General features: G+C 67.2%; 37 protein-coding genes and 6 pseudogenes. 26 read left to right on the forward strand and 17 right to left on the reverse strand.

Annotation, left to right across the window (positions count from 1 at the left end):
* The first annotated feature begins 496 nt into the window (after positions 1 to 496).
* Positions 497 to 1,702 carry an IS110 family RNA-guided transposase gene (locus ACFPIH_RS53215; protein WP_381187050.1) on the forward strand — a complete coding sequence of 402 codons (1,206 nt, stop codon included), beginning with the start codon at positions 497 to 499 and terminating at the stop codon, positions 1,700 to 1,702.
* A gap of 44 nt (positions 1,703 to 1,746) precedes the next feature.
* On the opposite strand, the gene ACFPIH_RS53220 is transcribed toward ACFPIH_RS53215, so the two are convergent.
* The gene (locus ACFPIH_RS53220) at positions 1,747 to 2,271 is read right to left on the reverse strand and encodes a hypothetical protein (RefSeq protein WP_381187051.1); all 525 of its coding nucleotides are present in this window, start codon (positions 2,269 to 2,271) and stop codon (positions 1,747 to 1,749) included.
* A gap of 284 nt (positions 2,272 to 2,555) precedes the next feature.
* Here ACFPIH_RS53220 and ACFPIH_RS53225 point away from each other — a divergent pair, with 284 nt between their 5' ends.
* A complete protein-coding gene (locus ACFPIH_RS53225; protein ID WP_381187054.1) occupies positions 2,556 to 2,957 on the forward strand; it encodes a hypothetical protein in 402 nt (133 codons plus the stop codon).
* Between the two features lie 19 nt (positions 2,958 to 2,976).
* Here ACFPIH_RS53225 and ACFPIH_RS53230 read toward each other — a convergent pair.
* From ACFPIH_RS53230 to ACFPIH_RS53255, 6 genes are all read right to left on the reverse strand, one after another.
* Positions 2,977 to 3,752 (reverse strand): IS5 family transposase gene (locus ACFPIH_RS53230; protein WP_417801390.1). Its coding sequence is split into 2 segments (ribosomal slippage): positions 2,977 to 3,450 and positions 3,453 to 3,752, totalling 774 coding nucleotides; the frame shifts between segments, so codons are not numbered across the junction.
* A gap of 347 nt (positions 3,753 to 4,099) precedes the next feature.
* Positions 4,100 to 4,777 carry a hypothetical protein gene (locus ACFPIH_RS53235; protein WP_381187060.1) on the reverse strand — a complete coding sequence of 226 codons (678 nt, stop codon included), beginning with the start codon at positions 4,775 to 4,777 and terminating at the stop codon, positions 4,100 to 4,102.
* A 401-nt stretch (positions 4,778 to 5,178) separates the two neighbouring features.
* Positions 5,179 to 6,357, reverse strand: coding sequence for a fructose-specific PTS transporter subunit EIIC (locus ACFPIH_RS53240; protein WP_381187063.1), 1,179 nt, complete (start codon positions 6,355 to 6,357; stop codon positions 5,179 to 5,181).
* 439 nt (positions 6,358 to 6,796) lie between these two features.
* Entirely contained in the window at positions 6,797 to 7,996 is a 1,200-nt protein-coding gene (locus tag ACFPIH_RS53245) for a chymotrypsin family serine protease (protein ID WP_381187066.1), read from the reverse strand.
* Positions 7,997 to 8,330: 334 nt separating this feature from the next.
* Positions 8,331 to 10,595, reverse strand: coding sequence for an ATP-binding protein (locus ACFPIH_RS53250; RefSeq protein WP_381187069.1), 2,265 nt, complete (start codon positions 10,593 to 10,595; stop codon positions 8,331 to 8,333).
* 102 nt (positions 10,596 to 10,697) lie between these two features.
* Positions 10,698 to 11,189 (reverse strand): transposase family protein, encoded by a 492-nt coding sequence (locus tag ACFPIH_RS53255; protein WP_381187072.1) that lies wholly within the window; start codon positions 11,187 to 11,189, stop codon positions 10,698 to 10,700.
* 193 nt (positions 11,190 to 11,382) lie between these two features.
* Here ACFPIH_RS53255 and ACFPIH_RS56575 point away from each other — a divergent pair.
* A pseudogene (locus tag ACFPIH_RS56575) lies at positions 11,383 to 11,618 on the forward strand (transposase); the annotation flags it as partial.
* 162 nt (positions 11,619 to 11,780) lie between these two features.
* On the opposite strand, the gene ACFPIH_RS53260 reads toward ACFPIH_RS56575, so the two are convergent.
* On the reverse strand, positions 11,781 to 13,217 hold the full coding sequence (locus tag ACFPIH_RS53260; RefSeq protein WP_381187074.1) for an amidase: 1,437 nt from the start codon (positions 13,215 to 13,217) through the stop codon (positions 11,781 to 11,783).
* 82 nt (positions 13,218 to 13,299) lie between these two features.
* Between ACFPIH_RS53260 and ACFPIH_RS53265 the strand changes: the two genes are divergently transcribed.
* The 11 genes from ACFPIH_RS53265 (at position 13,300) to ACFPIH_RS53315 (ending at position 23,858) form a co-directional block, all read left to right on the forward strand.
* Positions 13,300 to 15,453, forward strand: coding sequence for an acetate--CoA ligase family protein (locus tag ACFPIH_RS53265; RefSeq protein ID WP_381187077.1), 2,154 nt, complete (start codon positions 13,300 to 13,302; stop codon positions 15,451 to 15,453).
* 5 nt (positions 15,454 to 15,458) lie between these two features.
* On the forward strand, positions 15,459 to 15,941 hold the full coding sequence (locus ACFPIH_RS53270) for a hotdog family protein (protein ID WP_381187079.1): 483 nt from the start codon (positions 15,459 to 15,461) through the stop codon (positions 15,939 to 15,941).
* 271 nt (positions 15,942 to 16,212) lie between these two features.
* Positions 16,213 to 18,060 carry an ABC transporter substrate-binding protein gene (locus ACFPIH_RS53275; RefSeq protein ID WP_381187082.1) on the forward strand — a complete coding sequence of 616 codons (1,848 nt, stop codon included), beginning with the start codon at positions 16,213 to 16,215 and terminating at the stop codon, positions 18,058 to 18,060.
* 5 nt (positions 18,061 to 18,065) lie between these two features.
* On the forward strand, positions 18,066 to 19,058 hold the full coding sequence (locus ACFPIH_RS53280) for an ABC transporter permease (protein ID WP_381187085.1): 993 nt from the start codon (positions 18,066 to 18,068) through the stop codon (positions 19,056 to 19,058).
* Positions 19,055 to 19,918, forward strand: a complete 864-nt coding sequence (locus ACFPIH_RS53285; RefSeq protein WP_381187087.1) for an ABC transporter permease — start codon at positions 19,055 to 19,057, stop codon at positions 19,916 to 19,918. Before ACFPIH_RS53280 ends, ACFPIH_RS53285 begins: the two co-directional genes overlap by 4 nt.
* A gap of 11 nt (positions 19,919 to 19,929) precedes the next feature.
* A complete protein-coding gene (locus tag ACFPIH_RS53290; protein WP_381187135.1) occupies positions 19,930 to 20,925 on the forward strand; it encodes an ABC transporter ATP-binding protein in 996 nt (331 codons plus the stop codon).
* A complete protein-coding gene (locus tag ACFPIH_RS53295) occupies positions 20,922 to 21,785 on the forward strand; it encodes an ATP-binding cassette domain-containing protein (RefSeq protein ID WP_381187090.1) in 864 nt (287 codons plus the stop codon). The genes ACFPIH_RS53290 and ACFPIH_RS53295 overlap by 4 nt, the downstream gene beginning before the upstream one ends.
* Before the next feature lie 218 nt (positions 21,786 to 22,003).
* Positions 22,004 to 22,396, forward strand: a complete 393-nt coding sequence (locus tag ACFPIH_RS53300; protein ID WP_381187093.1) for a PAS domain-containing protein — start codon at positions 22,004 to 22,006, stop codon at positions 22,394 to 22,396.
* Entirely contained in the window at positions 22,397 to 22,597 is a 201-nt protein-coding gene (locus tag ACFPIH_RS53305; RefSeq protein ID WP_381187096.1) for a helix-turn-helix domain-containing protein, read from the forward strand.
* Complete coding sequence (locus ACFPIH_RS53310; RefSeq protein ID WP_381187099.1) at positions 22,594 to 23,727, forward strand: aminotransferase class I/II-fold pyridoxal phosphate-dependent enzyme; 1,134 nt, start codon at positions 22,594 to 22,596, stop codon at positions 23,725 to 23,727. The genes ACFPIH_RS53305 and ACFPIH_RS53310 overlap by 4 nt, the downstream gene beginning before the upstream one ends.
* On the forward strand, positions 23,724 to 23,858 hold the full coding sequence (locus ACFPIH_RS53315; RefSeq protein WP_385879265.1) for a hypothetical protein: 135 nt from the start codon (positions 23,724 to 23,726) through the stop codon (positions 23,856 to 23,858). The genes ACFPIH_RS53310 and ACFPIH_RS53315 overlap by 4 nt, the downstream gene beginning before the upstream one ends.
* 16 nt (positions 23,859 to 23,874) lie before the next feature.
* On the opposite strand, the gene ACFPIH_RS53320 is transcribed toward ACFPIH_RS53315, so the two are convergent.
* A complete protein-coding gene (locus tag ACFPIH_RS53320) occupies positions 23,875 to 24,471 on the reverse strand; it encodes a TetR/AcrR family transcriptional regulator (protein ID WP_381187101.1) in 597 nt (198 codons plus the stop codon).
* A 690-nt stretch (positions 24,472 to 25,161) separates the two neighbouring features.
* On the opposite strand from ACFPIH_RS53320, the gene ACFPIH_RS53325 reads away from it, so the two are divergent.
* The 3 genes from ACFPIH_RS53325 to ACFPIH_RS53335 are packed head-to-tail and all read left to right on the forward strand — an operon-like array spanning position 25,162 to position 29,190.
* Complete coding sequence (locus ACFPIH_RS53325) at positions 25,162 to 26,853, forward strand: CocE/NonD family hydrolase (RefSeq protein WP_381187104.1); 1,692 nt, start codon at positions 25,162 to 25,164, stop codon at positions 26,851 to 26,853.
* A 5-nt stretch (positions 26,854 to 26,858) separates the two neighbouring features.
* Positions 26,859 to 28,742, forward strand: coding sequence for an MOSC domain-containing protein (locus ACFPIH_RS53330; RefSeq protein ID WP_381187106.1), 1,884 nt, complete (start codon positions 26,859 to 26,861; stop codon positions 28,740 to 28,742).
* 13 nt (positions 28,743 to 28,755) lie between these two features.
* Positions 28,756 to 29,190 (forward strand): cupin domain-containing protein, encoded by a 435-nt coding sequence (locus ACFPIH_RS53335; RefSeq protein ID WP_381187109.1) that lies wholly within the window; start codon positions 28,756 to 28,758, stop codon positions 29,188 to 29,190.
* A gap of 162 nt (positions 29,191 to 29,352) precedes the next feature.
* Here ACFPIH_RS53335 and ACFPIH_RS53340 read toward each other — a convergent pair whose 3' ends face one another.
* The 8 genes and pseudogenes from ACFPIH_RS53340 to ACFPIH_RS53375 all read right to left on the reverse strand — a co-directional run bounded on the left by ACFPIH_RS53340 (position 29,353) and on the right by ACFPIH_RS53375 (position 38,102).
* Complete coding sequence (locus tag ACFPIH_RS53340; protein WP_381187111.1) at positions 29,353 to 29,883, reverse strand: DUF3500 domain-containing protein; 531 nt, start codon at positions 29,881 to 29,883, stop codon at positions 29,353 to 29,355.
* 28 nt (positions 29,884 to 29,911) lie between these two features.
* Positions 29,912 to 30,670: pseudogene (locus ACFPIH_RS53345) on the reverse strand (DUF3500 domain-containing protein); the annotation flags it as partial.
* Positions 30,624 to 31,958: pseudogene (locus ACFPIH_RS53350) on the reverse strand (sensor histidine kinase); the annotation flags it as partial. The pseudogenes ACFPIH_RS53345 and ACFPIH_RS53350, both read right to left, overlap by 47 nt.
* Positions 31,955 to 32,678 (reverse strand): annotated as a pseudogene (locus ACFPIH_RS53355) (response regulator transcription factor). The pseudogenes ACFPIH_RS53350 and ACFPIH_RS53355, both read right to left, overlap by 4 nt.
* Positions 32,679 to 33,280: 602 nt before the next feature.
* A complete protein-coding gene (locus ACFPIH_RS53360) occupies positions 33,281 to 34,051 on the reverse strand; it encodes an SDR family NAD(P)-dependent oxidoreductase (RefSeq protein WP_381187114.1) in 771 nt (256 codons plus the stop codon).
* Between the two features lie 158 nt (positions 34,052 to 34,209).
* Positions 34,210 to 35,151: an SDR family NAD(P)-dependent oxidoreductase gene (locus ACFPIH_RS53365; RefSeq protein WP_381187117.1), complete on the reverse strand. Its 942-nt coding sequence runs from the start codon at positions 35,149 to 35,151 to the stop codon at positions 34,210 to 34,212.
* A 782-nt stretch (positions 35,152 to 35,933) separates the two neighbouring features.
* Positions 35,934 to 36,767 (reverse strand): SDR family oxidoreductase, encoded by an 834-nt coding sequence (locus tag ACFPIH_RS53370; RefSeq protein ID WP_381187121.1) that lies wholly within the window; start codon positions 36,765 to 36,767, stop codon positions 35,934 to 35,936.
* 117 nt (positions 36,768 to 36,884) lie between these two features.
* Positions 36,885 to 38,102, reverse strand: a complete 1,218-nt coding sequence (locus ACFPIH_RS53375) for a cytochrome P450 (protein WP_381187124.1) — start codon at positions 38,100 to 38,102, stop codon at positions 36,885 to 36,887.
* 182 nt (positions 38,103 to 38,284) lie between these two features.
* On the opposite strand from ACFPIH_RS53375, the gene ACFPIH_RS53380 reads away from it, so the two are divergent.
* From ACFPIH_RS53380 to ACFPIH_RS53420, 9 genes and pseudogenes are all read left to right on the forward strand, one after another.
* Complete coding sequence (locus tag ACFPIH_RS53380) at positions 38,285 to 38,917, forward strand: TetR/AcrR family transcriptional regulator (RefSeq protein ID WP_381187125.1); 633 nt, start codon at positions 38,285 to 38,287, stop codon at positions 38,915 to 38,917.
* 171 nt (positions 38,918 to 39,088) lie between these two features.
* On the forward strand, positions 39,089 to 39,292 hold the full coding sequence (locus ACFPIH_RS53385; protein ID WP_381187128.1) for a ferredoxin: 204 nt from the start codon (positions 39,089 to 39,091) through the stop codon (positions 39,290 to 39,292).
* Positions 39,289 to 39,600 (forward strand): annotated as a pseudogene (locus ACFPIH_RS53390) (NAD(P)/FAD-dependent oxidoreductase); the annotation flags it as partial. The gene ACFPIH_RS53385 and the pseudogene ACFPIH_RS53390, both read left to right, overlap by 4 nt.
* Positions 39,593 to 39,742 (forward strand): annotated as a pseudogene (locus ACFPIH_RS53395) (hypothetical protein); the annotation flags it as partial. The pseudogenes ACFPIH_RS53390 and ACFPIH_RS53395, both read left to right, overlap by 8 nt.
* An 80-nt stretch (positions 39,743 to 39,822) precedes the next feature.
* Entirely contained in the window at positions 39,823 to 40,389 is a 567-nt protein-coding gene (locus ACFPIH_RS53400; RefSeq protein WP_381187138.1) for an FAD-dependent oxidoreductase, read from the forward strand.
* A gap of 163 nt (positions 40,390 to 40,552) precedes the next feature.
* Positions 40,553 to 41,791 (forward strand): cytochrome P450, encoded by a 1,239-nt coding sequence (locus ACFPIH_RS53405; protein WP_381187130.1) that lies wholly within the window; start codon positions 40,553 to 40,555, stop codon positions 41,789 to 41,791.
* Between the two features lie 59 nt (positions 41,792 to 41,850).
* Positions 41,851 to 42,084: an SDR family NAD(P)-dependent oxidoreductase gene (locus tag ACFPIH_RS53410; RefSeq protein WP_381187141.1), complete on the forward strand. Its 234-nt coding sequence runs from the start codon at positions 41,851 to 41,853 to the stop codon at positions 42,082 to 42,084.
* A complete protein-coding gene (locus ACFPIH_RS53415) occupies positions 42,081 to 42,647 on the forward strand; it encodes an SDR family oxidoreductase (protein ID WP_381187133.1) in 567 nt (188 codons plus the stop codon). Before ACFPIH_RS53410 ends, ACFPIH_RS53415 begins: the two co-directional genes overlap by 4 nt.
* A 47-nt stretch (positions 42,648 to 42,694) precedes the next feature.
* Entirely contained in the window at positions 42,695 to 43,159 is a 465-nt protein-coding gene (locus ACFPIH_RS53420) for an RICIN domain-containing protein (protein ID WP_381187144.1), read from the forward strand.
* Positions 43,160 to 43,679: the final 520 nt, after the last annotated feature.

The following is a 43,679-nucleotide window of genomic DNA, read 5'->3' on the forward strand; positions in this document are numbered from 1 at the left end:
TGTCAACTCCTGCACAGAAGCACTTCGGGGTACCCGACGTGTTTCGCCGTCCCGCCCCCTTACGCTAAAACCTGACGTCAGTGTGAGGGGCAAGCCCGCTGAGGACCCGGGACGAAGAGATGATTCAGAATCCGGCCAGAAACTACCTGAGCCGCATCCGCCCGAAGCGCTGCGTCCATCATCAGGCCCGGGCCGTCCTGTGCCGACGCGGGCACTTGGAGCCACTCATACCCGTTTCCGAACGAGCGGACAGGCCAAAAGCGCTCCTTACCTTGTTGGCGGGTTGATTCCGGTCCTTCGTACGATCGGGAGGCCCAGGGGCCTGGGTGTGGCTGAAAGCGCTCATGCCGTACGTGTGGCTTTGACTGATAGGCCGCCCAGCGCCCCGCGACGACACGGCCACTCATTGGGATGCGCGAACAGAGATCGCTTCGTAAGGACACGTCGGCGTGGTCGTCTGCAGGGACCAGTCAACCGATCGACGAGGGAGGCTCGGGTGACCGAGTTCTGGGCGGGGACGGATGCCGGCAAGGCCGCGCATCACTGCACGGTGATCGACGCGGACGGAACGAAGTTGCTCTCGCGCCGGGTACCGAACAACGAGGCTGAGCTGCTGGAGCTGATAGCCGACGTCCTGGCACTGGCCGAGGACAGCCCGGTGACCTGGGCTGTCGACCTGAACGCGGGCGGAGCCGCCTTGCTGATCGCATTGCTCACCAGTCACGGCCAACGGCTTCTCTATATTCCTGGCCGCACTGTTCACCACGCCTCCCACAGCTACCGAGGGGACGGCAAGACCGACGCCAAGGATGCCTACGTCATCGCCGACCAGGCACGGATGCGCCGGGACTTGCAGCCCTTGCAGGCCTGGGACGAGATCGCGGTGGACCTGAAGATCCTCACCGCTCGCCGCTACGACCTCGCGGCCGACCGCACGCGGGCCATCAACCGAATGCGTGCCCAGCTACTGGAGTACTTCCCCGCTCTGGAGCGGGCGTTCGACTGCGCCGCATCAAAGGGTGCTCTCGTGCTGCTGACCGGCTACCAGACGCCGGCTGCCCTGCGACGGATAGGTCCGAACCGACTGGCTAGCTGGTTGAAAAACCGCAAAGTGCGCGGCACCCAGGCCCTGGCGGACACCGCCGTCGCCGCGGCGCAGGCCCAGCACACTGCTGTCGCCGGGGAGACCACGGCCGCAGCTGTGGTCCAAACCCTGGCCAAGGCCATCCTGGAGCTGGACGAGGACATCTCCAGGATCGACCTGAAGATCGCTGCCCGCTTCCGTGAGCATCGCGACGCGGAAGTGATCGTCAGCATGCCCGGAATGGGCCCGTTGCTGGGGGCGGAGTTCATCGTCTGCACCGGAGGGGACATGGACGCCTTCGGGAGTGCGGGGCGCCTCGCCGGAGTCGCTGGTCTCGCCCCGGTTCCACGGGACTCAGGTCGCATCAGTGGCAACATGCGCCGACCACACCGCTACCACCGCCGACTGCTGCGCGTCTTCTATCTCTCCGCTCAAATCGCCGCCCGCTTCTGTGCCACCTCGAAGACCTTCTACGACCGCAATCGGTCCGAGGGCAAGAGCCACAAGCAGGCGATCCTCGCCCTCGCCCGCCGACGTCTCGACGTTCTGTGGGCCCTCATCCGCGACCAGCGAACCTTCGACGTCCTACCACCTCAGCGCGGTCTCGCCGTGGGCTGATCCCTGTTGCCTGGGACGGCGCGTGCTTGCAACCGCGGTGCGTCTCAGTTCCTGATGAGAGGCTCGTAGGGGTGGCCCTCCGGCGTGAAAATGAGGACGAAGTTCTCTCCCATCCGAACAGCTACCTCCCGCAAGCGGGCCAAGACGTCTGCCTGGGCCGGCAGATTGAGGCCCAGGGCTGCCGCGGCACGGTCTCTCCGGGCCACGAGATCCGGCATGTCCTCCAGGTACTCGGCCGCGAGCTCGCGACTCTCCTCGTCCGTGAACGCTTGGCAGTTGCGCCACCAAGGAGTGACCAGCAGCAGCCGCAGGAGCTCGGGCAGACCGATCGCAACCAGAGCCGCACCTCCTTCGGAGTCGGCATAGAGGACGGGACGGTCCTCGCCACCTTCACCGCAGAAGAAATATGTGCCCCCGGCACCGTCGCCGGCGAAACCCTCGAGCGCGGCGCCCGAGGCGAGGTGGACTTCTTCGACATGGTCGCCTCGGTCCAGGTCGAAGTCACCCGGCCAAGCGAGAAAACGGGCAACTTCGTCCTGTTCGCGAACGGTAGCGATCAACGATTTCATGGGCCGCACCTTACGGCTCCTGGGTTGACAAGAATCATTGGGAATCAGTGTCTACGGCTTGGGCGGCGCCAACGCCACCGCAGGCGACGGCTGCCTGTTCTCCATGTCGGCGACGGGTGATTCAACCGCCGCCGACACTCCACCGGGCATCAGTTCCGTACCGGAATCACTCTGAGAGCTCGTAACACGATCATGTGCCCCAGTCCCAGTAGTCGTGTCGTGGTGGAGCGTGGGAGCGCGGCTCTGGATCGTGGGCGATGGCCTGTGTGGGGAAGGGGGGCTGGATGAGTGCGGTGTGGGCTGCGACGTCGCCGGAATCGGGACTGTTCCATCCGGTTGAGAGACGTTCAGAGGTGGGAGATCTGTCAGACCGCTTCAACGACCTGCGTTCCCGTGGGCAGGGGTACGTCGAGGTTCGGTCGCCGGACAGGGAGGTCCCGGTGCTGATCCTGGCCTTCCGAGATGATCACGCCGTCGTCCATCTGATGAGTGACACCGAGCGGATGTCTCTGCTCGTAGGAGACGGCACCGTACCCTTGGGTGCCGAGGTCGAAGTCCCGATTATGGACGACCTCACCGCGTTCACGGGCGACTTCGTCCTGGATATCGATCGGGCGTGGGACCTGGTGCTCGACTTCACCCAGACGCGGGCGGCCGGCCCTCTGGGTGAGTGGTGTGAGCTGTAGCCAAATGCCCGTGCCTCGATCATGATCGGTGCTTCTTCAGCCGCCTCCAGCAGATGAGGCTGCAGGCCAACGAGTCGAAGGCGTCGTGGAGTTCGGTTCGGCGTTCCCAGCGGACGGCGAGGCGTTTGAACTGGTGGAGCAGGGCGAAAGTCTGCTCCACGACGTAGCGGAGCTTGCCCAGGCCCTTGATGTTCGGGGCGCCTTTGCGGGAGATGACCGGCAGGATCCGGCGGCGTCGCAGCTCATGGCGCACGGCCTTCGAGTCGTAGGCCTTGTCGCCGAGGAGCGAGTCGGGGCGTCTGCGCGGGCGGCCGGGCGGGATGCCGTCGACGAGGGCGAGGGTCTGGGTGACGTCGTTGACGTTGGCCGCGGTGGTGATGACCTTGAGCGGGGTACCGCGTCCGTCGCAGATCAGATGGTGTTTGCTGCCCGTCTTCCGCCGGTCGACCGGCGACGGACCGGTGTCGGATCCCCCTCTTTCGCGCGGATGTGGGAGCCGTCCACGCACGCGCGGGTCCAGTCGAGTTCGCCAGCCGCGTTCAGTTCGGCGAGCAGGATGCGGTGCAGTTGCTCGAAGACTCCGGCCTTCTGCCACCGCTCCAGGCGCCGCCAGCAGGTCTGTCCGGAGCCGAACCCCAGCTCCAGCGGCAGGAGTTGCCAGGCTATGTCGTTGTGGAGCACGTACAGGATGCCCTGCAGACACAGCCGGTCCGCCACCGGCCGCGGCCCCGGCGACTTCTGCGGCCACGGCGGCAGCAACGGTTCGATCAGCGCCCACAAGTCGTCGTCCACGATCCACGGCCGAGTACTCACACCCTCCGAACGGCCGAATCGTCACATCGGTCACGCCCGACCAGGGCACCTCAACAAGATCGTGTTATGAGCTCTGAGCGACTGGCGCGCCGAGCAGAGCACGTGGCTGGCCGGACACGTCGTACCAAATCGCGCTGCAGGCGCACGACACAAGGTGCTCGGCTGGCAAACACCAGCCGAGCACCTGCCTGAACTGCTCACGGCGTGATGCACGATTGCTGGAATCCGTCGGACCCATGTCGTGCCTCTGGTCTGCAGAGGGCGTGCATCATGCAGACGGTTCCCGCTGTGCTGCTGCCGTCATGCTTTCCGGCAGCGTGGTGAAGGCATCACTGGGGATTGGCCAGCTTAAGGATGACCTTGGTCGGTTCCTGGGGTGCGGATGTAGATGGGGCTGCCTTCTTGGCCGCTGCGGGCCTCCTCGTCACCTGCTTCTTGGCGGCCTGCTTCTTGGTGGCGTGCTTATGGGGGGCGTGCTTCTTGGGGGAACCGTGTGCCGTGCCGCCCGAGCCCGACTGTTGCGTGGGATTTCCGGCAATGATGTTGATCGTGCTGCCGTATGTGGCCACCAGCGGGCCGGTCACCGACGACGGGGCATTCGTGATCACGTCGATCACGTCCGTGTCCGGATTGTAGGACGCGTTGGCGTCGTAGCCGGCGTTCGATATCTGCAGAACGGTGTCATCGGCGATCGAGGCGATGGCGTCATTGGTGGCGAACTGGCTGTACTCCCCCCAGAGTTCGAGATTGGGGTTGTCGAACCCTGTGAAATCCGAAGGCCACTGCAGTTCGTCGGGAACGTTTCCTCCGGTGAACACGAGGGTGGCTTCGCCGGAGTTGTCGATGAACGCCGTGTACGCGTGGTTGTAGTCGCCGATTTCCGCCACCTTCGCCCAGTCCGAGTCGCTGATCCCGGCCTGCTCAGGGCTCATTGCGGCGTATGACGGGCCGGTGCCAAGTGCGACTGTCGCGGACAGGAAAGCACCCGCCAGCAGCAGTCTGGACATTTTTCTCTTCATGTTTCATACCTTTTTTCTGTTCTCCGCAGGCGGCCGACCGGTTTGTCTGGCCGCGCAGGTTCTGGATAGCTTGCGAGCCGAATTCCAAGTCTTCTTCGGCCGGAAGCTCGCTCGCCATTGGATGTGTCGTCGCACCACATCGACTCAGTCCTGCCGCAGGCATGCCGAAGGCGAGCGGGGGAGCCGGGTATCCGGGTGCTGGATCCTCGGGCGCGGAGTGAGTCGACCGAGGCCTTGGGCCGACCGGCTCGGACAGCTCCACGCTGGGCGCGTATCGCATGCCGCTGGTGGCCGACGGCGCGGGAGCACAACCGGGCGAGAGTGCCCGGGCGGTGTGTTCCGAGCCCCGGGTGATCCTCAGGTAGCCGTGCTGCGTGGTGTCGGTGGGCTCAGCTCACTGCGGGCACCTTGGCGCGGGACCGGACCGCGGCGTCCGGGGTGACCGGGGCCGGCGCCCTGCGCAGGCTCTTCAGACCGACAGCCACACCGGCCGTCACCACGACGCCTGCGGCCACGGCGGCGGCGAACAGCAGAGGCCTGCCGACCTGGTCGGCGGCGAAGATGCCTCCGAAGGGGACGGCCATGGAGGAGCCGAAGGTTATGGTCAGCATGCCGGTGACGGCGCCCCCTGCCATGGCGGCCGGGATCACCCGCAGCGGGTCCCGCAGTGCGAAGGGGACCGCCGCCGCGGAGACGGGGATCAGGCCGAGCAGCCAGGCCACCTTGCCGTAGTTCCGCTCGGCCTCGGAGAACAGCCCGCGGCGTACCAGGGTGGCCAGCGACAGGCCCAGCGGGGGGACCATGCCGGCCGCCACCACCACGGCCATGAAGGTCAGGTGGTCGGGGGTGGGGAGGTAGCTGCCCAGGCCGGCGAGGGCGTAGGCGTAGGCGATCTTTTTGAAGACCCCGCCGAAGTCGCAGCAGACCATCAGTCCGAGGAGCAGGCCGAGCGCGACGTGCTGGTCGGTGAGTTCCAGGTGGGTGAGCCAGCCGTACAGCCAGGTGTTGAGCCGGCCGAGCCGGGGTGCGAGGAGTGCGCAGAAGAACACGACCGCGGTGAACAGCGTGACCGTCAGCGGGATCACCGCCTTGGCCATGAAGGGGCGCCACTTGGCCGGGACGGTGATCTTGTGGAGTGCTCTGGTGGCGGCGCCGGCGAGTATGCCGGCGGCCAGACCGCCGAGATAGCCGGTGTGCAGGGACATTGCCGTCATGCCGCCCGCGAGCGCGGGGACCAGGGCCGGGCGGCCCGCGATTCCGTAGGCGGTGTACAGGGCAACGGCCAGGACTAGGACGTCCAGGACGAGATTGCCGGTCTGCAGCAACGTCACGCCCCAGCTGTCGGCTCGCAGCCAGGAGAATCCCTGGTCGATGACATTGACCGACCCGGTGGTGATCTGCCAGCCGCCGATGGCGTAAGCGAGGAAGGCCAGCAGGCCACCGACAGCGGTCAACATGGCCAGATAGCCGGTTCCGGCGGCAAGCCACCGGCCGAGCCGGGTGACGGCCCGGCCGCCCGGCTGGGCGTGCTCGTCCATCGGGGCAGGTGTGGTGGTGATGGGGGACATGAATCAAGCTCCAGGGGTGTGCGGCGTTGCCCGGCAGGGCGGCTCGGGCGAGTCAAGGTGGGCTTAACGGTGGGGTTATCGGGAAGGCCGGAGGTGGGCGACTGGAGGACGCGTGACATGAGGCACCCCCATTGGCCCGGGAACCGCGGTGCGGGGAAGCGGTCTCGGGGCCGGGTGCCGGCCGCCCCGGACGGGGCGGCCGGCACCCTTCAAGCCCGCGGTCCGCGCCGCGGCAGCGCAGCGCTGCCCGCTGGCCGCCCATGACGTGCCGGCGGCGGTGGCCGGGACTGGCCCACCCGGGCCACCAGGGCCGACGCTGTCTGACGCCTTATCCCTCGCCCGCGCCCGCCGCCGATGTCGGAGCGGGCGGTGGCAGGGGAACCCGGGACCGCGTCCGGAAGCGCGGCTGGTCGCTTACGCCCCGCCATCCGCGGCGCCCTCAGATGGAGGAGAGGTAGCCACCCCAGGTGTTGTGCACGTAATTTGCCTTGACCCCGTACATCCGGTACTCCGTATGACCGCTGCAAGCGTCGCAGTTCCAGGAGACAATTCCGGAGTGGGTGCCGGTGGCAGCCGCGGTGCCGCTGCCACTCGGCACATAGATGGGAGCACCTGAATCACCGCCCTGGGTGATCGGGCCGTTGTCATAGCGAGGATAGTTCGTGCCACCGCGGCCGTACGTGAAGCCGTCCCAGGAGTTGGTGTGGTGCTGATGCCCGTTGTGGTCCGTCCAGTTGAAGGCGTAGTTGTTGTTGGTGATGGGGTGGCCACAGTGGTTGAACGACGTCTGCCCGCTCACGCAGACATGCAAGCCGTTGTACATACCCGAGAGGGAGTGAGTCACCAGAGACGCAGTACTGCTGGCGGTGCCGCCCGTCCAGAATCGGGCGCTGTACTGGTAGCCGACGAACGCTTCGAGATCGGCCTCCCCGAACCTCTTGACCCAACCCATGTTGTTGTTGGTTCCGCCTCTGACAAGTTCGTTCAGGTTGTAGCAGTGCCCGGCCGTGGTCATCATGTCGACGGCTTGCCCGGTTTCGGGATTGGTCACATGAACCTTGAATCCGGACGTGCAGGCGCCCCAGCTGTCGGTGTGGATCGAGTCCCCTCCGTAGAACTGCGGAAGGTCGTTGAATCGGGAGATTTGCTGTTCGAAGCGGGACCGGACCACTTCGACCTTGTCGCCGTACCGGCCTTTCAGCGACGCCGTGACGGAGTCGGGAGCGTCGGAGTTGACGATCACCTTGTCCGTCTCGCCGTCATAGAACGCGCCCAGGCCGTACCTTCCCGCGTTCTTGTTCCACTTGGCGCCCATCACGTCTTTCTGGATTGTGTCCACCTCCTTCCCCTTGAACCTGCTGACCTTGACCTTGACCTTGGTCCTTATCTCCGCCGGGATGTCCGCCAGGGCCTTGCTCTTCTCCCCGGCGGACGCGCCCTCGGGCAGCATCAGCACCGGGTCGGCGTTGTCCTCGGCGCCGAAGACTCCGAGGGCGGAGTGCTTCTTGCCCACCTCGCCGAGCTGCTTCCACTGCGCCTGGCTCGGCTTGTCCGCCGATGCCGCGGACTTCGTCTCGCCGGCCCATGAAGCAGTGGGCGCCACCAGGGGCGCCGTGAGGGCGGCAACGCCGATCAGCAATCCGGCGAGGTGTTTCGATTTCCTTGCTGGTCTCAATTCTTTTCCTCTGGCTCAGAGCCGCGTTGGAGGCTGGTTCGGTCATGGATGTCTGCACTCTCAAGGTGCGCGTGTGCCCGGATCGCGGTTGCCTACTTGGCGGGAAGCGAGGGGTAGCCGCCTCAGGAGGGGGTTACGGCACCGGACCGGGCCGGTGTGCCTCTCACCTCGGAGCCCGCCAGGCAGGCGACGCCGCCGTGCGCCGGGTCCTACGGGTTCCGCTCACTAGAAGTTGGTTGGTACGGCACTGAGTCTCGGTCCGGGAGGTGGACCTGAGCCATACGTGTTTATACGGGTCTTACGAGATGGGTGGTGCTTGCGCGGGCCACCAGGCAGCGACCTGGGCCCGACTGGCGAAGCCGAGCTTGGCCCGGATGTTGTCGACGTGGCCTTCGACTGTGCGGGGCGACAGCACCAGTTCGGCGGCGATCTTCCGATTGCTCATGCCCTTGGCCACCAGCGCCGCAACTTCGCGCTCCCGGCGGGTGAGCGGGCCTGCGACGGTGACCGATGCGGGCGGCTCATGATCGGGGTCCAAGGCGTGCTGGATGGCCCGGCCGGGATTGTCGTGGCGGCTGCCCTCCGTAAGCGCCTGCGTATACGCTGCCGGGCCCAAGGCATTGAGGACCGCTTCCTCGCATCGCACGTGGTGCTCGGCCATTTGCGCGCCGAACGCGGAGATGGAGGTGCCGGCGTCGCGCCACAGGGCACCGGCAGCACCCAGCAGCCGGGCAGCCTGTCCGGGATCGCCGCCGGAGGCGGTGGCCCAGGCAAGCAGTTCCAACATCCTCGCGACCATCGCGTAGTCGTTGAAGCCCCGCATGCTTTCCAGCGCGGACCTGGCCAGTGCCTTGGCCGCTTCGCGGTCGCCTCGGGCCCAGGCGTCGTGGCCGAGCGCCATCAGCACCTGCGCGCGACCCCACCGTTCCCCGCTTGTCTCGAAGGCGGCGATCACCTGCCTGCCCGTCTCCGGTGCGCGGGGGTCCCCGGTGTAGGCCTGGACGCAGGCCAGTGCGAGCAGCCAGGAGGTCGCTTCGCGCTCATCGCCCAGCGCCGCCATACCGGCCCGCGCCTCCTCGTACCGCGGGATGCTTTCCTCCGCTTGCCCCCGGTAGTGCGCTGATACGCCGCGGAGGCCACCCACCTGAGTGCGCAGCGCCCAGTCGCCCAACTGCTCGCCCAGTGTTTCCGCCTCGTCCAGCCACCGATCGGCTGCCGCCAGATCGCCTTGCATCTGCGCCACCCAGACGGCGATGAGGAGTGCCCGGCCGCGTGCCAGTGTGGGCTCAGGCGCCAGCGCCAGCGCCCGGTCGAACTGACGACGCCCTTCGCTGAGGAATCCGCCGGCGCACCAGTGGAAACCCAGCGCCGCCGCCAGCGCGAACCTGCGCTGGGGATCGGCGTCGCAGTCTAGGGCCGCCAGCAGATTGGTGTGCTCGACATGCAGCCGTGCAAGGGCCTCAGCCTGGCCTGGGCCGTACCAGCCCTCGTCGATGCGCTGGGCCAGAGCGAGGAAGAAGTCGCGGTGCCGTACCAGAAGGTCATCATCCTCGCCGGAGGAGGCAAGCTGTTCCCGCCCGTACTGCCGGATGGCCTCCAGCAGCCGGTAGCGCGGCAGACCCTCGATTTCGGTGGTCAGGACGACGGACTGACCGACCAGCCGGTCGAGCAGGTCCAGCACCTCGTGCTCTTCGATACTGCCGCCCGCGCAGACACCCTCGGCTGCGTCCAGATCGAACCCGCCGGCGAATACCGACAGGCGGTTCCACAGCAGCCGCTCTGTCGGGGCGCACAGCTCATAGCTCCAGTCGATCGTCCTGCGGAGCGTGCGCTGGTGCGGCGGTCTGGTCGGGCTACCACTGGCGAGCAGCCCGAAGCGGTCCTCCAGCCGGTCGGCCACCTGCTCCAGGGTGAGCGTGCGCAGCCGGGACGAGGCCAGCTCGATCGCCAGCGGCAGCCCGTCCAGATCCGTGCACAGCCGGGCGACCTGGTCCCGGTTCGCCTTGCTGACCCGGAACCCCGGCCTGACAGCCGCAGCCCGGTCCCGCAGCAGGCCGACCGCGTCCTCTGGGCTCAGTGGCGGCACGGTGAAGACGTGCTCGCCGGTGATGCCCAGCGTATGGCGGCTCGTCGCCAGGATGTGCACCTCAGGGGCGGCGGAGAGCACTGCCTTCGCCAGCTCGGCGCAGGCGTCGGCCAGATGCTCGCAATTGTCCAGGAGGATCAGCGCCCGCCGTTCCGCCAGATACTCCGCGAGGTGCTCCGCGGCGGGCCGGGTCCCCAGCTCCGGCACTCCCAGCGCAGTCGCGGCCTCACTTGCCACCGCCGCGGGCTCCTGCACCGGGGCCAGGTCCACCAGCCACGTTCCATCCGGGAAGATCTTCGCCGAGCCGGTGGCCACCTCCAGTGCTAGCCGGGTCTTGCCGATCCCGCCCGCCCCGGTGAGCGTCAGCAATCGCGCCGTCGACAGCAGCATGCCGATGTCGGCGGCCTCAGCCTGCCTGCCGACGAAACTGGTGAATGTCGCGGGCAGGTTCGTTCTTCGCTGGGGAATTCCGGACATAGCCCCATCCTCCCACCCATCGGGAATCGAGTACGAACGCCTGAAGCCTGCCGGACAAGGCTGCGATCAAGCCGCCTGAACCGATTTATTGACGTGTGCGGGTCATGCGGCGAGGGTGAGGCTGCGCATGCGGGCCACGGCGTGGACGGTGCGGTGGAGACCGCCGCCGCTCCTTCGGCAGCCTCGGAGGATCTTGAAGTTTCTCACGCGGGCGAACGCATGCTCGACCCACGCACGGATCTGGCGGTGTGCGGTACTGCCAGCCTCTTCACCCGCCGGAAGAGGACGACCCGGTCGTCTGCGATGCGGGGCGCAGATACTGGTGTTGACATAGGCACCGTCACCGAGCCCCGTGATGTCTTCGCAGTGCTGGGCAGACCGGAGCTTCGTCAGACCTGAGCATCGGCTTGTTTCCTGGAGTCGACCGGGCCGCGGTCGGCGAATGCGACGGGCCGATGATGGCCGAAAGCTTTCGTCCGCGTAGGTGTGGCGTCCTGCCTCTCGGAGTGTGCGAGCACCAGCACGCCGGAGATGTCCACGATCACGTGGCCGTCTGCGGCGGGACCACTCGCGCCGGCCAATTTCCAGACTCACGGGCGGACTTCGGACCGTTCCGCGCGGATCGGAGCCAGGGCTTTTGGGCCGGACGCGGCGAGGGCGTCGACCGGGCGGGGAACGTGAGACCGGAGGTCACCGGGCCGAACACGCGGACTCTGCACGCAACAGGCTGACGTCGGGCCAGACACCGCCCAGGGCTTCCGCCGCCTATCGATGCTCACCCTCAAGTGCCAGCGCGCGGGCGTTCGTCGACGCCCACGACTGCATCACCTGCTGTTCCTCCCCGCCTACGCACCCGACCTCAATCCAGTCGAGGGCGTCTGGTCACTGCTGCGTATCGGCCCCGGCCACCTCATGCGCGCCCTTCGGGGCAGTCTCCGCCAGATCCAGTACCGCAGCGAACTCGTCAACGGATGTCTCACCGCAACGGGCCTCACCATGACGACACGACGCCAACAAGGTCAGTATCGGCGGCAGATGGGTTGCCCCTGCCTCCTAAAGACGGCAGAGGTAACCCTTGCCGTCGGCTGTGGTGGTTCTGTTCAGGCCACGCGACGGTAAGGCCCTGGATCGCGACCCAGGGCTCTTACGACGGGAGCTCGCGCCGCGGTAGGGGGGATGACAGACCTACAGTGCCGGGCGCCTGTGTGCCCACGGACGCTCCGACTCGAAGGCCAGCGCCGCGCGCAGCACCATGGCGTCCTGTCCGTGGCGCCCCGCGATCTGCAGGCCGATCGGCAGTCCGTCGGCGTCGAAACCGCAGGGGATGGAGATGGCGGGGTATCCCGCGTGCGCGATGGCTTCGGTGAGGCGCTGGTTGTCGAGTGCGGGCTCGCTGACCTCGGCCCCGGCGACGGTCAGGGGCCCGCCCTCAGGGCCGGGGTGGGGGAAGGCGGTGGTTGGTGTGGTGGCCCAGATGAGGAGCTCATGGTCGTCGAAGACCGATGCGAACGCCTCATGGATCTGCTGCCGTTCGATGATCGAGGTGTGTGCGAACTCCTCCGCCGACATACCGTCCGCCCGCTTCACGAACGACCGGATCAGCGGATGAGTCAGTTCAGGGTTGCTCACGTGGTGCAGCAGCTCGCCCATCCCGGCCGCGATGATCGGCCCCCACCATTTGATGAAGTACTCCATCGGGTCGGGGAGATGTACGTCGACGGGGGAGACGGCAGCACCGAGTTCGGTGCCGAAGACGTCTGCGGCTGCCAGGACGGCTTCGCGCACGTCGGACTGGATGGGAGGGTTGCCGAGTTCGGGACTGACCGCGACACGTACGCCGTCGAGTGATCCGTCCTGCGCGAGCGCCAGGTAGTCGACTCCGCTCTCCATCAGTGAGTACGGCTCGCGAGAGTGAGGGCCGGCGACGACCGAGAGCATCAGGGCGTTGTCCGCGACCGTGCGCGTCATGGGGCCGACCGCACCGACCGACTCGAAGGCTTCCGCCTCCGGGTAGCGCGGGATACGTCCGATCGAGGCCTTGAGGCCGACGACTCCGCAGAAGGACGACGGCACGCGGATGGAGCCGCCGCCGTCGCTGCCCACCGCCAGGGGTCCGAAGCCCGCGGCGAGCGCCGCTGCCGCTCCGCCGCTCGACCCTCCCGTGGTCCGGGCGAGGTCCCAGGGGTTGTTGGTGATTCCGGTCAACGGACTTTCGGTGATGGTGTGGCCGCCGAACTCAGGCGTCGTGGTCTTGCCCAGGAGCACAGCTCCGGCTGCCTTCAGCCGGGCCCAGATCACGCCGTCCTCGGTGGGGACGTGATCGGCGAAGTGGAGTGAGCCGTAGGTCGTACGTACGCCCGCGGTGGGAGTGAGGTCCTTGACGGTCACAGGGATGCCCAGCAGGGGCGGCGCGTCGTCGGAACCGACCGCGAACACCTGCTCCGCGTGTCGGGCTTCCTCCCTGGCGGCCTCGAACGTGGTCGTCACGAACGCGTTGATCTTCGGGTTGTGCTCTTCGATGCGGTTGATCAGGGCGTCGACGACTTCGACGGGTGAGAGGTTTCGGCTGCGGTATTCCCGAGCGATCTCGATCGCCGACATGAACGCGATGTCGTTGTCCATCAGGCCACTCCCGGAGATATATTGAAGCTTATGTAACACGTGCTACATTACGCGCCTCGGTACGGAGATGAAAGAGGTGCGTGTGCTCACTTACGACGCGGCCGACCGCAGGTCAGCCATCGATCGCTTGTTGAGGCCCGGCTCCATTGCTGTGCTCGGCGCATCCGCCACGCGCATCGCCGGCGGAAATGAGGCCATCCGCAACCTGCGCCGTGCAGGCTTCGAGGGTTCCCTTCACGTCGTGCATCCAGCCGGAGGTGTGGTGGAGGGCATCAAGGCCCACCGCACGGTTGCCGAGCTTCCCGAGGGGGTCGACGTCGCGCTGCTGAACATCCCCGCCTCCGCCCTTGTCCCGGCGCTGACCGAACTCGAGAACCGAGGCGTGGCCGGAGCCGTGGTGGCCACGGCCGGACTGACCACCGCCGAGGCCGCCTCACTGCGCCAGTTCTGCGCGAACGCGCGCATCGTCGTCAACGGACCCAACTGCATGGGCGTCCTCAACGTCGCTGATCACGTCCCGATGTGGTTCTACGAGGGCATGCTCACCGATGTGGCGGCAGGGCACGCCGCACTGGTGACACAGTCCGGATCGGCGTCGTTCCTGGCACGTGCCGCGGAGGGCGTGGGCTTCTCGTTCATCATCTCCTCCGGGAACGAGATGGGCGCCTCGACGGCTGACTACCTGGACTGGCTGGCCGACGACACACAGACCAAGGCCATCGGCGTCGTGATGGAGTCCATCCGCGACGTTCGCGCGTTCGAGGCAGCCGTGGGACGCTGCCGGCTTGCTGGCAAGCCCCTCGTGGTGCTCAAGGTCGGACGCACGGACGCCGGCTCCCAGGCTTCGGTGGCACACACCGGAGCGATCGTGGGACGCGATGACGCCTACGTCGCGCTTTTCCGCCGCCTCGACGTCCCCCTTGTGTCCGACTACGACGAACTTGCCGTCGCCCTGTCTCATCTCGCTTCGCCCGGAGGGCTGCTCGCGGCAGGGCTGCGAGCAGCGGTGGTCACGGACAGCGGTGGAGAGGCCGCGCTCGCGGCAGACGTCGCAGCGCGGCTGGGAGTGGATTTCCCACAGTTCGAAGAGCGCACCGTACGGGCCCTGGCGGAGCTCCTGCCAGGCATGCAGCCGCGCAACCCGCTGGACGTGGGGGGCAGCCCCGGGGCCGCGGAGGATGTGTATCAGCAGGTCATGCCGATCGTGGCCGCGGACGCGAACGTGGACAGCATCGTCCTGCTCGTCGAAGCACTTGCCTCGATGAGCGATGAGGAGACGACCTACGCGGCCGGGATGTACGAGGCAGCCCGGGCTCTGGCGGAGGCGGAGACCGGCAAGCCGGTGGTCATCGCCTCTCCCACCAGCGCGTCAGTGAGCACGAAGGTGCAGCAGATGGCAGGTCCGCGCGTGCCTGTGCTGCGCGGGCTGGCCAACGCCGTCACAACACTCCGAGTTCTGGCCGCAAACCAGCAGCCGGCGCTTTCGGACGTCGAGCGGCCCGCCGGACTGCCCGGACCCGATGTGGTCGAGGCCCTCCGGCGCGAGGTGTCCACGCATTCCGGACCCCTGCCCGTGACCGTATGCCGACGTCTGCTGACGGCCTACGGGATACCCGTCGTGAACTCGGTACTGGTGAGGGACGCTGCTGAGGCACAGCAGTGGGCCGACGGCCGGTACCCCGTGGTGGTGAAGGTCGCGTCGGCGGACGTCAGTCATCGCAGCGAGGTGGGCGGCGTGGTTACCGGCGTTGAGGCGGCGGAGCAACTGGCAGCGGCGTTCAAGAGCATCGAGTCGAGTGTCACCTCGCTCGTGCCGCATGCCGTGATCGACGGATACGAGGTCCAGGAGCTGGTGCGCGATGCGGACGAGGTGCTGGTTGGCTTCGTTCGCGACCCTGCCCTGGGACCGACGGTGACAGTGGGTGCAGGAGGCATCCTCGTCGAGCTCATCGAGGACGTCTCGCTCGGGCTTGCCCCGCTGGCGCCGGGGGAGGCGTCGGAACTGCTGAACCGGACGCGCCTCGGCAGGCTCCTCGCAGGCTACAGGAGGCAGGACGGTGCGACGGACACCAGGGCTCTGGTGGACCTGATCGAGCGCTCCGCGTGGCTGGCGGCGGACCTCGCCGACGTGCTGGCCGAGGGCGACTTCAATCCGGTGATGGTGGAGCGGGGAAGCGGGCGGGTGCTCGTGGTGGACGCGCTCATCGTGGCTTCGACGAAGACGGAGGAACAGTGACCGACATGGAATCCGGACAGAAGAGTTCCGAGGCCGTTCGCCTCGTCGTCCCGCAGGTCTCGGATGCGCCGTCGCTGCAAGGCCGCGAGTTCCTCACGGACTGGTTTCAGGTGGAGCCCGAGAAGCTCGCGCTCTTCGACAGCGCGACCTACAGCGACATCAGCCCCCACGAGGTCGATCTCACGGCCTACCCCGACGACCTGGTCGAGGGCTACCACCTTGTCGCACTCCTCGACTACCTGGTCAACCATGTCCTCTACGTCGAAGGCCCCTGGGTGGCGTGGAACTACGGGATGGACCGGGTGCGCTTCGTGTCCCCCACCCGGGCCAGGGACCGATGGCGTCTGCGGGGCACGGTGGACGAGGTCATCGAGCGCAGCGGTGGGTTCCTGCTCCGGCTGAGTATCGCTTCGGAGGTACAGGACCGAGAGAAGCCCGGCTTCGTCGTCGAGCAGCGGGTGCTGTGGCGTGAGGGAACAGCGGACTGAAGTCCGGTGGGTACGCCACGAAGCCGGATGGCTGGCAGAACGCGGGCTCAGTGTCTCCGCTGTGAAGCCAGGAAGTCGCGGTTTTGCCAGGCCCCGGTCTCACGGGTGGCGAGAAACCGTTCACGTACGCCGGCTGGCCAGTTGTCCGGGCTGGCGGACCAGTGCGTCACGGGCCGGAGAGATGGCGCTCGCTGACCAGAGCGCGTGACGGCAAGCGGGCCAGGCCGCCGCAGGGGAGCAGAGATTCCGTCGCAGTGCTGCCCTCCGAGCGATGCTGATCGCCCCCGATCGTGCCGGGGCATTCGGAACGACTCGCCATCCGCGCCGGTCATCGGTGGTCCCGCCGCAGAATTCGTTGGCATCCGGGACCGCAGTAGTTCAGCCATTGCGCGTTGTGTATAGAGGGTTATATATTGCGCGCTACGTGACACCCGGACCTCTGGGTGCCCACACCCAGGAGGTGTGCATGTTCCGTCACCCACGTCCCTCCCGCGGCTACAGCAGAGCGGTGGCCGGTATCGGTTCGATTGCCGCCCTGAGCGTGCTGGTGGCGTGTAGCGGCCAGTCCGAGCAGGCTTCGTCGAACACATCCAGGAAGCTGACCTCCACGACCGCGCGCGCCACCGGTGACATCGACCAGTTGACATGGAACCTGTCGACCGGAGAACCGGACGTCATCGACCCGGCCAACGCCGCCACGTACAGCGGAGGCACTGTCGTCGACAACCTGTGCGACCCGCTGGTGCGGGTTCGCGCCGACTACTCGACAGAGCCCAATCTTGCGTCCCTCAAGCAGGCCAGTCCCACGCGCCTGGTGATGTCCATTCGTAACGACGTCAGGTTCTGGGACGGTTCCAAGCTGACGGCCGAGGACGTCGCCTACAGCCTCAACCGCTCAGCCGACCCCTCCCGGATCGTCGGTTTCGTGTTTGAGAAGGTGAAGTCGATCAAGGTCACCGGACCGTACGAAGTGACCGTCGATTTCAAGCAACCCGACGAGCTGTTCGCGAAGGAAATGGGAGCCATCGCGGGTGTGGTCGTGCAGAAGAAGTTCGCACAGGCCGCGGGGAAGAAGTTGGGTACCGCGGCGGGCGGTCTGATGTGCAGTGGCCCCTTCGAGCTGAAGAGCTGGAAGAGCGGCGACAGCATCACGATGACGCGCAATGACCACTACTGGAATGACGACTACCGTGCCCGCCCGGCGAAGGCGAAGTTCACCTTCATCAGCGATTCGACGGCCTTGGCCCAGGCGCTGGACGCCGGCGAGATCGACGGTGCGTACGAGCTCTCGCCGTCCAGCATCCCTGCCCTGGAGAAGTCGTCCATGGGAACGCTGCGGTTCGGCCCGTCCACCCAGTCGCTGTCGTTGGACGTGGCGCGAGCTGGCGGCCCGCTCGCAGATACCCGGCTGAGGCGGGCCCTCCAGACCATCGTCGACCGAGACGCGCTCGCCAAGGTCGTCTACAAGGGAGCCGCAACTCCCAACTACGCACGCATCAATTCCACGACGTGGGAGCAGGACGGGCGCGCCATCTACCAGAAGGCCTACGACCGCTTCGTGAAGGAACGCGCACACGATGAGGCCGAGGCCAAGCGGCTCGTCGGCGAATCTTCATACGACGGTACGAAGATCGTCCTCGCCTATGAGGGCGGCAACCAGGCGCACGCGCAGATCGCCCAGCTGGTCCAGCAGCAGGCGAAGCAGGCAGGACTGGAGATAGAACTCCAGCCGATGCAGTCCCTCGAGTTCGCCCAGGCACAGTACGACGCCTCCAAGAGGGACGGTGTCGACCTCATGCTCAACTCCGCGTTCAACGGTGTGCAGGATCCCGTCGAGCCGACAGGCTTCGTCTACCTGCCCGGGTCCGTATACAACTACACGGGCTACGACAATCCCAAGGTCACCAGGCTGATCAGCGAGATCCGTGCCAGCTTCGATGTGAAGGAGCGCGCACGGCTGTTCGTGAAAGCCCAGGACATCTACGAGGGTGACAACACCGGTATCCCGCTCCTGAGCACCAACACCGTGTCGTTCCTCAACAAGGACCTGACGGGAGCCGTGACGTCCTTCGCGTACTGGTCGATGCCTTCCATGGCACTCATCGGTTCCGTCGGGTGAGCGCGATGACCCGCCTGAAGGAGTCACGGCCGAGTAGTTCTGGCACACGTCGCGCGCGGGCGCTGGCCCGCGGGGTCGTGCATTGGGTCCTGGGTCCGGTGACAACCGTGCTCGCCGCGTCGTTTGCGATCTTCGTGGCGCTTGCTCTGGCGCCCGGTGACCCTGTCGCGCGCGTGGTCGGTGACCGGGCAACGGACGCGCAGCGCGCAGCTATGCGTCACCAACTCGGCCTCGACGAGCCCGTGGTGGTGCGCTACTTCCACTGGTTGGGCGATGCCCTGCAGGGTGATCTGGGCACCTCCCTGATCAGTCGGCAGGACGTCGCGAGCCTGCTGGCGCCGCGGTTGCTCACGACGCTGACGCTCGTGCTGATGTCAGCGGTCATCATCCTCGTCATCGGTGTCGCGCTGGGCACGGTAGGAGGTGTGAGCGATCGTCTCCGCCCGTTTGTCAACGGTGTCACGGGCCTGGGCGTCGCCATCCCCAGCTTCGTGGCATCGATGGTGCTGATCGGCGTCTTCGCCGTTCAGCTCGGTTGGTTCCCCACGTTCGGATCCGGGGCAGGACTCGTTGACCGCCTGTGGCACCTCACCCTGCCGGCGGTGGCCCTCTCGATCGGATGGGTCGCCTACGTCGCTCAGATGACGGCCGCGGCGGTGAAGGAAGAGGCGGTGCGTGAGCATGTCGAGACCGCGGTCGGGCGCGGCATGCCGAGAACACTGATCCTCAGGCGACATGTGATGCGCAATGCGTCGATCCCCGTGCTGACCGCCTCGGGGCTGACAGTGGCTGGACTCGTGGCGGGTTCCGTCGTTGTGGAAACCGCCTTCGGTATCGACGGAGTGGGGTCGATGCTCGTCAGAAGCGTCTCCAGCAAGGACTACGCGCCGACCACGGCGATCTCTGTACTGGTGGTCGGCGTCTTCGTGGCCATCACCACCGTCATCGACTTCGTGCAGACCCGGGTCGACCCTCGCCTCAGGGAGCACAGCCCATGAGCACCACGACACTGAAGCGCGCACACAGCAGACCGCGCCCGCTTCGTCTGCCCTTCGGCCGTGACCCACTCCTCGTCACGTTGAGTATCGTGTGCGGCATCCTGGCGCTGCTGGCCGTGTTCGGTCCTCTCCTGGCCCCGTACCCACCCGCGCAGACGGACATCCTGGCTGCGAGCCAAGGCCCTTCGGGCGCACACCTTCTGGGCACCGACTCCCTGGGCCGCGACATCCTGTCGCGACTGCTCGCAGGCGCGCGGCTGAGCTTCGCGGGTCCTGGGATCATCGTGCTCGTCAGCTCGATCCTCGGCACGGCTGTCGCCGTGGCCTCGGCCTGGATCGGCGGTGCTTTCGACTCGGCCGTCAAGCGGGCGCTCAACGTGGTCTTCGCAGTCCCCGGCATCCTGGTGGCCGTGCTCGCGGTCGCACTCTTCGGACGGGGCTTCACGGCTCTCGTCATCGCCTTGTCTCTGATCTACACGCCGTATGTCGCGCGGGTCGTACGCAGCGTCGCGGCGACCGAGCGGCGACGTCCCTACATCGAGGCTCTCCAACTCGCGGGTTTGTCCGGGTGGCGGATCTGCACCAGGCACATCCTGCGAAACGTCCTGCCGATCGTTCTGGCACAGGCCACCATCGGTTTCGGGTCAGCCCTGATGGACTTCGGAGCGATGTCATTCCTAGGGCTCGGCGTGCAGCCTCCCTCGGCCGAGTGGGGCCTCATGGTGAGCGACGGGCGGTCGGAGATCCTCGACGGTGCGCTCCAGCAGAGCCTGTGGGCCGGAAGCATGATCGTGGTCACCGTTGTCTGCTTCAACATCCTCGGCGCGCGGATCAGCTCGAACATCGGAGCCAAGCGATGACGGACCTAAAGATGCCGGACGAGCGTCTGCTGGAGTTGAAGCACGTCCGAGTCGACCTCGAGCGTGACGGGAAGCGAAGCCGGGTCATCCACGACGTCAGCCTCTCGATCGACGAAGGGGAGTCTCTCGGTCTCGTCGGCGAGTCGGGATCAGGGAAGTCCTTGACGACCCGAGCCGTCATGCGACTGCTGCCGCGAGGCGCTCAGCTCGATGGCGAGGTCTTGTTCCGAGGCCGTTCAGTGCCGGAGATGAGTCGTGCAGAACTTGCCGACTACCGCTCGTCGCACGTTGGCATGATCTACCAGGATCCCCGCGCCCACACCAATCCGCTCCTCACCGTGGGCGAGTTCCTGGTCGAGGGGGTCACGTCCCGGAAGGTGATGAGCCGCCCGGATGCGACCGAGCTGGCCGTCCGGCTCCTGGCGGAGGTCGGCATAGACGACGGTCCGCGACGCATGAGGCAGTACCCGCACCAGCTCTCGGGCGGGCTGCTTCAGCGAGTCATGATCGTGATGGCCCTCATGACCTCGCCCGACCTGATCCTCGCCGATGAACCGACGACGGCGCTCGACGTCACGGTCCAGTCCGACGTGATGGCGATCCTGGACGAGCAGCGCAGGGACCGAAGGCTCGGGATGCTGTTCATCACGCATGACCTCGACCTCGCGGCCTCGGTGACCGACCGGCTGGCCGTGATGTACGCCGGAGTCGTGGTGGAGAACGGCCCTGCGGACCTGGTTCACGAACAGCCGGGGCACCCCTACACGGCGGCGCTGCTGACCTCACGTCCCAGTCCCGTCGAGAAGCGGCCTCTCGTCGCGATCCCGGGTCGCCCCGCCTCGGCCTTCGAAGTGGGTCGGGGTTGCGTCTTCGTCGACCGGTGTCCTTTTGCCCAGAAGGTGTGCCGTGAAGAGCGCCCGCAGCTGGAACCTCAGTCAGGTCGGCTCGTCGCGTGTCACCGAACAGCGGAAATCGCCGACCAGGCATTCATGGAGGTGAGAGCGTGACTAGTCCCGTCGTCGAGGTCGCCGGCTTGCGCAAGAGCTTCACCGTGGTCGGTGAGGACGGCGCACGCGAGGAACTGCACGCCGTCGGAGGCGTGGATCTCGTCCTGGAGCCCGGAGGCTCACTGGCCGTCGTGGGCGAGTCGGGGTCGGGCAAGACCACAACGGCCAGAATCATCGCGGGACTGGGAAATGCCACCTCGGGCAGCATCACAGTCGCAGGCCAGGACTGGACGCGCCCTGCCCGCGGGCGCGCGGAGCGTCTGGCCCGGTCGCGCCTGGTCCAGATGGTCTTCCAGGACCCGTTCGGTTCACTCGACCCGCGCCAGCGCATCGGTGCGGGCCTGTCCGAACTGCTGGCCCTGCACTTCGACATCGGGCGCACGACCGCCCGGGCCCGCGTGGCCGAGGCGCTCGAGCGGGTCGGGCTGGATGCCTCGCATGCGGAGGCTTACCCTCGCCGACTGTCCGGCGGCCAGCGCCAGCGGGTCGCCATCGCCCGCGCCCTGGTACTGCAACCCCGGGTCCTCATCCTCGACGAGGCGGTCTCCGCGCTCGACGTCAGTGTTCAAGCACAGGTGCTGACGTTGCTCAACGAGATCAGAGACACGCTCGACGTGGCGTACCTCTTCGTGTCCCACGACCTTGCTGTGGTCCGGCAGGTCTGTGACACGTGCATCGTGATGCGCCATGGGCAGGTCGTCGAACGCGGTGAGGTCGCGGTGGTATTGGATGCTCCACAGCATCCGTACACACAGGATCTCCTGGCTGCCGTTCCCCGACCGGGTTGGAAGCCCAGCCGAAGTCGTGACAGACGCCTCGTGGCCGGCGAGCCGGTCCCGCGAGGTGTGACCTCATCCTGACCGACGTCCGCGTGTGGACGAAGCACCCGCGACACCCGTGGGTGCGGCGGGTGTGGGGATCCATCACCGGCAGTTTGGCGCGAGGACGATCTGAGCGCGGTGGACGCGGCCCTGGCAGCCGTCGGCAGAGAACTTCTGGGAACGGTGACATATCGTCACCGACGGCTCCCTGCTTCTCGGTGTCCACGTCATGGTCAACCGCACGACCTGGGAGGACTGTGCCTTCTCAGCGGACGAAGCTCCCTCCGTCGCGCAGGCTGCGCGGGCCGGACAGCGACCGGATCCTGGCCATCTGGAATCCGATGAGCTCCCGAGGCCCGGGAGATCCGTCGATGCTGGGCGAACGGGATTCACCCGATCCGTCGGCCCGGGACGTGTTCGGCCCGTACGAGAAGCTACTCGCGGACGGCTGGCGCCTGTCGTCGGTCAGCGCCGTCCTGCGCGACCCAGACGGAGAGGCGTCCGTTGTCTTGTGCGTGAACCTGGACCGCACGCCGCTGGAGCAGGCCGCAGCCATCCTGTTCGCATTCGGCGCTCCGAGCGTGGCCCGGCCGGAGGCGCTGTTCGAACAGGACTGGAACGAGCGCGTCCAGCACATCGTCGGCACGTAAGTGCACGAGTGCGACCGCCCGGTCGAGCGGCTGACCCGCACCGACCGCCTGGCCGGCCTCGCCCGGCTGGATCAGGTCAAGGTCTTCGCCGTACGCTGTGCCGCTCCCGTCGGCGCCGGCATCCTGCGGATCTCCCGATCGACCCTCTATGGCCTGCTGGCCGAACTGAGAACACCAAACGCAAAGGACGGAACGACATGACCCGGCTGCCGGACTTCCGCCTGGAAGCCCACTTCTCCCAGTGGGAGTTCACCGCGCGGTACCACATGACCGCCTCCGACGTCCAGACCATGACCCTCAGCGAGCTGCTTGCCCTGGCTGACGACCAGGACCGGGCCGCGTTCGAGAACCTGTCCTTGGGCTACACCGAGACCTTCGGCGATCCGGCCCTGCGCGAGGCGATCGCCCAGACGTTCGTGCGGGCCGACGCCGCCGACGTCATCTGCTTCGCGGGTGCCGAGGAAGCCCTCTACTTGGCGATGAACGTCCTACTGGACTTGGGCGACCACGCGGTTGTGGTGACACCGAACTACCAGTCGGCCGAGACCGTGCCGCTGGCACTGTGCGAGGTCACCGGCGTCGCCCTCGATCCCGACCGCGATTGGGCCCTGGACCTCGACGCGGTGAAGGCGGCGATCCGCCCGAACACCCGAGTCGTGTCGGTGAACTTCCCCAACAACCCCACCGGAAAGATCATCAGCCCCGCCGACTTCACCGAGCTGGCGCGGCTGTGCGACGAGCGCGGCATCCACCTGTTCAGCGACGAGGTCTACCGCGGCCTGGAACGCGACCCGGATCGCATACTGCCGCAGGCCGCCGACCTGTCCGCGCGTGCCCTGTCGCTGAACGTGACCTCCAAGTCCCTGGGCCTGCCGGGCCTGCGGATCGGCTGGATCACCTGCCGCGACCGGGCCCTGTTGTCCCGGCTGGAGCGGGCCAAGCACTACACCACCATCTGCAACTCCGCGCCCAGCGAGGTCCTGGCCCGCATCGCGCTCAAGGCCCGCACCACGATCCTGGAGCGCAACCGAGCCCTGATTGCCAAGAACCTGCCGGTGTTCGACGCGTTCTTCGCCGAGTTCCCCGACGACTTCGAGTGGCAGGCGCCGGACGGCGGCTGCATCGCCTATCCCCGCTACCACAGCCCGGAAGGAGTGGAGGAGTTCTGCACCCGTCTGGTGGAGGAAGCCGGCGTCCTGCTGCTGCCCGCCAGCACTTACCGCTCTGAACTCACCCCCACCCCCACCGACCGATTCCGGATCGGCGTCGGCCGCCGCAACCCGGAAGAGGGCCTGGCCGCGTTCGCGCAGTGGATGCGAGGAGACCGATGACTCCGTCTGTCTTCGATACAGCGGCCATCTGGCGGGCCGCCGCCCCGGACGCGCTTGTCGCCCACGGCCGCACCATCATGCCGCCCGAGATCGGGGTAGCCGGTAATCTCCGCCGGACCCATGAGGGCTGACGGTTGGCTGGCCGGCTCAGGCGTTCACGCGGGGGACAGCAGGCATCGAGAGCAGCGCCAGGAACCGGTCGAGAGCCCGCAGTTGACGCTCCACGGTCCAGATCTCCGGATGCTCCACCGCCGACAGAGCCATGCCGGTCGTCCATGAGCGCACCAGGTCCAACGTCACCTCGAACTCTTCATCCCTCACGAAGCCCTCGATGCCCTGGGCGAGGATCGCCCTCATGGCTGGTTCCAAGCGTGTGATGCAGTCGTCGACGGCCGCGTTGGCGTCCCGGTGAGCGACCAGCGCGATGCGCCCCCGCTCCCTGATCAAGGTCTCCTCGTCGACAGGCAGGAACCAGAGGAGAGCTGCGTGCAGCCGCTCTTCGGGATCGGCGATAGCGGCGAGTTCCCTGGCGAACTGGTCCGATTCGGTGAAGAAGTGGTCAAGTATGCCCGTGATGAGCACATCACGGTTGGGGAAGTAGTGGGTGACGAGCGTGATCGAACCGCCTAGCTGCTTGGCAAGGTTCCTCAAGGTGAGCTTAGTAAACCCGCCTTCGCCCAGAAGTCGCACCGCCGCGTCAGTGACCTCTTTCGCGCGCAGCTCCGGATCGACGTACTTCGGCATGCTTCCTCCCCGTCCGCTGGACGGTGTCCGCGCCCCTTGCGTTCACCCCGCCAGTTTCGTACATCAGACATTACATGAAAGTTGCGAGCTCTCCTCGCGGGTGTGGCAGCGCCCGGCTGCCAGGTGCCGGGACGCAGGCTTGGGCAATGCGACCGCCGAGAGTTGAGCCACCCGATCGCAGCAGTCGGGTCGGTCGTGGCGCGGTGGCCGGCGTTGGGGCTGCCTTCGCTGCTTTCGCCTGCGGCGCCGCACTGGATCGCCGGTTGGGGGCGGCGGCGGGAATCTGACGGCGGCCTCGGACATGGTGAGGGGGCGTGCCGGTGCTGTGGCTGGGGCGCCCCTCTTGCGGTAATGTAGAGCAAGTTATATAATGCATGCTATGCGACCTGCTGGGTGATCGATTTCGCTTCAGGTGCTGGGCACGCCTTCGCGTCCTTGCAGCCTGCCAGGGCCCCATGGGCGGCCCGTGGCAGCACAGCTCTCATAGCCCGCCGACAGGAGACCTCGATGGGCAGCGAATTCCTTGAGAGGGCATCTTCGACGCCCATGGCAACGTCCAGGTCGTAACAGGCGCCGGACGAACACCGCAGGACAGGGGTCAGCGACCGTGTCTCGCAGGCGGTAGGAACCTAAGTCGCGCGGGGGTGGCCTGATGCCACGGAACTTCCTCTTGAACGGAGCGTCACCACGGTGCCCATCGCCACCCGACACATCGGCCCAGCCCCTCTGAGCGCGGCAGCCGAACAGCACATGGTGCCCATGCGGGACGGCGTCGAACTAGCCACCGACGTCTACCTCCCCGCCTCACCGGACCGCTGCCCCACGGTGCTGGTCCGGCTGCCGTACGACAAAAACAGCCGCTACTGCTTCATGGAGCAGATCGCCGCGCAATTCACCGCGCGCGGCTACGCCACGGTCGTCCAGGACGTCCGCGGCAAGTTCCGCTCCCAGGGCGAGACCGAGCCGTTCGTGACCGAGTCCGACGACGGCTACGACACCATCGAGTGGATCACCCAGCAGCAGTGGTCCGACGCTGTCGTGGGCATGTGCGGCGACTCCTACTTCGGCTTCACTCAATGGGCCGCGGTCACCTCCGGTCATCCGGCCCTGAAGGCGATCGTGCCCCGGGTCACCTCCATGGAACTGGCCGTGGTGGTGCCGCGCTGGCATCCGGAGCGGATCGTCACCCTGTACGGGGCGGAGTACCTCGCCGACTACTGGGCATCCCGCGACATCGTTTACACCCCGATCGACTACGACCGCCGACCCGTCCTGGAAGCGTTCGAGGAGGCGTTCAGCGCGTCAGGAAGCAGGTCGGCGGCTTTCGACAGCTGCGTACCGCATCCCCAGCCCGCCGAGCCGTACCCCCGCGGGCACCCCTTCCAGGCGCCACCGGTGGCGACGCTGCACGGGGTTGGCTGGTTCGACAACCTGCTGGGCGAGTCCATGCGCGACTACACGGCCATGGCGGCACACCTCGCCTGGGGTCCCCTGACCTACCTGCACGCCGACTCCATCGACCACGAGAACAACCAGCTCGCTCACGCGCCCGTACAACCGGAGAACGACCACAGCACCGACGATGCGGCACTGCGACGGACCGTCGCACACTACGTCGCTCCGGTGCTGGAGTTCTTCGACGTGTTCCTCAAGGAGGAGCAGCCCGTTGAGGCGCTTCCACGGGTGCGCTGGCACCTGGGCCATGGGGGCTTCCGTACCTCCACGAGCTGGCCGCCGCCCCGGGCGCGCGAGATGGTGCTGTATCTGGCCGAGCCCGAGTCGGCGGTACGGGACGCGCACGGCGGCTCGCTGCGCGCGCACCAGGAGGCGCCTGCCGACCCGCCGCGGGCCGTGAGATGGACGCACGATCCGCGCGACCTGGTGCCCAGCGTCACCGGGGATCCCTTCTCGGCGCTGCGCGAATGGGTCGACGAGAGCGAACTCCAGTCCCGCTCCGACGTCCTGACCTTCACCGCAGCTCCGGTCTCCACACCGCTGGACCTGGCGGGCCCGGTACGCGCCGAACTCACCGTCGACTCCACCGCACCCGGCATGCATCTGTTCGCCAAGCTCTTCGACGTCTTTCCCGACGGTACGGCCCACATGCTCGTCCGTGGACAGGCGGTACTCCCGCCCCACGGCGGCGGGGCCGACGTCGGCCCCGCCGAGATCGACCTCGGGCACACGGGCTACCGGATCCGTCCGGGCCACCGCCTGCGCCTCCAGCTGGCGTGCAGCGACTTCCCGCACTACCTCTGGCATCCCGGTACCGAGGAAAACCCGTGGCTGGCGGCACGGGGGCGCCCCAGCACACAGACGCTGTTCCTCGGCGGCGGTCTCCCCGGCCAGGTGTGGATAACCGTGCTCGGAACGGAGGAATGAGGGCCGTGCAGACTGACTCGTTTCAGGTCTCAGGGCGCGGCTCGGAGGCCGGACCGCAGTTGGTCGGCATCGGGCGTTATCCGGTCAAGGGACTGGGAGGTGAGTCACTCGACGAAGCCTTCCTGGGCTCGGACGGCCTCCGCTTCGACCGTCTGCTCGGCCTGGCCAACGACGTGATCCCGCTGGAGAGTTTCGGCAGCTGGACGAGTTACGAGGCATTCCACGCCCTTGACGCCAGACCAGACCTCGGCGGCTACTCGGCTCGCGTCTCGTCCGTTGCTGCGGGAGCACCTGCGGGCGCGGAAGGTGCCGAGGTCGTGCTCACGGCGCGGGACGGCGAAGAACTGCGGGTCGGACTTCGGGAGGACGGCCGGCTCGACGACGACGAGTTCGTCGGATCGCGGATCCAGGACTGGTTCGGTTCCGCGGGCAGGACGGCGCGACTGGTCTCCTCGGGCAGCCATCTGTGGGATTTCGCCGACGCCCCGATATCGATCATCAACCTCGCCACCGTCCGTGACATTGCACGCGTCGCGAGGACCCCGCTCGATCCACGGCGGTTCAGAGCCAACCTGTATGTCGACGGCCTGCCCCCGTGGGCGGAGTTCGGGCTCCTGGGTACGCGACTGCGCATCGGTGAGGTCGACCTCGATGTGCTGCGCCCCGTAGAGAGATGCAGGGCAACGGCGGTCGACCCCGACACCGGAGGCACCGAGGTCAATGTCCCGGGCATCCTCGCCGGCCACTTCGGCCATCTCCACTGCGGGGTCTATGCCCAGGTCAGGACGCCGGGCAGCATCAAAGTCGGCGAACACGCGCACGTCGGCCCACGCCGCCCGCTCACGTACGCGATGCGGGGACTGAGCCAGGCGGAGATCGTGTCGGCGCCACGGATGGCCAGGGTGACCTCGGTGAGCCGGGCGGCCACCACCGCCACGAGCATCGAGTTCGAGGAACCGAGCCCCACTCTCGCGACGGCCCGTCCCGGCCAGTACCTGCGGGTGCACCGTACGGATCTGGACGCTCCGGGATGGCGCAACTACACGATCAGCCGCGCCGGTGACGGACCCGCCCGCATCACCGCGGAGTACCGCGAGGGCGGCGTCGTGTCGCCGTGGCTGTCCGGTCTGCGCGAGGGCGAACACGTCCTCGTCAGCGGCCCGTTCGGGGACGCCGTCATCGACGCGGACAGCGACCGCCCGCTCCTGGTCCTGACAGCGGGCATCGGAATCACTCCGGCGCTCGCCACGGCCCACGCCCTGGTGGCCGCCCGCAGCGAACGCCCGGTGAACTTCGTGCACGTCGTCCGCGACCTCGAAAGCCTTCCGCACTGGGACGAACTCCAGGAAGCAGCCGCACAGTTGAGCCGGGTCCGCATACACCTGTACGTGACGCGGCCACGGCCCGAGGACGCCGCGGTGGAACATCGCCGCGGACGTCCTGACCGCGCTCTCATCACAGGCATCCTGACGGATCCGCCATCCACCGAGGTCCACCTGTGCGGGCCCACGTCGTTCGTGACCGCCATGAGGACAACCGTCCAGACGGCGGGTGTACCGGCGAGTTCGATCCGGTACGACGCCTTCTACTCGCCGAGGACCGTGGACGTCACCCCCCGGCCGGCGCCGCACACGGGGCCGTTCCAGGTGACCTATCGGCCGTCGGGAACGACCGCCAAGTGGACTCCCGAGTCGGGAACGCTTCTCGAACTGGCGGAGTCCCTGGGACTGACGCTGCCCGCCAGTTGCCGTGCCGGGGTGTGCGGGACGTGCGCCGCAACGGCCCACGGCCCTACTGCCTACCTGGTCGACCCGCTCATGGAACCCCGAGATGGACAGGTTCTGCTCTGTGGCTCGGTTCCTGCGGCGGACCTCGTGATCGAAGGCTGACGGTTTCGGCGACATGCGAAGCGCGAGCACGCTGACTTGTGGCGGCAAGAAGTTCATGCCGAGACAGTCGAATCGACGAGAGTTGGAAGATCTTGAATCCGAGGGTGGTGTCGTGATGGACCGTTGCGTCAACTTGCACGAGGCGGAGCTCGACCCGTTGCCGCTGGAAGAGAACGACATTCTCGCGGGACGCCCGGCCGCGGCCGTGAAGGCTCTGGGAGAGTTCAGCGGTACGGAATTCGGCGTGTGGTCGTTGACATCCGGCACGGTCCGCGACGTCGAGGTCGACGAAGTGTTCGTCGTGCTTGAGGGAGATGCGACTGTGCGGTTCGAAACCGGAGAGAGTATCGAGCTCACCCCCGGCGTCTTCGTACGCCTGCACGCGGGGGAACGGACCGAGTGGGAGGTCCGCTCCCTCCTCCGCAAGCTCTATGTGGCAGCCGGCTGAGGGCGTAGAGGAGTGGGCATCGTGGCGGCGCCTGACTCTCGGGCCCCAACTGCGGAGTGGCCCTCTCCACTGGGCGAGGGCTCCGGCCGGGCGCGTGCCGGTCGGAGCCCTCGTAGTGACGGAAAGCAATCGAGTGGCTATGTCACTGGTGGTGCGGTGGCGTCAGGTAGTGCTGCCTGAGGAGCTCCTTTCCGTAGTCGTTGCCGTTGGGCGTGCGGATGATGGAGTGAACGTGCTTCTGGGTCGGGCCGCTGCCCTGGGTGGCGCCGTACGCGCCCGCAAGCGGACCGGGAATCTGGCGTCGACCTCGACCCAGATGACCGGGCTGTGCACCCGGACGTAGAAGGCAGAGTCGTCGGCGGTGCCGCCGGCCCAGGTCACGTAGGTGTTGTCGAGGTGCTTGCGGACCTCGGCCATCCGCACCTCGGCGACATCGGCCTTGGCGCGTCCGACGAATACCTCGACGATGCCGAGGCGCTTCTTCTTCTGGGCGGTGGTGAACTTGCTGCCGCGCAGGCCCGTGTATTCCTGAACCGTGTTGTCGGAGAAGGCTCCCGCCTTCATCGACTCGTTCGACTTGGTCGAGGACTCGATCGCGACCGCCTGCTGCGCCGCCGTGAGGGAGTTGAGGAAGGTGAGGCCGGCGACGACCTCCTCGTGGCAGACGGTCACGGTCTCGCTGTCGATCTCCATCGAGGTCGGTTCGGAGCCCCAGAAGCAGGGGCACGACCTGGTCGCCGAGGACGAAGTAGTTGACGACCAGGTGGTGGCCGTCGAACTGGAAGCCCCAGGGTTCGGTCGTCGACGGGGTGCCCATCAGGGTCCAGTAGTAGGCGTCCTCGTTGAAGGAATCGGTGTTGTTGATCGCCTCGCCGGCCGCCTGGTTGATCTGGCGGATCTTCTCAGTGGTCTCCAGCCCGTCCGCACCGAGCGCCGACCGCAACAGGGCGGTGCCCAGAGCCTTCTGAGTGCCCGTCATGTCCGCGAGGGTGACGCCTTGGCGTTCGTAGGAGTCGATGTTGCTCCACCGCCGCCACTCGGTGGAGTGGATCGTGAACTGCGTCGAGGCCTTTTGTGCGTCGGTCAGTCCGGCAAGGAAGGCCTTCGCGGCGGCGATCACAGGGGCGGTCGCGACACCTGTGGAGTGGACCGTGTAGAGGTCGTCGATCCGTTTGCCGTCGGTGGTCAGGCCGAAGAAGTCCTCGGTGATCGACTGGTTGCCGGGGCCGCCGCCCGGGCCGCCGCTGGGCGCCCCGCTCGGAGCGGCGGAGGCGGATGCTGTCGCGTCGGCCGTGACAGTGCCGGTGACGTCGTCGGCCATTGCGGCCCAAGCTCCGGAGCCGCCCATGGTCGCGACGGCCGTGGCGCCGGACGCGAAGAAGACCTTGCGCATGAAGTTGCGGCGGCTCGCGTGGGCGCGGCGGCCGGTCTCCGACTGCGGTTCGTGCGCCGTGGGCTCCCCGGGGTCGATCTCGGGCATTGTCGCTGTCTCCCTTCGTCGTTGGCGCGTCCATGTCGGGTGGGATGCCGGGCCCGTCGTCGGCCACCCGGATGAAGCGCGAGTGCTCCGTCGTCTCGACGGTGGTGATGACCGTGGTGCCGGGCTGTGTGTGCGTACGGGCGTTGGCCAGCAGGTTGCCCACGACCTGGTGCAGTCGCGCCGCGTCGCCGGTGACCTCCGCCGGGGCGTCAATCAGCAGGGCGAGCTGCCAGTGGTGTTCGCCTCCGGCGGCCCGCGCGTCCCACACCGCTTCGGCGAACAGGGCCGTGAGATCCACCTCGGCGCGCTTCATCGGACGCCCCTCGTCGAGGCGGATGAGCAGGAGCAGATCCTCGACCAGACCGGACATGCGCATGGACTCGGTTGAGACGCGGCGCCAGGCGAGCCGGGGTTCGATCCTCTCGGTGCCACGGTTCATCAGTTCCGCGTAGCTGACGATCGAGGCGAGTGGAGTACGCAACTCGTGGCGGGCGTCGGAGAGGAAGCGGCGCATGCGCTCCTCGGTGCGCTGGCGCTCGGCGAGCGAGGACTCGACGTGGTCGATCATGCGGTTGAGGGCGGCGCCGACCTGGCCGGCCTCGGTCGCAGGGTCGGTGTCTCCTCTGGGCACACGGATGAGGCCGGTGGCCTCGCCGTGGCCCAGCGGGGCGCGGGAGACCTCGACGGCGGTGGCGGCGACCCGTCCCAGCGGCCGGAGTCGGCGTCGGATGAGGACGGCACACACGCACCCGGCGACAGTGAGCCCTACGACCGCCACACCGGCCTCGACCACGACCAGGTCGCTGATCATGTCCTGAACATCATCCATCGGCAGGCCCACGAGCACGGGGATGCCGTCGCCGCTGATGGCCGTGATGCGATAGGTGCCCAGCCCGGGGACGGTCCGGGTGTGGAGGGATCCGTCGGTGGAAATGCCGCCGAGTGCGCCGAGTTGGGCGGTCGTGAGGGGCTGTGGCACGGCGTTCTCGTCGACGACTTCGGCGGCGGCGACGTTTCCCTCGCTGTCGAGCCGGGCGGCCATCGTGCCGACGGGCTGCCCTCGCTCGCTGAGGAACCCCAGGTCCGTGGCGTCTCCGGTGCGCCGCTGAAGCCCGCCCTGGCCGCGCTCCGCGGCATCGGTGACTCGCTGGTCCAAGTTCCCTAGCAGGTAGGTGCGTTGGGCGTAGACGGTCGTGAGGGCCATCGCCGCGCACACCACGGCGAGGGTGAGGCCGATGAAGAGCAGCAGACGGGTCCGCAGCGAGCGCCCCCGCAGCCGGATCCTCATCCTGCCTCCTCGGCCGGTCTGATGGTGTATCCCATCCTGCGCAGCGTACGGAACATCGGCGCCCGGCCTTTGTCGATCTTCTTGCGCAGGTGGGAGATGTAGGCCTCCACAAGGTTTCCGCCGGCGTCGAAGGACCTGCTCCAGACGTGATCGAGGATCTGGGCCCTGCTGAGCACCTGGCGCGGTGGCTCATCAGCAGCCACAGCAGGTCGAACTCCTTGGCGGTGAGCTCGACGGGAGCGCCGTCGCGGTGCGCTTCACGGGTCTTCTCGACCAGCACCAGGCCCCCGAGGGTCAGCACGGACTCACCGGCCTTCGCGTCCTCGACGCCGGCGCGGCGCAGCAGACCGCGCAGCTGCAGTACAACCTCCTCCCACGAGAAGGGCTTCGTGACGTAGTCGTCCGCGCCCGCCGAGAGTCCCTCCATGCGATGCTCCAGGGCGTCCCGGGCGGTGAGCATGAGAACCGACAGGCGGGGATTCTCGTACCGCAGACGCCGCACACCTGCACGCCGTCGAGGCCCGGCAGCATCCCGTCCAGGATCACGGCGTGCGGGGCACAACCGCGCGCCACCCGCAGCGTGCTCTCCCCATGGACCGCCGGACAGGCCCGCCAGCCCGCGTCGGTGACGGCCACGGTCAATGTCTCGACGAGTCCGGGCTCGTCATCGACGACCAGCACACGAATTGGGTCCTCGTGGCTGTCGGTGATGCCAGACATGATTCGACCCTTTCGGAGTTCACTGGGAGGTCTCTGTGCTGCGACTTGGTGAGATCTGTGAGTAGGTGCCGGAGGGGCAGCAGCGACAAGTCAGGTGGGCGGCAGAGCGGACCACCCTCGGAGCGAGATCCGGACCATTTCCGGGCCAGCAACCCGCCGCACGCGTGCGTTTGGTGAACCGGCCCAGGACGTGAGGGTTTCAGGGCCACCCGCCGGCCAGGCTGGCCGGGCGCATACATCAGCGACGCTCGGCGGCCCGGGGGTACGGGCCACCCTTGGTTCGCCGAGGTGGGTCCGCTGGCGTTGGTATGTCCCATTCTGGATTCCACCCGGTACTGGGTCCGTTCGGTCCCCTGACCCAGGACGGCGAATGGTTCGCCCGGCTCAGGGGAGACCCCGCACGTATTCCTGACACTGCGGAGCAGTTACACGACGGCAGGACCAGCTGATGCTGTTCCGTACGGTGTGCAAAGGGCGGTGGGGTGTCTCGGCTACCCATGTGAGGAGAAGAAGGCGAATCTGGAACTCGACCTGCGATCCTGCGACGGGTTTCGGCGACCGCGGGACGGCGCCCCAGGCCACTGTCCTGGCCTGCTGCACCTCTACAACAGTGCGGCGCCAAGCCCTCCGTCGAGCACGAGGGCACCGCCAGTGCAGAACGACGACTGGTCACCGGCGAGGAACAATGCGGCTTCGGCAACCTCTTCCGCAGTGCCGTAGCGACCCTGCTTCTGCTCGATCAAGGCATCGAAGCCGCCAGCGGGCAGGCCGAGGATCTCCTCGACCCGAGGTGCCGCCGGGATCACCAGATCGGTGCTTATGAATCCCGGCAGCAGCGCGTTGACCCGCACGCCGTGCGGGCGCAGTTCGCTGGCGGCCGTTTTGGTGAGGTTCACCACCGCGGCCTTGGTAGCGGCGTAGTGCGCGAGTAGCGGCGTTCCAGTAGTAGCTGTGACGGAGGCGAGTGTGACGATCGAGCCGCCGCCGGAGGCGATGATCGCCGGTGCCGCGTGGCGGATGCTGAGGAAGACTCCATCAAGATTGACCGAGGTGACGGCCCGCCAGGTTGCGAGATCCATCTCCAACAGCGGGCATGGAGATCCGACACCGGCGTTGGGCACCATGATGTGTAGCCCGCCGTGCCGTTCGGCGGTCGCGTCGATCAGCGCCGCAACCTGCCGCTCGTCGCGTACGTCGCAGACCTGGTGCGTGGCACCGGGGATGCCCGCTGCGACCTTCTTGGCCGTCGCCCCGTCGATGTCGGAGACGACGACCGTTGCTCCCGCGGCACCGAATCGTTCGGCGATGGCCCGCCCCAGTCCTCTGCCCCCGCCGGTGACGACAGCGACTTTGCTTTCGAGTGAGTGGTTCATGCTGAGTGGTTCCTTTCTTCGGTGAGTCGAATACGCGGTTCAGCTGAGCGGTGCCGACGTCCTCCGACAGCCTGGTCCGGTGAAGACGGCGTCCGGGCGCAACGCGCGACGACCGCCCCGAACCGACCGGGCGCTCAGGCGCTTCCCTGCCGCTCGCGTCAGCGCCCGGACACGGCCTTGGTGGAGACGTCCCACAAGCGGGCGGCGTCGTCCGGGTCGAGCGCGTAGCCGGCGACGCCTCCGTGGAAGTTGTCCGGGTTCAAGGGCTCGGCTTCGTTGCAGTCCTCGAAGTAGCGGCCGCTGGCGCCGTCGAGCAGCGGAGAGGTCGCGGCCAGGACGGATGTGGCCGCACCCTGCTCAGCCGTCTTCCACGGCAGCTGCGGGGCACCACTCTCCTCGTAGTGGGCCAGCGGTTCGGGATTGATGTGGCGTGTCAGGTTGGTGTGGACAGCGCCGGGCATGACGGCGTTGACGGTGACGCCGACACCGGCCCACCTCCTGGCGGCTTCCACCGCGAACAGCACGTTGGCAGTCTTGGACTGCCCGTATGCGGTCTGCGGGTCGTACGGGCGCCGCTCGAAGTGGATGTCGTCGAAGACGACCGGGGAGAGCCGGTGCTGTGAGGAGCTGACCGAGACGACACGCGCGTCTCCCGCCGCGGCGAGCGCCTGGTGGAGCCCGGTGGTCAGCGCGAAGTGGCCGTAGTGATTGGTGGCGAAGTGTAGTTCCCAGCCCTCCGGAGTGCGGGTCAGCTGTGGCTCCATCACGCCCGCGTTGTTGACCAGGATGTGCAGGGGGCCGTACCAGCCGGCGACGAAAGTAGCCACCGAATCCTGGTCGGCGAGGTCCAGCGATGCGACGAGGACGTCCTTGTTGCCGGTGTCGGCGATGATGTCCTGGGCCGCGCGCTCACCGGCGGCGGGGTTGCGGACCGCCACAGTCACCTCGGCGCCGGCGCTGGCCAGCGCGCGGGCGGTCTCGAGGCCGATGCCAGACGTCGCCCCGGTGACGACGACCCGGCGGCCGGGCAGGGCGACGCCGGACACAACTTCGGTGGCGGTGGACTGGGCCGTGAATCGTGTGGTGAGACGTGTGGTCACTGTCGTGATCCTCTCGATGTGATGTGAAGGGGGGCTGCGCGGCAAGCCGGCTCGCCACCGCACGACCGGCTACTCCGTGGGGTAGGCCCTTGCCCGAGGGCGGATCATGCTCTCCGCTACGAACGACGCCACGAGTCGACCGCCATGGTGGGACGTCGGCGCATCCAAGAGCGAATCCATCAGGGCCGCGGCTGACACGTTGGACGCCTGCTTGTTGAGCAACATGAGAGTTTCCGTCCTTCTCACATCGGGGTGCCTCAGAAGCCGAAACAACGTCAGAAGCCTTTGGGTGTCTACGAGGTGTCGCCGAGCAGTCAGCGCGAGGGCGCTGCGGTACACCGGCACGGCGATCGCTGCGACGGCTACATGCATGAGCAGCAGGGAGATCACCCCGGCAACTCCGCCGTCCCCGAGGAGGAAGGAGTCGGGGACGGCGGACAGCATGACAACTGCCGGGAGGGACGACAAGCGCAGGGGCACTGTGGCGCCGTCGTGGGAGAGGTCCGTGACTGTGTGCGTGCGACCGAAGGGAGCTCGGGCATCTGGAGGCCATGGCTGCAGGGGACGCGTAGGCGGTAGTCCGGACCGATTTCCAGTCGCCGCGCTCTGCCTGGGCTGTGCCACAGCGCTGGATGCAGCCCTCGCCGTCATGGCCTTGGCCAGTTCCGTGTCATAGGCGTAAGGCATGTGGGCTTCCTGAGTAGATCAGGATCCGTGGCCAGGGAATTTGCGACGGTGGCTCCAGTGCTGCTTCCCAGTAGCGGCCGTCGGGCCGCCGGTGGCTAGGCGGCCGACCTCAGCTGGCCGGACCGGAGGGCTGCCACGACGCCGCCGTCGACGAGGAGGTCGGTGCCGGTGACAAAGGTCGAGGCCGGGCCGAGCAGGAAGGCGGCGGCGTCGGCGATGTCGTTGGGTGTGCCCAACCGCCCGGTACCCGACGCGTCGACCATGGCACGCATGTGCTGTCCCGTGTCCCCGGCCAGTTCCTGTCGGCCCATCGGGGTAGAGATGATGCAAGGGCTGATGGAGTTGACGCGGGCGCCACGCTCGCCCCACGTCAGGCTGGCGCCCTGTACGCGGAGCAGGTTGGCGCGCTTGGCGACACTGTAGGCGCTACCCGGGTTGGCGGCCCTTGCCGCGCTCACGTACGGCAGCTCCAGCAGTTCATCGGCGGGGGCATAAGCCAGTGCATGCTCCTCTTGAGGAGTGAGCGACTGCGCCAGGTGGCCGGCCATGCTGGCGATGACGACGCCCGCGCCGCCCGGGGCGATGACACGGCCGAACTCCTCCAGGACCAGGGCGACACCGAGCAGGTCAACCTGGAGGATCGCCGAGGCGGACGCCTGAACTGGCGAGAGTCCCGCGGTGTGGGCGACCTGGGCGACTCTGCCTCGCGCCGCTGCCGCCTCAGCGAGGGCGGTCACCGACACGCGTGAGGAGACGTCGACATGTTGTGCCACGATGTCGTAGTCGTCGCCGCGCAAAGCGTCAGCGGCGGTATCCATGGTGGCCTTGTTGAAGTCGGCCAGAAACACGGTTCTGCCGGTGCCCTGCCGGCGTGCCATCTCCTGCCCCATCCCGCCGACACCAATGACGACGAGTACTTCTCGGTCCACAATGACTCTCCACTTAGCTCTGCCTACGTGATGATTTGGCACGCAATTCAAACCCTTGCGTGGTGGCCGTCGGGGCAACTCCCGGGCCGCTGTGTCCGGCGGTTCCGCCGACCGTGGTCACCACCGCACCGGAAGCTCTGTCAGTCCTCCGACGACGAGTCCTTCCACCCGGCGGAGGTCCTCGGCCGGCACGGCGAGGTCGAGGGTGGGAAGCTTGCGCAGCAGCACATCAAGGACTACCTGCAGTTCGGTGCGCGCCAGCGCCTGCCCCAGGCACGAATGCGGTCCGGCACCGAAGGCCAGGTGCGGGTTCGGGCTGCGGGTGAGGTTCATGTCGCCGGCACCGGCGAACGCGTTCTCGTCGCGGTTGGCCGCGGACATGTCGCACATGACGGTGGTACCGCTGGGGAGCATGGTGCAGGCCACCTCGACTTCTTCTCTGATGTACCGCGGCATGCCGAACCCTAGGTTGGCGTCGTAGCGCAGGGCCTCCTCCACCGCCGAACGGGTCAGTGACCGGTCCGCCAACAGCTGTTCCCAGCGCCGCCGGTCGATCAGCAGCATGGCCACGATCTTGCCGATCATGTTCGACGTGGTCTCGTGCCCGGCGACCAGCAAGCCCTGGCCGGTGGCCACAAGTGCCGCGTCGGGCATGCGCTCGTCCTCGGAATCGCTGGCAGTGATGAGCGCACTGAGCACATCCTCGCCCGGCTCCGCACGCTTGGCGGCGATGTGGACGGCCATGTACTCGGTGAACTCCTCCTGGGCTGCCTTGGCCTCCGCCCCGGTGTACCGGGTCAGGTTGAGCATCGTGTCGGACCAGTGGGAGAACCGGTGCCGGTCGGAGTCGGGGACCCCGAGCATCTCGCAGATCACCCCTACCGGCAGCGGGAAGCCCACGTCGGCTTTGAGATCCGCAGGCTGCCCCCGCTTCACCATCTCGTCGACGAGGCGCTCGGCCATCGCCTCGATCCCCGGCCGCAGCGCGTTCATCCGCTTGGTCGTGAACCATCTCGTGAGCATCCGCCGCCACCGCTGATGCCCCTCGGCGTCATGGGGTATCGCGTCCGACATCTCGTTGTTGAACAACCCACCCTCGGAGTCGGTGATCTGGGCTGCGTCGTCCGCGTGCAGATTCCTGGTGAACCGCGGATTGGACAGCACCTGCTTGACGTCCTCGTAGCGGGTAAGCAGCAGGGCCTCGTCCCCGCTGGGCAGCTTCACCCGCGCGATCGGGCACTGCTGCTGTAACTCCGCCCATTCCGTCGGCGGCTCCAATGCCGCCGGCCTGGAAAGCGGGTAGTCCAGCACCTGCTCACGGTCGTCGTGAGCCACGAGAACCTCCTTCATTGAGTCGCTCTTGGGTCGGCGCGCCTTTCGACGGGGTCGACACTAGGCATTGTTTGCGTATAGTGCAATCAATGCACTGTGTGCCAAATAATGGGAGGGTGGCTCGGAGATGGAAAGATGGCCAGGTCCGCGCCGCACCGAGGGCGGATGCCAGAGCGGGGGAAGTCATGGCAACCCAGCAAGCGCAGCCCAAGCGCGGACGTCCGCGACTCACCGAGCGCCGCCGGGAGCAGAACCGCGCCGAGATCGCGGCGGAGGCGGCCCGGCTCTTCCTGGAACAGGGGGTCGCCAACACGTCCGTAGAGGACATTGCCGAGGCGGCCGGTGCCTCCCGGCGCACCTTCTGGCACTACTTCTCCACCAAGGAGGAGGCCGTCGCCCCGCTGCTGGTGCGCGCACTCAGCCGTGCGACCGAGGCCTTCGAGGCTCGGCCGGAGGAGGAGCCACTCCTGGAGGCTCTTGGTCGGGCCATGATCAGTATCGCGAGGGACGGCATCGACTCGAACGTGGTCGGCATTATTCGGCTGGCACGGGAGGAGCCGGGCTTGCGCCGGGCGTGGCTGCAGGCCACCAGCGACATGGAAACGCGCATGGTCGACGTGATCGCCCGCCGACTCGGCGTGGACTCGCACGGTCTGGCCATCCGGGTCCAGGCTGCCATGATCACATCCGCGATCCGGATCATGGCCGAGGAGTACGCCTGGCACGGCGACGAGTACGGGGACAACGTGCGGAGCATCCTGGAGAAGACCCTGCATCTGGTCACCGAGGGCTTCTCGTCGGCCTCCCAGGGGGCGTGACCACAAGATCGCAGCCCGCCCTGGAACCTGTAGCGCACTCGTCGGCCCCGCAGGGACACAGCAACTGCACGAGGCGGCGAATACCGCGTCCGGTTGATGAGATCCCGGGCGCATTCCGCCAATCCATTCCCACGCGACTCATGTAGTCGTGGGACCACAAGGGGATAAGCCATGATCAGTGTCGCTGTGGACGAGGGCAAATGCTGCGGCGCCGGCACGTGCGTGATGCACGCGCCCGACGTGTTCGATCAGCGGGACGACGACGGCATCGTGATCCTGCTGGACGCGCAGCCCTCCCAAGAACTCCACGCCGCGGTGCGTGAGGCGGCGAGCACGTGCCCCGCCCTGGCGATCGCCGTGACCGAGGAACCATGAACGCGCTCCCCGACAGTGTGCTGGGTGCCGGCGCCGCTGATTTGACCACGGCGGAGGCGTTGCGCCACAAGGGCTACCAGGGGGGCCTGACGGTGCTGGGCGCGGAGCCGCACCTGCCGTACGACCGGCCGCCACTGTCCAAACAGGTTCTCGCCGTGACATGGGGGTTCGGAGAGGCCCAACTGCGTTCCCAAGACACGCTGTTGGCACTGGATGCTGAGTTTATCTGGCCGATCCGGTGGCATGCCTGGACGTCGCGGCACACCGTTCAGACCACCTCAGGCCGTGTCTTGCGGGTCGATGCGATCGTGGTGGCTACGGGGGGCTCTGCCCCGGTTGTCTCCCGGGCAGGACAGGCTGACCGGGGTGCACGTGTTGCGCACCCTGGACGACACGCTGGCGCTGCGGGACGAACTGCTCGCCGAATCCCGGCTGGTAGTGGTCGGGGACGGCGTGCTGGGTGCCGAAATCGCTGCTATCGCATGCGGTATGGGTCTGGACGTCACTCTGTCGGTCCGCAGCCGACCCTCGTGGCATACCAGATCGGGCCCCTGGTCGGCTCCCTGCTGGGCGAGTTACATACCGAGCGCGGGGTCCGTCTCAGGTTCGGCGCTGGCGTGCGTGAACTGGAGGGCAGAGGCGGCCGGTTCACCGGCGTGAGCTTGACCACCGGCGAAGAACAGTCGGACGACATGGTCGCGATCGGCGCCGTCCCGGCGACCGGATGGCTCGCCGATAGCGGCCTGCGGGTGGACAACGGGCTCGTATGCGATTCCCGCTGCCGGGCCGCGGAAGGAATCTGTTTGGTTGGCGACGTCGCCCGCTGGCACAACGGTCGACTCGGCACGTTGCTGCGGCTGGAGAGCCGGACCGACGCCACCGAACAGGCTGGTGCTGTCGCGGGTGACATCCTCGGAGCCGACACCGCGTACTGTCCGGTGCCCTACTTCTGGACCGACCAGTTCGACGCCAGGATCCAGGTACACGGGGCGCCGCATCCTGGTGCCGAAGTGACCACCACGGACGGACACCTCGCCGGTGGGCGTTTCGTCGCGCTCTACCGTCACGAAGGCCGAACCACCCGCGTGTTGGGCTAGAACATGCCCAAGCAGACTCGACTGTGGCGCCAGGAAATCGTCGACGTTCTACCGGGGCGCGCACCCGCCCGCTGAGCACGAACGATCAGCACAGGTCCGACCCGTCGACCACGAGCACCTCGCTCTGTCGAACCCGGCAGGGCTGTCCCCCTAGGGAGAGATTGTGTCCGACAAACAGGCCGACACCGTGAGCGACGCGGCCGCAGAGCTTCCCCAGTACCCGATGCCCAGGTCGAGCGCCTGCCCGTTCGCCCCGCCCCAGGCCACGCTGGCGATGCACGACGAGCAACCGCTGGCGAAGGTGCGGATCTGGGACGGAAGTACGCCCTGGCTCGTCACCCGTCATGCCGACCTGAGGGCAGTTCTCTCCGATCCCCGGGTCAGCGCCAGCGATCGGTGGCCCAACTACCCGTACTTCAACGAGAAGACGGCGGAAGGCGCACAGCACCGTCCAACGACGATCATCAACATGGACGGAGAAGAGCACGCCCGGATTCGTCGGATGCTGACCCGTCCCTTCATGTTCAAACGGATCGCTGCAGTGCGGCCCGCTGTCCAGAAGTCCACCGACGACCTCATCGACACCCTGCTGGCCGGCCCCGCCCCGGCGGACCTCGTCACGGCGCTGGCACTGCCCCTGCCGTCACTGATGATCGGTGAGCTGCTCGGAGTGCCCTACACCGACCACGAGTTCTTCCAGCGCAACAGCTCCCTTGCGATCAGTCCCGAGTCGCAGGAGGAGGGTATACAAGCGATGATCGCACTAATGCAATACCTGGCCGAGATGATTCAGAGCAAAACCGCGAACCCCGAGGAGAACGTGATCTCGGACCTGGCGCAGCGGGTCCAGGCCGGCGAGCTCAGTATCAATGAAGCAGCCGTGCTGGGCGTCACGCTGCTCGTCGCCGGCCACGAGACCAGCGCGAACATGATTGCCCTCGGCACTCTCGCCTTGCTGGAACACCCCGAGCAGCTCGCCATCTTGCGCGACACCGACGACCCGAAGGTCGTCGCAAACGCGACGGAGGAGCTGCTCCGCTACCTGACCATCGCCCATCCTGGCCAACGCCGGACCGCCGCCGAGGACATCGAGATCGGCGGCCAGGTGATCCGCCAAGGTGAGGGAATCATCACGGACCTACCGGCGGCCAACTGGGATCCGGAAGTCTTCCCCGAGCCCGAGCGCCTGGACCTCCACCGCGATGCCCGCCAGCATGTCGCGTTCGCCTTCGGGCCGCACCAGTGCGTGGGCCAGCAGCTCGCTCGCGCGGAGCTCCAGATCGTCTATGGCACGCTCTTCCGCCGCATCCCCACCCTGCGACTGGCGACCACGATCGACCAGATCAAGTTCAAGAGCGAGGAGCTCGCCTACGGCGTACGGACTCTTCCGGTCACGTGGTGACCTGTCAAAGGAGTGCACGGTGAACGGCCTTGATACGACGAGCGCAGTGTCGGGTGGCCGTGGTCACCCGGGCCGCATCCGGAATGGGACTTTTCATCTCCCGTCGTCTGACTGGGCAGGGGCACCGTGTCGCCATGTTCGATGTCCAGGGTGATGCGGTGCGGAAGGTGGCCAAGCATGTGAGCGCGAGCGGCGGCAGCGTGCTGGCGAGCGAGGTGGACGTCACCGACCGCGAAGCGGTCGAGAAGGCGCTGAGCACCGTCCGTGAGGAGTTCGCTCGGTCCAGGTCATGACCGCCTTATGCTTGCCTGGAGGGTTTCGCGCCGGTCGCATAAATCACCCTCTCAGGAGGGGGACCGTGTTCTCGCGGTCAACCTCAACGGTGCGTTTAACTGCTTCCAGCCGGTCGTTCCCGCCAAGTTGGCAGGTTGCTGGGGCAGGGTCGTCACGATCCCGTCGGGTCAGCGCGCGGTCGGATGCACCCAACATGGCGCACTACATGGCAGCGAAAGGCGGGGTCATCGGTCTAGCCAAGAGGCTGGCATACGAACTTGCGCCCCGCGGTATCACTCTCAACACCACCCCGCCCTCGGTCATCAACACGCGCATATCAGTACGGGCTGTTGAGTCGGGCGACATGCCCGGCGCCCACGACGCCGGATACATCACCGGCCAGAGCATCGGCGCCATGGCGGGTTCTGTATGTGACGCAACCATGGAGCCGGGCTGGGACAGCCGTTGGCTGACGACAGGCGGCCAGAGAACGGGAGGCGATCTCCAGCTCCGGTGGCACGCCGGGAACTGGAACAGGTTGTGCCCACGATCACTCTGCAGGCTGCATCCACCGCAGATGTGAGGGAAGGGCAGACGTCGGTTATCGCCAAGCCGATACTGCACACCTGGATGGGCGAGTTCACCTCCACCGGCGACGGCTACTCCAAGGTCTGCAGCGTCAACAGCAGCGAGTTCGTGGAGGTGGCTGGACTCTCTCGCGACCCCGGCGGGAACGTCGCCATCTGGCAGGATGCCAACGTCACCCAGCAGCACTGGGCCGCGACGCCCACCGGTGACGGCCACTGCCTCCTCATCAACCGGTTCAGCGGCATGGCTCTCGGTGTGGCCGGCAACTCGACAGCGGACGGGGCCAACGTCGAGCAGCAGACGTACGAGTCGCAGACTCAGCAGCAGTGGCGTACTCCCCTTCCCAGCGCGACCGGTCGAGTACCTGGACCAAAGGCACGCCCTGGTCTTGACCTACCTGGAGAGGCCCGCGATAGCCACTCCATGTCTCGGCCACCGAGCAGCCAACCCTGCCTGGCCAGTGCAAGGACAAAAGCGAAGCTAAGACCTCTAGCCTTCCCTCCATGACGCATTCCGCTCCGGCACTCCCTCGACCAGCACAGCCGCGGGCTGAGCCGCGGCGCGCTCTACGCCGGGCTGGGGCTGTTGCGGCTACTCAATACGCGCTGGCACTGAGGCCGCTCTTTCGCGGAACCGCCGGGCCCACGGGCTGCGGCGTTCCTGCGGCCCCGGGACGCAGCGCTGCAACAGCTCACCCTCGCTGGTCGGCTGATGGCCGCGGTCTGGGCTCGCGCCTCACCAACTCGTCGATCAGCCGCTCGTCCACTGCTTTCGATAGCATCGGCTCGACCGGTTTCGGATCTTTGGCTTCGTCAGGCCATTGGTGCATCTTCTCTGGGTGGGTGCTACAGCGCACGACTTGCCCTTCCTGATTACGGGTGAGGGAAGGTCTTGCCGGATTCGGATCATCCCTTCGCCTGGGCTCCTCAGCAGACTTGCCCCTCACACTGACGTCAGGTTTTAGCGTAAGGGGGCGGGACGGCGATGCACGCCGGATATCCCGAAGCACACTGTGTAGGAGTTGACG

It is taken from the genome of Streptomyces vulcanius, assembly GCF_042653945.1.
Classification (GTDB): Bacteria; Actinomycetota; Actinomycetes; order Streptomycetales; family Streptomycetaceae; genus Streptomyces; species Streptomyces mangrovi.

What these genes read in the sequence shown, in the direction of transcription:
- ACFPIH_RS53220 (WP_381187051.1), bottom strand. Translation starts at nt 2,271, where the DNA reads ATGAAATCGTTGATCGCTACCGTTCGCGAACAGGACGAAGTTGCCCGT.
- ACFPIH_RS53225 (WP_381187054.1), top strand. Translation starts at nt 2,556, where the DNA reads ATGAGTGCGGTGTGGGCTGCGACGTCGCCGGAATCGGGACTGTTCCAT.
- ACFPIH_RS53235 (WP_381187060.1), bottom strand. Translation starts at nt 4,777, where the DNA reads ATGTCCAGACTGCTGCTGGCGGGTGCTTTCCTGTCCGCGACAGTCGCA.
- ACFPIH_RS53240 (WP_381187063.1), bottom strand. Translation starts at nt 6,357, where the DNA reads ATGTCCCCCATCACCACCACACCTGCCCCGATGGACGAGCACGCCCAG.
- ACFPIH_RS53250 (WP_381187069.1), bottom strand. Translation starts at nt 10,595, where the DNA reads ATGTCCGGAATTCCCCAGCGAAGAACGAACCTGCCCGCGACATTCACC.
- ACFPIH_RS53260 (WP_381187074.1), bottom strand. Translation starts at nt 13,217, where the DNA reads ATGGACAACGACATCGCGTTCATGTCGGCGATCGAGATCGCTCGGGAA.
- ACFPIH_RS53270 (WP_381187079.1), top strand. Translation starts at nt 15,459, where the DNA reads ATGGAATCCGGACAGAAGAGTTCCGAGGCCGTTCGCCTCGTCGTCCCG.
- ACFPIH_RS53275 (WP_381187082.1), top strand. Translation starts at nt 16,213, where the DNA reads ATGCTGATCGCCCCCGATCGTGCCGGGGCATTCGGAACGACTCGCCAT.
- ACFPIH_RS53280 (WP_381187085.1), top strand. Translation starts at nt 18,066, where the DNA reads ATGACCCGCCTGAAGGAGTCACGGCCGAGTAGTTCTGGCACACGTCGC.
- ACFPIH_RS53285 (WP_381187087.1), top strand. Translation starts at nt 19,055, where the DNA reads ATGAGCACCACGACACTGAAGCGCGCACACAGCAGACCGCGCCCGCTT.
- ACFPIH_RS53290 (WP_381187135.1), top strand. Translation starts at nt 19,930, where the DNA reads ATGCCGGACGAGCGTCTGCTGGAGTTGAAGCACGTCCGAGTCGACCTC.
- ACFPIH_RS53310 (WP_381187099.1), top strand. Translation starts at nt 22,594, where the DNA reads ATGACCCGGCTGCCGGACTTCCGCCTGGAAGCCCACTTCTCCCAGTGG.
- ACFPIH_RS53315 (WP_385879265.1), top strand. Translation starts at nt 23,724, where the DNA reads ATGACTCCGTCTGTCTTCGATACAGCGGCCATCTGGCGGGCCGCCGCC.
- ACFPIH_RS53320 (WP_381187101.1), bottom strand. Translation starts at nt 24,471, where the DNA reads ATGCCGAAGTACGTCGATCCGGAGCTGCGCGCGAAAGAGGTCACTGAC.
- ACFPIH_RS53335 (WP_381187109.1), top strand. Translation starts at nt 28,756, where the DNA reads ATGCGAAGCGCGAGCACGCTGACTTGTGGCGGCAAGAAGTTCATGCCG.
- ACFPIH_RS53340 (WP_381187111.1), bottom strand. Translation starts at nt 29,883, where the DNA reads ATGGAGATCGACAGCGAGACCGTGACCGTCTGCCACGAGGAGGTCGTC.
- ACFPIH_RS53360 (WP_381187114.1), bottom strand. Translation starts at nt 34,051, where the DNA reads ATGAACCACTCACTCGAAAGCAAAGTCGCTGTCGTCACCGGCGGGGGC.
- ACFPIH_RS53380 (WP_381187125.1), top strand. Translation starts at nt 38,285, where the DNA reads ATGGCAACCCAGCAAGCGCAGCCCAAGCGCGGACGTCCGCGACTCACC.
- ACFPIH_RS53385 (WP_381187128.1), top strand. Translation starts at nt 39,089, where the DNA reads ATGATCAGTGTCGCTGTGGACGAGGGCAAATGCTGCGGCGCCGGCACG.
- ACFPIH_RS53415 (WP_381187133.1), top strand. Translation starts at nt 42,081, where the DNA reads ATGACCGCCTTATGCTTGCCTGGAGGGTTTCGCGCCGGTCGCATAAAT.
- ACFPIH_RS53420 (WP_381187144.1), top strand. Translation starts at nt 42,695, where the DNA reads ATGGGCGAGTTCACCTCCACCGGCGACGGCTACTCCAAGGTCTGCAGC.